At 73.3% G+C, this 50,030-nt stretch carries 41 protein-coding genes and 2 pseudogenes; 29 read left to right on the top strand and 14 right to left on the bottom strand.

Annotation, left to right across the window (positions count from 1 at the left end; translation table 11 throughout):
* Positions 1-77: 77 nt before the first annotated feature.
* A complete protein-coding gene (locus ACFUK0_RS21810; protein ID WP_380252646.1) occupies positions 78-1,433 on the bottom strand; it encodes an LLM class flavin-dependent oxidoreductase in 1,356 nt (451 codons plus the stop codon).
* A gap of 123 nt (positions 1,434-1,556) precedes the next feature.
* The gene (locus ACFUK0_RS21805; RefSeq protein ID WP_380252644.1) at positions 1,557-2,765 is read right to left on the bottom strand and encodes an ROK family protein; all 1,209 of its coding nucleotides are present in this window, start codon (positions 2,763-2,765) and stop codon (positions 1,557-1,559) included.
* A gap of 232 nt (positions 2,766-2,997) precedes the next feature.
* Here ACFUK0_RS21805 and ACFUK0_RS21800 point away from each other — a divergent pair, with 232 nt between their 5' ends.
* From ACFUK0_RS21800 to ACFUK0_RS21785, 4 genes are all read left to right on the top strand, one after another.
* Positions 2,998-5,583 (top strand): ATP-binding protein, encoded by a 2,586-nt coding sequence (locus tag ACFUK0_RS21800; protein WP_380252642.1) that lies wholly within the window; start codon positions 2,998-3,000, stop codon positions 5,581-5,583.
* An 88-nt stretch (positions 5,584-5,671) separates the two neighbouring features.
* Positions 5,672-6,352 (top strand): response regulator, encoded by a 681-nt coding sequence (locus ACFUK0_RS21795; protein WP_380252640.1) that lies wholly within the window; start codon positions 5,672-5,674, stop codon positions 6,350-6,352.
* Positions 6,353-6,428: 76 nt separating this feature from the next.
* On the top strand, positions 6,429-6,836 hold the full coding sequence (locus ACFUK0_RS21790) for an OB-fold nucleic acid binding domain-containing protein (protein ID WP_380252638.1): 408 nt from the start codon (positions 6,429-6,431) through the stop codon (positions 6,834-6,836).
* On the top strand, positions 6,833-7,597 hold the full coding sequence (locus ACFUK0_RS21785; protein WP_380252636.1) for a DUF3159 domain-containing protein: 765 nt from the start codon (positions 6,833-6,835) through the stop codon (positions 7,595-7,597). Before ACFUK0_RS21790 ends, ACFUK0_RS21785 begins: the two co-directional genes overlap by 4 nt.
* A gap of 74 nt (positions 7,598-7,671) precedes the next feature.
* Here ACFUK0_RS21785 and ACFUK0_RS21780 read toward each other — a convergent pair whose 3' ends face one another.
* Positions 7,672-8,346 carry a potassium channel family protein gene (locus ACFUK0_RS21780; protein ID WP_380252634.1) on the bottom strand — a complete coding sequence of 225 codons (675 nt, stop codon included), beginning with the start codon at positions 8,344-8,346 and terminating at the stop codon, positions 7,672-7,674.
* On the bottom strand, positions 8,346-9,014 hold the full coding sequence (locus tag ACFUK0_RS21775; protein WP_380252632.1) for a potassium channel family protein: 669 nt from the start codon (positions 9,012-9,014) through the stop codon (positions 8,346-8,348). The genes ACFUK0_RS21780 and ACFUK0_RS21775 overlap by 1 nt, the downstream gene beginning before the upstream one ends.
* A 229-nt stretch (positions 9,015-9,243) precedes the next feature.
* On the opposite strand from ACFUK0_RS21775, the gene ACFUK0_RS21770 reads away from it, so the two are divergent.
* The 4 genes from ACFUK0_RS21770 to ACFUK0_RS21755 all read left to right on the top strand — a co-directional run bounded on the left by ACFUK0_RS21770 (position 9,244) and on the right by ACFUK0_RS21755 (position 16,805).
* Positions 9,244-11,349 carry an APC family permease gene (locus ACFUK0_RS21770; RefSeq protein WP_380252630.1) on the top strand — a complete coding sequence of 702 codons (2,106 nt, stop codon included), beginning with the start codon at positions 9,244-9,246 and terminating at the stop codon, positions 11,347-11,349.
* A gap of 344 nt (positions 11,350-11,693) precedes the next feature.
* On the top strand, positions 11,694-13,049 hold the full coding sequence (locus tag ACFUK0_RS21765) for a class I SAM-dependent RNA methyltransferase (RefSeq protein WP_380252650.1): 1,356 nt from the start codon (positions 11,694-11,696) through the stop codon (positions 13,047-13,049).
* Positions 13,050-13,287: 238 nt separating this feature from the next.
* Positions 13,288-14,067: an ABC transporter ATP-binding protein gene (locus ACFUK0_RS21760; RefSeq protein WP_380252628.1), complete on the top strand. Its 780-nt coding sequence runs from the start codon at positions 13,288-13,290 to the stop codon at positions 14,065-14,067.
* Positions 14,064-16,805 (top strand): FtsX-like permease family protein, encoded by a 2,742-nt coding sequence (locus ACFUK0_RS21755; protein WP_380252626.1) that lies wholly within the window; start codon positions 14,064-14,066, stop codon positions 16,803-16,805. The genes ACFUK0_RS21760 and ACFUK0_RS21755 overlap by 4 nt, the downstream gene beginning before the upstream one ends.
* Positions 16,806-16,911: 106 nt before the next feature.
* On the opposite strand, the gene ACFUK0_RS21750 is transcribed toward ACFUK0_RS21755, so the two are convergent.
* Positions 16,912-17,760: a hypothetical protein gene (locus ACFUK0_RS21750; protein WP_380252624.1), complete on the bottom strand. Its 849-nt coding sequence runs from the start codon at positions 17,758-17,760 to the stop codon at positions 16,912-16,914.
* A 293-nt stretch (positions 17,761-18,053) separates the two neighbouring features.
* On the opposite strand from ACFUK0_RS21750, the gene ACFUK0_RS21745 reads away from it, so the two are divergent.
* On the top strand, positions 18,054-18,407 hold the full coding sequence (locus tag ACFUK0_RS21745; protein ID WP_380252622.1) for a VOC family protein: 354 nt from the start codon (positions 18,054-18,056) through the stop codon (positions 18,405-18,407).
* A gap of 5 nt (positions 18,408-18,412) precedes the next feature.
* Here the strand turns inward: ACFUK0_RS21745 and ACFUK0_RS21740 are convergent, their stop codons facing one another.
* From ACFUK0_RS21740 to ACFUK0_RS21725, 4 genes are all read right to left on the bottom strand, one after another.
* Positions 18,413-18,544, bottom strand: a complete 132-nt coding sequence (locus tag ACFUK0_RS21740; RefSeq protein WP_380252620.1) for a DUF6126 family protein — start codon at positions 18,542-18,544, stop codon at positions 18,413-18,415.
* Positions 18,541-18,996 (bottom strand): ArsR/SmtB family transcription factor, encoded by a 456-nt coding sequence (locus ACFUK0_RS21735; RefSeq protein ID WP_380252618.1) that lies wholly within the window; start codon positions 18,994-18,996, stop codon positions 18,541-18,543. Before ACFUK0_RS21735 ends, ACFUK0_RS21740 begins: the two co-directional genes overlap by 4 nt.
* 2 nt (positions 18,997-18,998) lie before the next feature.
* Positions 18,999-19,193, bottom strand: a complete 195-nt coding sequence (locus tag ACFUK0_RS21730) for a hypothetical protein (protein WP_380252616.1) — start codon at positions 19,191-19,193, stop codon at positions 18,999-19,001.
* 200 nt (positions 19,194-19,393) lie between these two features.
* The gene (locus tag ACFUK0_RS21725) at positions 19,394-21,481 is read right to left on the bottom strand and encodes a transglycosylase domain-containing protein (protein ID WP_380252614.1); all 2,088 of its coding nucleotides are present in this window, start codon (positions 21,479-21,481) and stop codon (positions 19,394-19,396) included.
* A gap of 425 nt (positions 21,482-21,906) precedes the next feature.
* On the opposite strand from ACFUK0_RS21725, the gene ACFUK0_RS21720 reads away from it, so the two are divergent.
* Both ACFUK0_RS21720 and ACFUK0_RS21715 read left to right on the top strand, forming a co-directional pair.
* Entirely contained in the window at positions 21,907-22,149 is a 243-nt protein-coding gene (locus ACFUK0_RS21720) for a toxin-antitoxin system HicB family antitoxin (RefSeq protein ID WP_380252612.1), read from the top strand.
* On the top strand, positions 22,146-22,568 hold the full coding sequence (locus tag ACFUK0_RS21715; protein WP_380252610.1) for a fic family toxin-antitoxin system, toxin component: 423 nt from the start codon (positions 22,146-22,148) through the stop codon (positions 22,566-22,568). Before ACFUK0_RS21720 ends, ACFUK0_RS21715 begins: the two co-directional genes overlap by 4 nt.
* Before the next feature lie 53 nt (positions 22,569-22,621).
* Here the strand turns inward: ACFUK0_RS21715 and ACFUK0_RS21710 are convergent, their stop codons facing one another.
* The gene (locus ACFUK0_RS21710; protein WP_380252648.1) at positions 22,622-23,440 is read right to left on the bottom strand and encodes a GNAT family N-acetyltransferase; all 819 of its coding nucleotides are present in this window, start codon (positions 23,438-23,440) and stop codon (positions 22,622-22,624) included.
* A 291-nt stretch (positions 23,441-23,731) separates the two neighbouring features.
* Here ACFUK0_RS21710 and ACFUK0_RS21705 point away from each other — a divergent pair, with 291 nt between their 5' ends.
* The 6 genes from ACFUK0_RS21705 to ACFUK0_RS21680 all read left to right on the top strand — a co-directional run bounded on the left by ACFUK0_RS21705 (position 23,732) and on the right by ACFUK0_RS21680 (position 29,471).
* The gene (locus ACFUK0_RS21705) at positions 23,732-24,634 is read left to right on the top strand and encodes a RimK family alpha-L-glutamate ligase (protein WP_380252608.1); all 903 of its coding nucleotides are present in this window, start codon (positions 23,732-23,734) and stop codon (positions 24,632-24,634) included.
* Positions 24,631-25,479 (top strand): RimK family alpha-L-glutamate ligase, encoded by an 849-nt coding sequence (locus tag ACFUK0_RS21700; protein ID WP_380252606.1) that lies wholly within the window; start codon positions 24,631-24,633, stop codon positions 25,477-25,479. Before ACFUK0_RS21705 ends, ACFUK0_RS21700 begins: the two co-directional genes overlap by 4 nt.
* 151 nt (positions 25,480-25,630) lie before the next feature.
* On the top strand, positions 25,631-26,458 hold the full coding sequence (locus ACFUK0_RS21695) for a putative RNA methyltransferase (protein WP_380252604.1): 828 nt from the start codon (positions 25,631-25,633) through the stop codon (positions 26,456-26,458).
* A gap of 97 nt (positions 26,459-26,555) precedes the next feature.
* Positions 26,556-28,004 carry an AAA family ATPase gene (locus ACFUK0_RS21690; RefSeq protein WP_380252602.1) on the top strand — a complete coding sequence of 483 codons (1,449 nt, stop codon included), beginning with the start codon at positions 26,556-26,558 and terminating at the stop codon, positions 28,002-28,004.
* Between the two features lie 8 nt (positions 28,005-28,012).
* Positions 28,013-28,426, top strand: coding sequence for a nucleotide pyrophosphohydrolase (locus ACFUK0_RS21685; RefSeq protein ID WP_380252600.1), 414 nt, complete (start codon positions 28,013-28,015; stop codon positions 28,424-28,426).
* A gap of 178 nt (positions 28,427-28,604) precedes the next feature.
* Positions 28,605-29,471 (top strand): DUF6099 family protein, encoded by an 867-nt coding sequence (locus ACFUK0_RS21680; protein WP_380252598.1) that lies wholly within the window; start codon positions 28,605-28,607, stop codon positions 29,469-29,471.
* 360 nt (positions 29,472-29,831) lie between these two features.
* Here ACFUK0_RS21680 and dapD read toward each other — a convergent pair whose 3' ends face one another.
* The gene (gene dapD / locus ACFUK0_RS21675; protein ID WP_380252596.1) at positions 29,832-30,821 is read right to left on the bottom strand and encodes a 2,3,4,5-tetrahydropyridine-2,6-dicarboxylate N-succinyltransferase; all 990 of its coding nucleotides are present in this window, start codon (positions 30,819-30,821) and stop codon (positions 29,832-29,834) included.
* 163 nt (positions 30,822-30,984) lie between these two features.
* Here dapD and ACFUK0_RS21670 point away from each other — a divergent pair, with 163 nt between their 5' ends.
* The 3 genes from ACFUK0_RS21670 (at position 30,985) to argF (ending at position 36,354) form a co-directional block, all read left to right on the top strand.
* Complete coding sequence (locus ACFUK0_RS21670) at positions 30,985-32,580, top strand: 3' terminal RNA ribose 2'-O-methyltransferase Hen1 (RefSeq protein WP_380252594.1); 1,596 nt, start codon at positions 30,985-30,987, stop codon at positions 32,578-32,580.
* Positions 32,577-35,192 (top strand): polynucleotide kinase-phosphatase, encoded by a 2,616-nt coding sequence (locus ACFUK0_RS21665; protein ID WP_380252592.1) that lies wholly within the window; start codon positions 32,577-32,579, stop codon positions 35,190-35,192. The genes ACFUK0_RS21670 and ACFUK0_RS21665 overlap by 4 nt, the downstream gene beginning before the upstream one ends.
* Before the next feature lie 160 nt (positions 35,193-35,352).
* Positions 35,353-36,354 carry an ornithine carbamoyltransferase gene (gene argF / locus ACFUK0_RS21660; RefSeq protein WP_380252590.1) on the top strand — a complete coding sequence of 334 codons (1,002 nt, stop codon included), beginning with the start codon at positions 35,353-35,355 and terminating at the stop codon, positions 36,352-36,354.
* 69 nt (positions 36,355-36,423) lie between these two features.
* On the opposite strand, the gene ACFUK0_RS21655 is transcribed toward argF, so the two are convergent.
* On the bottom strand, positions 36,424-36,771 hold the full coding sequence (locus ACFUK0_RS21655; protein ID WP_380252588.1) for a hypothetical protein: 348 nt from the start codon (positions 36,769-36,771) through the stop codon (positions 36,424-36,426).
* A gap of 53 nt (positions 36,772-36,824) precedes the next feature.
* On the opposite strand from ACFUK0_RS21655, the gene ACFUK0_RS21650 reads away from it, so the two are divergent.
* The 4 genes from ACFUK0_RS21650 to ACFUK0_RS21635 all read left to right on the top strand — a co-directional run bounded on the left by ACFUK0_RS21650 (position 36,825) and on the right by ACFUK0_RS21635 (position 42,371).
* Complete coding sequence (locus tag ACFUK0_RS21650; RefSeq protein WP_380252586.1) at positions 36,825-37,799, top strand: hypothetical protein; 975 nt, start codon at positions 36,825-36,827, stop codon at positions 37,797-37,799.
* Positions 37,786-37,920 (top strand): hypothetical protein, encoded by a 135-nt coding sequence (locus ACFUK0_RS21645; protein WP_380252584.1) that lies wholly within the window; start codon positions 37,786-37,788, stop codon positions 37,918-37,920. Before ACFUK0_RS21650 ends, ACFUK0_RS21645 begins: the two co-directional genes overlap by 14 nt.
* 259 nt (positions 37,921-38,179) lie before the next feature.
* On the top strand, positions 38,180-40,825 hold the full coding sequence (acnA, locus tag ACFUK0_RS21640) for an aconitate hydratase AcnA (RefSeq protein WP_380252582.1): 2,646 nt from the start codon (positions 38,180-38,182) through the stop codon (positions 40,823-40,825).
* Positions 40,826-41,051: 226 nt separating this feature from the next.
* Positions 41,052-42,371 (top strand): glycoside hydrolase family 18 protein, encoded by a 1,320-nt coding sequence (locus ACFUK0_RS21635; protein ID WP_380252580.1) that lies wholly within the window; start codon positions 41,052-41,054, stop codon positions 42,369-42,371.
* Between the two features lie 76 nt (positions 42,372-42,447).
* Here the strand turns inward: ACFUK0_RS21635 and ACFUK0_RS21630 are convergent, their stop codons facing one another.
* The gene (locus tag ACFUK0_RS21630) at positions 42,448-43,107 is read right to left on the bottom strand and encodes a hypothetical protein (protein ID WP_380252578.1); all 660 of its coding nucleotides are present in this window, start codon (positions 43,105-43,107) and stop codon (positions 42,448-42,450) included.
* A gap of 261 nt (positions 43,108-43,368) precedes the next feature.
* On the opposite strand from ACFUK0_RS21630, the gene ACFUK0_RS21625 reads away from it, so the two are divergent.
* The gene (locus ACFUK0_RS21625; protein ID WP_380252576.1) at positions 43,369-44,895 is read left to right on the top strand and encodes a DUF4331 domain-containing protein; all 1,527 of its coding nucleotides are present in this window, start codon (positions 43,369-43,371) and stop codon (positions 44,893-44,895) included.
* A gap of 89 nt (positions 44,896-44,984) precedes the next feature.
* Entirely contained in the window at positions 44,985-46,259 is a 1,275-nt protein-coding gene (locus ACFUK0_RS21620; protein ID WP_380252574.1) for a hypothetical protein, read from the top strand.
* 67 nt (positions 46,260-46,326) lie between these two features.
* On the opposite strand, the gene pepN is transcribed toward ACFUK0_RS21620, so the two are convergent.
* Entirely contained in the window at positions 46,327-48,891 is a 2,565-nt protein-coding gene (gene pepN / locus ACFUK0_RS21615) for an aminopeptidase N (RefSeq protein WP_380252572.1), read from the bottom strand.
* 236 nt (positions 48,892-49,127) lie between these two features.
* On the opposite strand from pepN, the gene ACFUK0_RS21610 reads away from it, so the two are divergent.
* From ACFUK0_RS21610 to ACFUK0_RS21600, 3 genes and pseudogenes are all read left to right on the top strand, one after another.
* On the top strand, positions 49,128-49,775 hold the full coding sequence (locus tag ACFUK0_RS21610; RefSeq protein ID WP_380252570.1) for a disulfide bond formation protein DsbA: 648 nt from the start codon (positions 49,128-49,130) through the stop codon (positions 49,773-49,775).
* A 61-nt stretch (positions 49,776-49,836) separates the two neighbouring features.
* A pseudogene (locus ACFUK0_RS21605) lies at positions 49,837-49,947 on the top strand (dihydroneopterin aldolase); the annotation flags it as partial.
* A gap of 8 nt (positions 49,948-49,955) precedes the next feature.
* A pseudogene (locus tag ACFUK0_RS21600) lies at positions 49,956-50,030 on the top strand (2-amino-4-hydroxy-6-hydroxymethyldihydropteridine diphosphokinase); the annotation flags it as partial.

Genomic DNA, 50,030 nt, shown 5'->3' with positions numbered 1-50,030 from the left:
GGGGGGTGCGAGCCGGCCGCCGGCGCGGGCGGTGCGGTAGCCGGCGGACTCGGTGCGCAGTTGCGCGTGCCCGCCGGTCAGGCGGCGGCGTACCGGCCCGCCGGGCGGGGCAGGCCGTAGTGCTCGCGCAGGGTCCGGCCGCCGTAGCCCTCGCGGAACAGGCCGCGCTTGCGCAGGATCGGGACGACCTGCTCGACGAAGTCGTCCAGCCCGGACGGCAGGACGGGCGGCATGATGTTGAAGCCGTCGGCCGCGCCCTGGCTGAACCAGGTCTCGATATGGTCGGCGACCTGCTCCGGGGTGCCGACGACGACCTGGTGCCCGCGCCCGCCGCCGAGCCGGCCGACGAGCTGGCGCAGGGTGAGCCGGTCGCGTTCGGCGAGGTCGCGGACCAGCTCGAAGCGGCTTTTCGCGCCGTTGATCTCGGTGACCGGCGGCAGCGGCGGCAGGGGCTCGTCCAGCGGGTGGTCGGTGAGGTCGACGCCGAGCACGCCGGAGAGCATGCTGACGGCCCGGGCCGGGTTGATCAGGGCGTCCAGTTCCTCGTCCAGCGCCCGTGCCTCGGCCTCGGTGGAGCCGAGGACGGGGACGACGCCGGGCAGGACCTTCACCAGCTCCGGATCGCGGCCGAGCGCGGCGGCCTGCCGCTTGAGGTCGCCGTAGAACGCCTGGCCCTCGGCCAGGGTCTGCTGCGCGGTGAACACCGCCTCCGCCCAGCGTGCGGCGAACGCCCGGCCGCTGTCGGAGGAGCCGGCCTGGACGAGCAGCGGGTGGCCCTGCGGGCTGCGCGGGATGTTCAGCGGCCCGCGGACCTGGAAGTGCTTGCCGACGTGGTCGATGTCGTGCACCCGCCCCACCTCGGCGAAGGTGCCCCGGGTGCGGTCGAGGAGCAGCGCGCCGTCCTCCCAGCTGTCCCACAGTGCGGTGACCACGTCGAGGAACTCGGCGGCCCGCTCGTAGCGGACGGCGTGCTCCTGGTTGGCGTCCCGGCTGAAGTTCTGCGCGGCGCGGTCGCCGGCCGAGGTGACGATGTTCCAGCCGGCCCGGCCGTGGCTGATGTGGTCGAGCGAGGCGAACTGGCGGGCCAGGTTGTACGGCTCGGAGAAGCCGGTCGAGACGGTGCCGATCAGGCCGATCCGGCTGGTCACCGTGGCGAGCGCGGTGAGCAGGGTGAACGGCTCGAACTGGCTGATCAGGCCCCAGCCGCCGTCCGGGCGGGCCTCGACGCCGTCGGCGAGGAAGACCGAGTCGAAGGAGGCGGCCTCGGCGGTCTGCGCGAGCCGCTGGAAGTGCGCGATGTCCCCGGCGGCGGTGGGGTCGGTGCGCGGGTGGCGCCAGGCGGCCTCGTGGTGGCCGACGCCCATCAGGAAGAGGTTGAAGTGCAGCTGCCGCTGGCCCGGCTCCCGGCCGGACGCGGTGGACGAACTGGGCATGGCGAAACGCTCCGGGGCTCGGATGAAGTGGGCGGAACGGGGGATTACCCCGATTCTGCGGCCCGCTCCCCGGCCGGACAACGATTCACCGGGCGGTGGAATTAATGCTGCGTTGACGAGGTGTCAACGCTGGGCCCGCGCGGCCGTCCGCAGCTCCATCGGCCGCTGGAAGACGCTGTCGAGCACGCCGGCGCAGGCGGCCACGGCGAGGGTCTCCCGGCCGAACTCCGTCGCGGTGACGAGTTGTTCGGGCGCGGCGTTGGAGTGCCGGCGGATCTGCTCCGCCAGGTACGGGCGCAGCGACGGGGCCACCGTCAGCCCGCCCTCGCTGATCACCAGGACCTCGGGGTTCAGGACGTCCAGCAGCAGCCCGGCGGCGGGTGCGATCAGGCGCAGCCGTTCCTCGAACAGCCGCAGGACGGCGGTGTCCCCGGCGCCGGCCAGCGCGAGCAGCCGGTCGAAGTCGACGGCCGGGGTGAGGCCGAGGGCGTGGGCGCGGCGGGCGATCGTCCAGTCGGAGACGGTGGCCTGGAGGCAGCCGGTGCGCCCGCAGGGGCAGGCCTCGGTGGAGCCGGGGACGGCGACGTGGCCGATGTCGCCGGCCCGGGAGCGGCGGCCCCGCAGGACGGTGCCGCCGGTGGCGATGGCGGCGTCCACGACGTTGCCGACGAACAGCTGGACGAGTTCGGTGGCCCTGCTGCCCGCGCCGAACAGCAGCTCGGCCTGGGCGAGTGCGCGGGCGTGGCTGTCGACGTGCACGGGCAGCCGGGTGGTGCGGGCGAGGACGTCGCGGACGGGGACGTCGCGCCAGCCCAGCGGGCCGTGCTCGATGACGCTGCCGCTCTCCGGGTCCACCCAGCCGCCGGTGACGACGCCGAGGCCGAGCAGGGAGTGGCCGGCGGCGCGACGGGCGAGGAAGCCGGGCAGGTACGCCTGGAGGGCGGTGAGGACGGCGGCGGCGTCGCCGCGCCGGGGGACGCGTTCCTGGGCGACGACCCGCCCGCGCAGGTCGAGCAGGGCGAAGGTGAGCCAGGGCACGCCGATGTGCACGCCGCAGGCGAGGTGGTGGCGGGTGTCGATGTCGAGCGGCAGCTGCGGCCGGCCGGCCCGGGGCGGGCCGTCGGCCGCCGGGAGTTCGCGGACCAGGCCGAGGGCGTTGAGGTCGGCGGTGTGCCGGGAGACGGCGGCGGGGCTGAGGGCGGTGGCCCGGCCGACGTCGCTGCGGGTGAGCGGACCGTCGGCCAGCACGGCGCGCAGGACGGCGCCGGCCCCGCCGCCCTCCGCGGGCAGCGGACTCCTGCCGAGTGCGGGCGGTGCGACCAGGGAGAGCATGCGGTCGATGCTCGCAGCGGCGTGTTGCACGGGCGTGGCGAGGGCATGAAAGGGCCCCGGTGCGGCTGCCGCCCGCCGGTCGCCGGGGGGCCGTCAATATCGCGCTAAGACTGGCCGCGGACCGCCCCGGTCAGCGGATTCCGTGCCGCCACGCCGTAGTCTCGGAGACCGGAGGGGGCGACGGAGTGTCCGGGGCTGGCTGCCCGCCGGGGCCGGAACAAGAATGGTGCACATGGGACGCGGCAGGCTGCGCATCTACCTGGGGGCGGCTCCCGGGGTCGGCAAGACCTACGCGATGCTCGCGGAGGCGCACCGCCGGGCCGAACGCGGCACGGACGTGGTGGCCGGGTTCGTCGAGCACCACGGCCGGGAGCGGACGCTGGAGCTGGTCGACGGCCTGGAGGTCGTCCCGCGCCGTGAGCTGGAGCACCGGGACGCGGTGTTCACCGAGATGGACCTGGACGCGGTGCTGGCCCGGCGCCCGCAGGTCGCGCTGGTCGACGAGCTCGCCCACAGCAACGTGCCGGGCAGCCGCAACGAGAAGCGCTGGCAGGACATCGAGGAGCTGCTGGCGGCCGGTGTCGACGTCATCTCGACCGTCAACATCCAGCACCTGGAGTCGCTCGGCGACGTGGTGGAGGGCATCACCGGGGTCCGCCAGCGGGAGACCGTGCCGGACGAGGTCGTCCGCCGGGCGGACCAGATCGAGCTGGTCGACATGTCGCCGCAGGCGCTGCGCCGGCGCCTCGCGCACGGCAACGTGTACACACCCGAGAAGATCGACGCGGCGCTCTCCAACTACTTCCGTCCGGGCAACCTCACGGCGCTGCGCGAACTGGCCCTGCTGTGGACGGCCGACCGGGTCGACGAGTACCTGCTGAGCTACCGGGCCGAGCAGGGGATAGAGGGCACCTGGCAGGCCCGTGAGCGGATCGTGGTCGGCCTGACCGGCGGGCCGGAGGGCGCCACGCTGATCCGGCGGGCCGCCCGGATCGCCGCGCGGGGCTCCGGCGGGGAGCTGCTCGCCGTCCACATCACCAGGTCGGACGGGCTGGCCGGCGCGGGCTCCCCGCAGGCCCTGATCGAGCAGCGGGCGCTGGTGGAGAGCCTCGGCGGCAGCTTCCACACCGTCCTCGGCGACGACCCGGCGGCCGGGCTGCTGGACTTCGCGCGGGGCGTCAACGCGACCCAGGTGGTGCTGGGCACCAGCCGCCGCCGGGCCTGGCAGTACATCTACGGTCCGGGGGTGGGCGCCACGGTGACCCGTGACTGCGGTGACATCGACGTGCACACCGTCACCCACGAGCACGCCGCGAAGGGCCGCGGGCGCGTTCCCGTCCGCCGGATCACCGACCTGGGGCGCACCCGCAGGGTGGCGGGCTGGCTGATCGGCGTGGCCGGGCAGCTGCTGCTCGCGCTGGTCCTCACCCATGTGCACGGGTTCGGCGCGTCCACCGACATGCTGCTCTTCCTGACCGTGACGGTGTGCGCCGCGCTGGTCGGCGGGCTGCTGCCGGCCATCGCCTCCGCGCTGGTCGGCTCCTCGGCGTTGAACTACTACTTCACGCCGCCGCTGCACACCTTCACCATCTCCGAGCCGCAGAACGTGCTGGCGGTCGGCATCTTCACGGCCGTCGGCATCGCCGTCGCCTCGGTGGTGGACCTCGCCGCCCGCCGCACCCACCAGGCGGCCCGCAGCCAGGCAGAGGCGCAGACCCTGAGCGCGCTGGCCGGCACCGTGCTGCGCGGCGCCCCCACCGGGGAGGGCGTGCTGACCGCGCTGCTGGACCAGGTCCGGGAGACCTTCCAGCAGGACTCCGCCGCTCTGCTGGAGCGCGCCGACGAGCGCTCCCCGTGGCGCTGCGCCGCCGGCAGCGGCCCCCGTCCGCCCGCCCGCCCCGAGCAGGCGGACGTGGACGTGCCGGTCGGTGACAACCTGGCGCTCGTCCTCGCCGGGCGGGTGCTGCCGGCCGAGGACCGCCGCCTGCTCGGCGCGTTCGCGGCGCAGGCCGCCGTCCTGCTGGAGCGCCGCCGGCTCGCCGGGGAGGCCGCCGCGGCCCGCCGCGAGGCCGAGGGCAACCGGATCCGCACCGCGCTGCTGGCCGCCGTCTCGCACGACCTGCGGACGCCGCTGGCCGGGATCAAGGCGGCCGTCAGCTCGCTGCGCTCCGACGACGTCGAGTGGGACGAGGCGGACGAGGCCGAGCTGCTGGCGGGCATCGAGAGCGGCGCCGACCGGCTGGACCACCTGATCAACAACCTGCTCGACATGAGCCGGCTGCAGACCGGCACCGTCACCCCGCTGATCCGGGAGACCGATCTGGACGAGGTGGTGCCGTTCGCGCTCGGCGGGGTGCCCTCGGCCGCCGTCCGGCTGGACGTCCCCGAGTCCCTGCCGATGATCCACGCGGACCCGGGCCTGCTGGAACGGGCGCTCGCCAACCTGGTCGAGAACGCCGTCAAGTACAGCCCGGAGGGTGTGAAGGTCCTGGTCAAGGCGGACGCCCTGGATCCGGCCGGGGGCCGGGGGAGTGTGGAGCTGCGGATCGTCGACCGGGGCCCCGGCGTCCCCGAGGAGGCCAAGGAACGGATCTTCGCGCCGTTCCAGCGCTACGGCGACGCCCCGCGCGGCGCCGGGGTCGGCCTGGGGCTGGCCGTCGCCCGCGGCTTCGTCGAGGCGATGGCCGGCACCGTCACCGCGGAGGACACCCCCGGCGGTGGGATGACCATGGTCGTCTCGCTGCCCGCCGTCAGCCGCGGGCCCGATCCCGCCGGCGGCCCGGCTCCCGGCGCCGCCGTCCGGGCCGCCCGTCCGTGACGTCCGCCGTACCTCCCCCGACCACCGCACCCGCCCCGACCACCGCACCCGCCCCGACACCGCAACCTCTCCGAAAGGCGGAGCCCGTATGACCCGGGTCCTCGTCGTGGACGACGAACCGCAGATCGTCCGCGCGCTGGTGATCAACCTCAAGGCCCGCAAGTACGAGGTCGACGCCGCCCACGACGGGGCGAGCGCCCTGGAGCTGGCCGCCGCCCGGCACCCGGACGTCGTGGTGCTCGACCTCGGCCTGCCCGACATGGACGGCGTCGAGGTGATCCGGGGCCTGCGCGGCTGGACCAGGGTGCCGATCATCGTGCTCTCCGCCCGGCACGCCTCCGACGAGAAGGTCGAGGCGCTGGACGCCGGCGCCGACGACTACGTCACCAAGCCGTTCGGCATGGACGAGCTGCTCGCCCGGATGCGCGCGGCCGTCCGCCGGGCCGAGCCGGTCAGCGGCGAGGACGACCCGATGGTCGTCACGGACTCCTTCACCGTCGACCTCGCCGCCAAGAAGGTCAACCGGGACGGCACCGACGTCCGCCTGACCCCGACCGAGTGGCACCTGCTGGAGGTGCTGGTCCGCAACGCCGGGCGCCTGGTCAGCCAGACCCAGCTGCTCCAGGAGGTCTGGGGTCCGGCCTACCGCACCGAGACCAACTACCTGCGGGTCTACCTGGCCCAGCTGCGCCGCAAGCTGGAGGCCGACCCCTCGCACCCGCGGCACTTCATCACCGAAGCCGGGATGGGCTACCGCTTCGAGGCGTGAGCGTGGGGGGCGCCGGGGCGAGGACGGTGACCTGCGACCCTGCCGTCGGGGGGCTCCCAACCGGTACCCTTCGGGCATGAGTGGTGATATCAGCAGCGACCAGCCGCAGGGCCGCTTCCGCCGGATGCTCAGCCGTCTGACCTCCTCCACGGAGGAGCTGGAGGCCGAGGAACTGCGGCAGGAGAGCGCGGCGGAGTCGGGCTGCACTCCGATAGCCAGCTGCGGCGACCGGCAACTGGTCACCGTCGCGGGCACCCTGCGCACCGTGACACTCCGCCCCCGGGCAGGCGTGCCCGCGCTGGAGGCGGAACTCTTCGACGGCACCGAGGCGCTGGACGTGGTCTGGCTCGGCCGCCGGTCGATCACCGGGATAGAACCCGGCCGCCGGCTCGTCGCCAGCGGCCGGCTCAGCCACGCACGCGGGCGCCGCGTGCTGTTCAACCCCCGCTACGAGCTGCGTCCGGTAGGACACGGGAGCGAATGAGCGTGAGCAACCTGCCCGGCGGCGACCCCGCCGCCCAGCTCGACCTGGCCGAACCCGCTGCGCAGTTCGGGCAGCCGGGCGGCCAGCCGGTGGCGCCGGAGACCGCCGAGGAGTCCGCCGCCCGCGAGGCGGCGGCCTCCCGCGAGGCCGCCGACACCGTGATGCAGGCCTTCGGCGGCGTCCGCGGCATGATCGACATGACGCTGCCCGGCCTGGTCTTCATCATCACGTACAACATCACCCACCAGGTCTCCACCGCGGCCTGGGCGGCACTGGGCCTGAGCGCCCTGTTCGTCGTCGTCCGGCTGTTCAAGCGCGAGACCATCCAGCACGCCTTCAGCGGTGTGTTCGGTGTCGCGATCGGCGCCTGGATCTCGATGAAGACCGGCAAGGCCGAGAACTTCTACCTCCCGGGCCTGCTCTGGAGCGTCGGCTACTGCGTGGCGCTGGCGGTCTCGGCCGTCGTCCGCTGGCCGCTGATCGGTGTGATGCTCGGCCCGGTCACCGGCGAGATGTTCACCTGGCGCAAGCAGAACCCCGGCCGGCTGGCCGCGTACACGAAGGCCACCTGGGCCTGGGTGCTGATCATGGGCGTCAAGCCGGTGATCCTCTTCCCGCTGTACTTCACCGGCAACGTGAACCTGCTGGGCTGGCTCAAGGTGGCGCTCGGCATCCCGCCGATGCTGCTCGCCATGTACGTCACCTGGCAGATCCTGCTGAAGGCCCCGCCGCCCATCAAGGCCGAGGTCGCGGACGAGTAGCCCACCGGGCAGAGGACGCACGAGGAGGGGCCGTACCCGACCGGGTACGGCCCCTCCTCGCATGCGCCTCGGGGCTACTTGGTGCCGGTGCCGCCTGCCAGCAGCAGGCTCTCCAGCTCCTCCTCGCGCTCCTGGGCCGCCACGAAGAGCAGCTCGTCGCCGCCCTCCAGGGTGTCGTCCCCGCCGGGGACCAGCACGCGGCCCTCCCGGATGATCGTCACCAGGGCGGTGTCGGCCGGCCAGTCGACGTCGCCGACCCGGGTGCCGACCAGTTCGGTGTCGGCGGCCAGGGTCAGTTCGACCAGGTTGGCGTTGCCCTGGCTGAAGCGCATCAGCCGCACCAGGTCGCCGACGCTGACGGCCTCCTCGACCAGGGCCGACATCAGGCGCGGCGTCGACACCGCGACGTCCACGCCCCAGGACTCGTTGAAGAGCCACTCGTTCTTCGGGTTGTTCACCCGGGCGACCACCCGGGGAACGCCGTACTCGGTCTTCGCGAGCAGCGAGACGACCAGGTTGACCTTGTCGTCGCCGGTCGCGGCGATCACCACGTGGCAGCGCTGGAGCGCGGCCTCGTCGAGCGAGGTGATCTCGCAGGCGTCCGCCAGCAGCCATTCGGCCATCGGCACCCGCTCCACCGAGATGGAGTTCGGGTTCTTGTCGATCAGCAGGACTTCGTGGCCGTTCTCCAGCAGCTCGCCCGCGATCGAGCGGCCGACCGCGCCGGCTCCGGCAATTGCGACCCGCATCAGTGACCCTCCTCCTTCGGCCCCTGCGCGAACGCGGCCTCGACCGAGGTCAGGTCGGCCCGGCGCAGCGCCACGTGAATCAGGTCACCCTCCTGCACCACCGTCTGCGCGGTGGGCAGCATGCCCTCGCCGAGCCGTGTGATGAATGCGACACGGGCTCCGGAGGCCTCCTCCAGGGCGCTGATCCGGTGGCCGATCCAGGTCGGCGCGTACGCCACCTCGGCCATCTGCACGGTGCCGCTCGGGTCCTGCCAGAGGGGCTCGGCGCCGCTCGGCAGCAGCCGGCGCAGCATCTGGTCGGCCGTCCAGCGGACGGTGGCGACGGTGGGGATGCCCAGGCGCTGGTAGACCTCGGCCCGCCGGGGGTCGTAGATCCTGGCGGCGACGTTCTCCACACCGAAGTTCTCGCGGGCCACCCGGGCCGCGATGATGTTGGAGTTGTCACCGCTGCTGACCGCCGCGAACGCGCCGGCCTCCTCGATGCCCGCTTCCCGCAGGGTGTCCTGGTCGAAACCGACCCCGGTGACCCGTCGGCCGTTGAATCCGGCACCCAGGCGGCGGAACGCCGTCGGGTCCTGATCGACGACGGCCACCGAGTGGCCCTGTTTCTCCAGGGCTCTGGCGAGGGCGGAGCCCACGCGGCCGCAGCCCATGATGACGATGTGCACTGAGCGCTACCTCACCCGGTCCGTTGGGGTCTTGACCTGCGCAAACACCGTTCATCGTCCTTCCGCACCCCCCTGCGGGGGTGACCCTTGTCGGCGGCCTTCGCAGGTCAACTGGAGTGCTGCCCGCCAGCCCATCATGCGACACGCTAGCCGGTCTCCCGAACACAGTCCCGACGAAGGGGGGACATAAGTCGGACCGGAGCACGGCGACCCCCTACGATTCCTTACCGTGCCTATGCCGACTGACCTTCCGAAACGCATCCTGATCGGGCGTGCCCTGCGGAGCGACAAGCTCGGGGAGACTCTGCTCCCCAAGCGCATCGCCCTGCCCGTGTTCGCCTCGGACGCGCTCTCCTCGGTGGCGTACGCGCCCGAGGAAATCCTGCTGACCCTGTCCCTGGCGGGCGCCTCGGCGATCCACTTCTCCTGGCAGATCGGTGTGGTCGTCGCCGTCGTGATGCTCGCGGTGGTCGCCTCCTACCGGCAGAACGTCCACGCCTATCCGAGCGGCGGCGGCGACTACGAGGTCGCCACCGTGAACCACGGCCCCAAGTCGGGGCTGGTGGTCGCGAGCGCGCTGCTCGTCGACTACATCCTCACGGTGGCCGTCTCCACCACCTCGGGCGTGGCGAACGTGGTCTCCGCGGTGCCCGCCCTGCGCGGGCACGAGCTGGGCCTGTCGGTCACCCTGGTGATCGTCCTGATGGGCATGAACCTGCGCGGTGTACGGGAGTCGGGCAGCGCCTTCGCCGTCCCGACGTACGCGTTCATGGTCGGCGTGATGGGCATGGTGCTCTACGGTCTCGTCCGGCACTTCGTCTTCGGCTCGGACATGCCGGCCGAGAGCGCGGGCTTCCACCTGGAGGCCACCCCCGGCAACGAGTCGCTGGCCGGCTTCGCCATGGTGTTCCTGCTGCTCAAGGCGTTCTCCTCGGGCTGTGCGGCACTCACCGGCGTCGAGGCGATCAGCAACGGCGTGCCGGCCTTCCGCAAGCCGAAGAGCAAGAACGCCGCGACCACGCTGCTGATGATGGCGGGCTTCGCGGTCGTGATGTTCATGGGCATCATCTACCTCGCCCACCTGACCGGCGCGCAGATGGCGGAGAACCCCGCCGAGCAGCTGGTCGGCGCCCCGGCGGACTACCACCAGAAGACCGCGCTGGCGCAGATCAGCGAGGCCGTCTTCTCGAACTTCACGCCGGGCTTCTACTTCATCGCCGCCGTCACCGGCCTGATCCTGGTGCTGGCCGCGAACACCGCCTTCAACGGCTTCCCGGTGCTCGGCTCGATCCTCGCCCAGGACCGCTACCTGCCGCGCCAGCTGCACACCCGCGGTGACCGCCTCGCGTTCTCCAACGGCATCATCCTGCTGGCGCTGGCCGCGATCCTGTTCATCGTCGCGTTCGACGCCGACCCGACCCGGCTGATCCAGCTGTACATCGTCGGCGTCTTCGTCTCCTTCAACATGAGCCAGTCCGGCATGATCCGGCACTGGACGCGGCTGCTGCGCACCGAGACGGACTCCGCCAAGCGTGCCCACATGCAGCGCAGCCGGGCGATCAACGCCTTCGGCCTGGTGATGACCTCGGCCGTGCTGATCGTGGTGCTGGCCACCAAGATCAGCCACGCCTGGATCGCGATCGCCACGATGGTCGCGCTGTTCGTCCTGATGAAGGCCATCCGCCGGCACTACGACCGGGTCTCGCGCGAGCTGGTCGCCGCCGAGGAGCCCGACGACGTCGTGCTGCCCACCCGGGTGCACGCCATCGTCCTGGTCTCCAAGCTGCACAAGCCGGCGCTGCGCGCCCTCGCGTACGCCAGGCTGGCCCGCGCCCACACGCTGGAGGCCGTCTCCGTCAACGTCGACCCGGCGGACACCGAGGCGCTGCGCCGCGAGTGGGACGAGCGCGGCATCGAGGTGCCGCTCAAGGTGCTGGACTCGCCGTTCCGCGAGATCACCGGCCCCGTCCTGGACTACGTCAAGAACCTGCGCCGCAGCAGCCCGCGCGACGTCGTCTCGGTCTACATCCCCGAGTACGTCGTCGGCCACTGGTACGAGCACCTGCTGCACAACCAGAGCGCGCTGCGCCTCAAGGGCCGCCTGCTCTTCAAGCCCGGTGTGATGGTGACGTCGGTGCCGTGGCAGCTGGAATCCTCCGAGCGCCGCAAGCCGCAGAAGGCCTGGCAGGCGCCCGGTGCGGTGCGACGGGGTGAGCCGCGTCGGCCGAAGGCCGTAAAGTCGAATGTCTCCGGCACCTCGGCCGGCACCTCCGGAACCTCCGACCAGGGCAGCTCCGACGGCCCCGCTGACGCCAGCAAGGACACCACCAAGTGACCCGCAACACCCCGCCCCGCTCCAACGGCAAGTCGGGCCAGGCCCGCAAGGGCGCCAAGCCCGGCCAGGTCGCCCGGCCGCGCTGGTCCGCCAGGATCGAGCGCCCCGCCGCCACCGACCGCGAAGGCTTCACCGCGCAGACCGCGCCGCTGGCGCCGGGCGAGGCGCCGCAGGCCGACGAGGCCCGCCCGGCCGCCCGCTCCGGCGGTGCGCAGAAGGCGAAGACCGGCGCCGGTGCCAAGTCCGGTGCCGCGAAGACCGGTGCCGCCAGGTCGGGTGCCGCGAAGGCCCCCGGCGCCAAGGCGTCCGGCCCGCGCAAGCAGACGGTGAAGGCGCCGAAGCTGCTGCGCACCCCCAAGGCGCCCAAGGCCGAGCCGGCCCCGCGCGGCCCCGGCGGCGACCCGCTGGTCGGCGAGCGGTACGAGGTCGAGGTCGGCGCGGTCGCGCACGGCGGCGGCCACTGCGTGGCCCGTCACGAGGGCCGGGTGCTGTTCGTCCGGCACGCGCTGCCCGGCGAGAAGGTGATCGCCCAGGTCACCGAGGGCACCACGAAGTCGCGCTTCCTGCGGGCCGACGCGGTGGAGATCCTGGAGCCCGCCAAGGACCGGATCACCCCGCCCTGCCCGTTCTCCGGCCCCGGCAAGTGCGGCGGCTGCGACTGGCAGCACGTCACCCCGGGCGGCCAGCGCAAGCTGAAGGTGGCGGTGCTCACCGAGCAGCTCGCCAAGCTGGCCGGGCTGACCCCGGCCGAGGCCGGCTGGGACGGCAGTGTCGAGCCCGTCGGCGGCAAGCTGCCGGCCGGCGAGGTGCCCGCCTGGCGCAGCCGCGTCCAGTACACGGTCGACCCGGCCACCGGCAAGGTCGGTCTGCGCAAGCACCGCTCGCACGACATCCAGCCGATCGACCGCTGCCTGATCGCGGCGACCGGTGTCACCGAGCTGGGCATCGAGTCGCGGGAGTGGCCGGGTGTCGCCTCGGTCGACGCGATCGCGGCGACCGGCTCCTCGGACCGCCAGGTGATCCTGGTGCCGACGGCCGGCTCGCAGCTGCCGATCGTGGAGCTGGACAAGCCGGTCTCGATCTCCCGGATCGACGAGCACGAGGGCTTCCACCGCGTGCACGGCCGCACGTTCGTCCGCGAGGTCGCGGCCGGCCGCACCTGGCGGGTCAGCAACGGCGGTTTCTGGCAGATCCACCCGGAGGCCCCGGACACCCTGGTCGGCGCCGTGCTGGACGGCCTGGACCCGCAGTACGGCGAGAACGCGCTGGACCTGTACTGCGGTGTCGGCCTGTTCGCGGGCGCGCTGGCGGACCGGGTCGGCGAGGAGGGCGCGGTGCTCGGCATCGAGTCCTCGAAGCAAGCCGTGGTCGACGCCCGGCACAACCTGGCCGCGCTGGAGAACGTCCGGATCGAGTGCGACAAGGTCGAGAGCCTGCTCCCGCGCACCGGGATCACCTCGACCGACCTGGTCGTCCTCGACCCGCCGCGGGCCGGTGCCGGCCGCGACACCGTCGCCCACCTGGTGGCCCTGGAGGCCCGCCGGATCGCGTACGTGGCCTGTGACCCGGCCGCGCTCGCCCGCGACCTGGCCTTCTTCCGCGAGGGCGGCTACCGGCCGGTCTCGCTGCGGGCCTTCGACCTGTTCCCGATGACCCACCACTTCGAGTGCGTGGCGATCCTGGAGCCGATCGCGCAGTAGGCGTTTTCGGGCACGGACGGGCGGTGGGCGGATTTTTCGCCCACCGCCCGTCGGCGTGTGCGGGGGCACCGACCGGGGGCCGGGGCGGGGCCGTCGATCGGCGGGCGGCGCTTGAGAACCACCTGCATACCGGGTATACATACTCGGTATGCAGGCGCTCTGACGTGGGGAAGCGCAGGCGCGGGGCGGGACCACGCCCACCGCATACCGGGATCGAGAACGAGAACGAGGGGGAAGAATGCCGTACACCGATCCGTCCGGAGCCGGCCCGGGTCAGCCCGTGCTGCACCTGGAGGCCGTGACCCGGGTGCACGGGCAGGGGGCTTCCGAGGTGCATGCCCTGCGTGGGGTGGACCTGGTGGTGCATCCGGGGGAGTTCGTCGCGGTGATGGGGCCGTCGGGCTCGGGCAAGTCGACTCTGCTGACGCTGGCGGGCGGTCTGGACAGTCCGAGTGGGGGGCGGGTGCTGGTGGAGGGGGTCGCGCTCGGTGGCCTCGGCCGCAAGCGGCTGGCCGAGGTGCGGCGTCGTTCGATCGGGTACGTCTTCCAGGACTACAACCTGATTCCGGCGTTGACGGCTGCGGAGAACATCTCGTTGCCGCGGGAGCTGGACGGTGTGTCGGGGCGGGCGGCTCGTCGTGAGGCGCTGGCGGCGCTCGCGGAGCTGGGGATCGAGGAGTTGGCGGACCGGTTCCCGGACGACATGTCGGGTGGGCAGCAGCAGCGGGTGGCGATCGCCCGGGCGTTGATCGGTGACCGGCGTCTGGTGCTGGCGGACGAGCCGACGGGGGCGTTGGACTCGACGACCGGTGAGTCGGTGCTGGCGGTGCTGCGGGCCCGTTGCGATGCCGGGGCTGCCGCCATGATGGTCACCCACGAGGCCCGGCACGCGGCCTGGGCCGACCGCGTGGTCTTCCTGCGCGACGGCCTGATCGTCGACGAGGCCGAGCGGCTGGACGCCGACAGCCTGTCGGCCGTCGCCGCCCGCACGGCCACCCGGCCGGAGGTGACCCGGTGAAGCCCGCCTCCTGGCTCGCCGCCCTGCGGATCGCCCGCCGCGACGCCCTGCGCGCCAAGGGCCGCAGCGCCCTCGTCGTCGCGATGATCGCGCTGCCCGTCCTCGGCGTCACCGGCGCCGACGTCGTCTACCGCAGCGCCCAGCTCGAACCGCGCGAACGCGTCGAACGCGTGATGGGCTCCTCGGACGCCCTGGTCACCGCCTTCTCACCGGGCAGCACCGTCCAGCAGGCCCCGATCGCCGAGGACGGGACGAGCATCCTCGCCGCCGACCCCGACCGGCCGGCCACGCCCGAGCAGACCACGAGCGCGGGCGCCGACCCGGCCGCCCTGGCCGCCCGCCTGCTGCCGGCCGGCAGCGTCCTGACCCCGACCCGGTCGGGCCCCGAGGCGAGCGCCCGCTCCCGGGACGGCCTGCTGCTCACCGCCACCGCCGAGGCCGACCTCAGCGCGCCGGTGTGGTCCGGGAAGACCGACCTGATCGAGGGCCGCGCGCCCAGTGCCCCCGGGGAGCTGGCCGTCACCCGGGCCTTCCTCGACGAATCCGGGCTGGCCCTGGGCGGCACCACCGCGCTCAAGGGGCTGGAGGGCCGCTCCTACACCCTGGTCGCCGTCGTCGAGTACCCGGGCGACCTGGGGAGGGTCGAGCTGATCGCCCGCCCCGGCGAGGTGATCGCCCCGCTGGCGGCGCTGCCGGAGCCCGGGCCCGCCACCGCTGCCGACACCGACGCCGAGGCCGACGCGCCGAGCTGGCTGGTGCGGCTGCCCGCCGGGGCGCGGCTCGACTGGGCGAAGGTCCAGGAGTTCAACCGCCACGGCTTCACCGTCACCTCGCGCAGCGTGGCACTCGACCCGCCGGACCGCTCGGCCGTCCCGTACTACCGCGGCGAGATCGTCCGCTTCGACGTCACCGCCGCCGGCTCCCGCACCGTCGTCGTGGCGACCGTCGCCGGGATGGCGCTGCTGGAGACCGCCCTGCTGGCCGGGCCGGCCTTCGCCGTCGGTGCCCGCCGCTCACGCCGTCAGCTCGCCCTGCTGGCCGCCGGCGGCGGCGACCGCAGCCACGTACGGGCCGTGGTCCTCGGCGGGGGCGTCGTCCTCGGCCTGACCGGCGCCGTCGGCGGGGTGGCCGTCGGGACGGGGCTGGTGGCGCTGCTCCGCCCGTGGATCGAGGAGGCGGCGGGCAGCCGGTTCGCGCACTTCGGGCTACGACCGGTGGACCTGCTCGGCGTGGCCGCGGTCGGACTCGTCACCGCGCTGCTCGCCGCCGTGCTGCCCGCCGTCCAGGCCGGCCGCCAGGACGTCGTCGCCGCGCTGCACGGCCGCGTCACCGCGAAGCCGCCGAGCGGGCGGATGGCGGCCATGGGCGTGGTGCTGCTGATCACCGGCGCCGCCACGGCGCTGCTGGGAGCCGGCAGCCGCCCCGGGATGCCGGTCGTCAGCACCTTCGACGCACGGACCCTCGCCGTGCTCGGCGGCTCGGTCACCGCCGAACTGGGCATGCTCGCCTGCACCCCGGTCGTGGTCGGCCTGCTGGGCCGCCTCGCCCGCCGCCTCCCGCTCGGCCCCCGGCTCGCGCTGCGCGACTCGGCCCGCAACCGCAGCCGTACCGCGCCCGCTGTCGCGGCCGTCATGGCGGCGGTGGCGGGAGCCGTGGCCGTCAGCGTCTTCACGACCACCGGAGACGCCCGGGCCAGGAGCGAGTACCGGGCCGAGGCGCCCGACGGCGCGGTCACGCTCACCCTCTCGGGCCGCGCCCCGGCCGAGAAGCTGCGCGGCGCGGTCGGCCGGGAGCTGTCCGGCCTGGGCGAACGCGCCGACCTGTTCCAGGTCCGGTACACCTTCTGCCCGGGCTGCTCCAGCCTGGTCGACTTCCGGCCCGCCGCGTCGCCGCCGCACGGTGGCAACCCGCGGGCGCTGGCCGGTGACGCGACCGTCCTGCACAACTACTTCGGAGTGCGGGACGCCGGCGCCGAGGCCGCGCTCGCCGCGGGCAAGGCCGTCGTCTTCGACCCCGGGTACGTGAAGGACGGGAAGGCCACCTTCCGCCTGACCGGTGCCAACGGCGGCGGCGCGGCGCTGCAGCCCGGGCAGACGCCCCAGCTCGACGAGAAGTCGGTCAGCCTGGACGCCGTCCTCGTCGACGACCCCGCCGCCGCCCGCTACGGGACGGGGCTGGTGAGCGCCGACGCCGTCCGGCAGTTGGGCCTCACCACGACCCCCACGGCCTCGGTCTGGCTGCCCGGGGCGCTGCCCACGGCCAAGGCCCAGCAGCGGGCCGCGGGTGCGGTCAGCCACATCGACACCTTCGCGTCCCTCGGTGTCGAGCGCGGCTATCAGCCCAAGGGCGACCTGACCACCCTCGCCCTCAGCGGCTTCGCCGCCCTGGTGGTGCTCGGCGCCGCCGGGATCGCCACCGGCCTGGCCGCCGCCGACTCCCGGCAGGACCAGGCCACCCTGGCCGCCGTCGGGGCCCCGCCCCGGATCCGCCGCGTCCTGTCCGGCCTCCAGTGCGGCCTGATCGCCGCCGTCGGAGCCGTCCTGGGCACGGTCACGGGGTTCGTCCCGGCGGTCGCGCTGCGCAAGGCCCGCGACTTCGGCTCGATCGGCGTGCAGACACCGGTCACCGTCCCGTGGGCACTGCTGCTGCTGACCCTGCTGGTCCTCCCGCTGCTCGCGGGCCTGCTGGCCGCCGTCACCACGCGCTCCCGCGTCCCGCTGGCCCGCCGGGCCACCTGACGCACCGGCACGTCCCCGGCCCGGGCCGCCCGCCTTCTCGGTGGGCGGCCCGGCGGCGTGCCCGGCCACCGAGAAGGCGGGCCCGCCGGGGTCGGGCACGCCGGGGTCAGGCCGCCCGGGCGTCCGGGGCGCAGTCGCGGCAGCGGCCCGGCTCGGTGGAGCGGAAGGCGCGTTCGCAGCCGCCGTCGCAGGTCTGCCAGGGCACGGCGGCGGCCCGGCCGGGGAGCGCGGCGGGGGCGGCGACCGGAGGGTCGAGCAGCCGGAAGGCCAGGAGCCGGGCCGGGCGGCTGCGGAAGCGTTCGGGCAGGTCGGCGGTGAGGTGCTCGGTGATCTGCGCCGGGCCGACGCCCCGGGCGAGCCATGCGGCCACGGCCGGGGCGAGCCCGGCGATGTCCGGTTCGGAGAGCAGCAGCCGACGGTCGAGGATGCGCAGCGAGGCGAGGATGACCACGGCCTGCGGGTCGGCGTCGGCGATCGACTGCGACGGCGGCGGGGTGGGCCTGGGTGCTGCCGGTGCTGCCGGTGGCGCCTGTTGCGCCTGTTGCGCCGGGGGAGTCGGCGGAGTCGGCGGCATCGGTGCGGACGGTGCGGGGGCGGGTACGGCCGTGCCGGGGAGGTCGTAGGCGTACGTCCGGGTGCGGATCCGCCCGCAGGCGGTGCGTTCGCGGCGGCGCTGCAGGAAGCCGTCCTGCTCAAGCTCCCTGAGGGCGCGTGAGATGAGGATCTCGCCCTCGGTGAAGTGGGCGCACAGCGCGGCGATGCTCACGATCGCGCCGTCCGGCAGGGACAGGACGTACGCGGCCACACCGACCGTGACGGCGCTGCCCGGTCGCTGCAGGAGCTTGTTGCTGAGGACGGTGAAGTTCGCGGTGAGGCGGGTCCGGATGTGGATCACGCCGGAGGTCGGCGCGCCCCTTTGGGCGCGCGAACGCGCGTTAGAATGCGGCTCAGCCATGAGGGAAGGGTCTACTTCCTGAAGTGGTCAGGCCCTCGTCCGGGATTGCCGTCCCGGCGGGGGCCGTCTCTGTTCGGTCCGGGTTTGTCGGGGCGAACCTAGCCCCCCGCACCTCGCGCCCGCAACCAAGTCACCCGTGTGGGTGACGGGTTGGGGTAGGTGGGGAGGGTTGGTCTTTCAGTCCTTGAAAAACAACGTCCTTGGGGTGGGGCCGTGTCGCACCGGCGCCCGGCCGGCCGGGGCCCGGTGGCGGCCTCCCCGGTGGACGACCGCCGCCCTGGCAGGATGGCGGCATGGAACGTGTGTTGGGAATCGGTGGGTACTTCATGCGGGCCGCTGACCCGGTCGCCCTGGGCGCCTGGTACCGCGACTGCCTGGGCCTGGACGCCGACGAGAACGGCCTGTGGCTCCCGGAGGCCGGGCCGACGGTGTTCGCGACCTTCGAGCCCGACACCGGGTACTTCGGCTCCCGCGCGCAGCAGAGCATGCTCAACTTCCGGGTCCGCGACCTGGACGCGATGCTCGCGCAGCTGCGCGCCAAGGGAGCGGTCGTGGCCGAGGAGACGCAGGACATGGAGGGCGTCGGCCGGTTCGGCTGGGTCACCGATCCCGAGGGCAACCGGGTCGAGCTGTGGCAGCCCGTCTGACGTCGTCAGTGCTTCTTGCCGAGCGTGAAGAGCAGGATCATGAAGCCCGCCCAGACGTGGGTGGCCGCGATGTAGATGACCGCGCGGATCGTCATCGCCCTGCGCCGGCTCCTCTCGTCGGCCCTGGCGTCGGTCATGCGAACCGCGTCCCGTCCGGGGCGGGCCGGGCGGTGGCGGGCCGGGCGTCGGACGGCCGGGTCGTGGCGGGCCGGGTGGCGGTGGACCGGCCGGTGGCGGCGGTGCCGTCCGCGTCGGGGCTGTCCGCGTCGGCGCGCAGTTGGTCGAGCAGCTGGCCCTGGTCGGTGATCATGTCGGTGAGGATGCTGCGGGCCGCCCGCAACAGCTCCGACACGTCCGGGGTGCTCAGCGCGTAGACGACGGTGTTGCCCTCGCGGGTGGCCGTGACCAGCTGCGTACGGCGCAGTACGGCGAGCTGCTGGGAGAGGCTGGACGCCTCGATGTCGATCTCGGCGAGCAGCTCGCGGACGGGGCGGGGGCCGTCCTGGAGGAGTTCGAGCACCCGTATTCGGGCCGGGTGGCCCAGGGTGCGGAAGAACTCCGCCTTGGCCTGGTGGAGCGGGACGGGCATCGTCAGCTCTCCCCCTGTTCCTCTTCGGGCGTGTGCGGCAGCTCGATGCCGTGGTGGGCCGCGAGTCGCAGCAGCGAGGCCACCCGGCCCAGGTAGGCCTGGACCCCGTCCGCGTCACCCGCCTCCCGGGCGGCGGCAAGCTCCGCGCGGGCGAGGGCGAGCTGCTCGCGCAGTTCCTGGTCGAACATCGCCGTCATCGCCGACCTCCACACCGTTCGGTGCGGTCCAGTGACCGTGGAGAACAGCGTCTATTAATATGAAGAATTCTTCAAGTCGTGACGCACGGAACGGATCCCGCAGGTCATATCCGGGCCCATTTCCTGCGTCGAACGAGATACCGATCCGCAGATCGGTACCCGAACAGACAGGCACTGCCCCGGATATGCACAGGTGGACGTCAGGGCTGCGGGTCGGGCGCGGTGGTGGCCGGCGAGCCGGTGGCCGTCCCGGTGGCGCTCGGGTCGGGCTTGGGCGCCGGGTCGGGGATGTCGGCCATCGGCAGGGTCTGCACGGGTGTGCCGCGCAGGGCCTGGTTCATGGCGTCCTGCCAGATCGGGCCGGGGCCGGTGGCGCCGAACACCTCGTCGACGTGCTTCCCGTTGATGGTGATGTTGCGCATCTCGACGCCGCCGTCGGGGCCGCCGAGCCAGACCGCGGTGGCGAGCTGCGGGGTGTAGCCGCTGAACCAGGCGGCCTTCTTCTTGTCCGAGGTGCCGGTCTTGCCGGCGATCTGCCGGTCGCCCTCCAGGCTGAGCGCCGCGCCGGTGCCCCGGTTCTCGGTCACGCCGTTCAGGACGGTGTTCAGGGCCTGGGCCGTCGTGTCGGAGAGCACCTTCTCGCACGTGGCGGCGGGGGTGGGGACGTCCTTGCCGTCGACCGTGGTGATCCTGTTGATGGCGACCGGGGTGCAGTGCGTGCCCCCGGCGGCGAAGGTCGCGTAGACGTTCGCCATCGTCAGCGGGCTCATCTCCTCGACGCCCAGCGCCATCGCGGGCACCTCCTCCAGCGGCTTGCCGCTGGCCTTGGTGGTGATGCCGAGCTTGTTGGCCATCTGCTTGACCGCGCAGAGGCCGATCTGCTGCTCCATCTGCACGAAGTAGGTGTTGACCGAGAGGGCCATCGCCATCTTCAGCTGGTACGGGCCCTTCTCGGACGCGGATTCGTTGGGCACCACCGTCTTGGGCCGGGCGTCGTTCTTCCAGGTGCCCTCGCAGGTCGTCATCGTCGGGTACTCCAGCTTGTTGGGAGCGGAGTACTCCTGCGTCGGCGACAGGCCCGCCTCCAGTGCCGCGGCCGCGACGACCGGCTTGAAGGTGGAGCCGGGCTGGAAGCCGTTGCCGCCGCCCATCGCCGCGTCGACGTTGAGGTTGACCATGGTCTGGTTCTTGCCCTTGTCCAGGCCGTACGGGCGGGTCTGGGCCATGGCGAGGATCTTGCCGGTGCCCGGCTCGATCATCGTGGCGGCGGCCGAGACGCTGTCGGTGACCCGCACGTTGGTGCTCACCGCGGTCTGGGCGGCGAGCTGCTTCGCCGGGTCGAGGGTGGTGTAGATGTTCAGGCCGCCCTGGTCCCAGAACTTCTTGCGCTCGGCCTCCGTCTTGCCGAAGGCCGGGTCCTGCTTGACGACCTGGCGGACGTAGTCGCAGAAGAAGCCCATGCCCGCGTTGGCGGTGATGCAGCCGTTCTGCGGGTCCTTGTAGTTCAGGCCCAGGGGAGCGGCCTTGGCCTCCCTGGCCTGGTCCGCGGTGATGTGCTTGTTCTCCAGCAGCTTGTCGATCACCACGTCGCGGCGGTTCTGCGCGGCCTGCGGGTGCAGCTTCGGGTCGTACTGCGACGGGTTCTGCACCAGGCCGGCCAGGGTGGCGGCCTCGGCGATCGTCAGGTCCTTGTTGCTCTTGCTGAAGTACCGCTGCGAGGCGGCCTCCACGCCGTAGGCGCCGTTGCCGTAGAAGGTGATGTTGAGGTAGTTGGTGAGGATCTGGTCCTTGGTCAGCTCCTCCTCCAGCTTGATCGCGACCTTCAGCTCCTGGATCTTGCGGCCCAGGGTCTTGCGCTGCGCCTCCTGGACGGCTGCCACGTCGTCGCCGGCCTTCTCGACGTTGACGTTCTTCACGTACTGCTGGGTGAGGGTGGAGGCACCTTGGGAGGCGGTGCCGCTCTCCGCGTTCTTGCTGATGGCCCGCAGCACGCCCTTGAGGTCGACGGCGCCGTGCTCGTAGAAGCGCGCGTCCTCGATGTCCACCTGGGCCTGGCGCATGACCGGCGCCATCTGCTCGGCGGTCAGCACCGTCCGGTCGCGCTCGTAGACCTTGGCTATCAGGCCGCCCTTGGCGTCGTAGATCTGCGTCGCCTGGGACAGCGGCGGCGTCTTGAAGTCGTCCGGGATGTCGTCGAAGCCCTCCGCCGTGCCCTTCGCGGTCAGTCCGAGCGCCCCGGCGGCCGGCAGGGCCATGCCGGCCAGCAGCACGCCGGACACCACGCTCACGCCCAGGAAGGTCGCACCGTAGCGGGCCAGCCGAAGCGGCGAATTGCGGGCCGGGCGAATGGCCGCGCTATCGGATGAATTCCATATCGGGGGGAGCTTCGAGTCCATCCTGGCATGCTAACCACCGCGTCTGAGGGATCGGACGATTCGTCATACCGGGCTGTCACAGCTGTGCAACAGATGCGGGGGGCTGCCCGTGCAGGCCAATTCGTATGCGGATTGAATAGGAATGCTCACGGCCTGCCCCGCTCGCGGGCCTCATCACTTAGATGCTGTGAGTGGGGCGAAAGGTTGCATGCGCCCGGCCCGCCCGGCCCGCCCGGCCCGCCCGGCTCGCCGTGCCGCCCGGGTGTCGGCGCGGCCGGGGGCGCGGGGTGCCGAACGTGCGCCCTTGTTGTGCTAGCAGTTCGGCGCTAGCTTGAAGTATGGGTAAGAAGCAGCTGAACGTCCGGGTGGACGCGACCACCGCGGAGATGGCCCGCGAGCGGGCGGAACAACAGGGGATCAGCATGAACCAGTACATCGAGAGGCTCGTCCAGCAGGACATAGGAGAGGCCGGGCGGCTGTTCGTCGACTCGGCGGCGCAGTTCATGAAGGAGTACGAGACGGCGTTCCTGGCCGAGTTCGGCGAGCGGGCCCCGGGCGACCTCCAGGACGTGCGCCGTTGAACCTGGAGATCGACCTCTCGTGGCTGCTCATGACCGCCGAGCAGTACACCCCCGGCGATCCGCAGGTCACCGACTACGGATCGCTGTTGGCCGCGGTCGCCCGACACCAGGCCGAGATCTTCGACATCGCCGTCTACCCGGAGCCGCAGGACCGTGCCGCGGCCCTGATGCACCAGCTCATCCGGGTACCGGCCCTGGAGCGTACGAACGAGCTGTTCGCCACCGCCGCCGCCTACGCGTACCTGGTGGCCAGCGGCTGCACGGTCGCCACCACCGCCCGTGAGGTGCGCAGCCTCGCGCGGGCCATCCGGGAGGGCAAGCTCGGCGTCGCCGGGGTCTCGGAGCGACTGGGCGCCTGGGTGGTGGACGAGGCCGAGGAGGAGGAGGTCAGCGGGGAGGACGACGAGGACTCGGAGTGACGTCGCCGCCCCGAGTCCCCGCTGTCAGGGGTCAGGGGTCAGAGGTCCGGGGCTCAGCCGGCCGCCGGCTCCGCGATCAGGGCCGTCGCCGTGTTGCGGAAGCCGGCCCGGCGGTAGATCCGGGCGACGTCCTCGTCGGCCGCCGAGAGGAACACCGTGCGTACGCCGCGGGCCCGCGCGTCCTCGACCAGGGCCGCCGTGACGGCGAGGCCGAGGCCGCGCCGGCGCGCGGTCGGGAGCGTGCCCACGCCGACGATCTCGCACACGGCGCCGGCCCGCTGGTACTGGCCGGCGCACAGTGCCAGGCCGTCCTCCACGGCCGCCGCCACGGCGGCCACCCCGGCCTCGATCCGCAAGGCGGCGCGGGCGACCGTACCGTCGGCGACGCAGACGCGGACGGCCTGCTCCAGTTCGGCGCGGCCCGCCGTACCGACACCCGTGCCGGGCTCGCCGAAGGCCAGATGCGGGACGGCGACGGCGCTCGGCAGGGCCGGGTCGTCGACGCCGAGCACGCGGACGGGCGCGTCGGCGGCTCCGGCGCCCGCCTCGGGTTCGTCCGCTTCGGGTTCGTCCGCCAGCACGAGCAGCGGGTGCTCGTGCACCGCCAGTCCGGCGGCCTCGACCGCGGCGCGCAGGCCGGGCGTGGTCTCGGCGACCCATTCGAAGCACTGCGGGATCCCGAGTTCGCGCTGCCGCTCCAGCACCCGCAGGACGTCCCCGGCCGTGACGGGCGCTCCCGTCCAGCCTCTGGTCGGGCGGGCGTAAAAGGGCCAGCCCTGCCCTTCGCGGACGAACAGGGTGAGCGGGCCGAAGTCCTCGGCGCGGGCGCCGGCGCGCGGCACGGCGTCGTAGAACTCCTCCAGTTCGTCCAGCCGGGAGGCCGGGCGGTGGTCGGGGCGGGTGTCGGCGGCAGATGCGGGATCAAGTGAGGTCACGGCCAGCATCCAAGCAGCGTTTGACCGGGTCCTGCCACCGGTTTGCGGCGGGGTGCGCCGGGCAGATCGGGTGCCAACTACCCGTTGTTTCGGGCATTTCGGGCGCACCGTTGCCAAATGCTTACAGTCCGGGCGATCTTGTGTGGACGGCGCGTGGCATCCTGGGGCGTCAACAGCGCCGCCGCAGTGGATCGGCGGGCGCCCGGTGGGGAAGACGGGGATACACGGATGAGACTCTGCTTCCTGGTCGAGGAGCACTACCGCCACGACGGCATGCCGCTGGACGTCGTCCGCCAACTCACCGCCTGGGGTCACCGGGTGGACGTCCTGCGCCCCGGGAACTCGCTGCTCGCGGTCTCCGAGGCCGTCCGGGCGGGCAGCCACGACGCCTGGGTGCTGAAGACGGTCTCCGGCGGACCGGGCCTCACCCTGCTGGAGGCGGCCGCGGCGGTCGGCCTCACCACGGTGAACGACGCCCGCTCGATCCGGGGCGTCCGCGACAAGGCGCTCGCCTCGGTCATCGCGCGCCACAGCGGCCTGCCCGTCCCCGTGACGTACGCGGCCGCCCGCTGGGAGCGGCTGGCCGAGATACCCGAGTCCGAGTTCCCGCTGGTCGTGAAGCCCGCGGACGGCAGCTCGGGGCGGGCGGTGCGGCTCGTCCCCACCCCCGGCCACCTGGCCGAACTCGGACCGGACCTGGCTGGCGAGGGGCTGCTCATCGCGCAGCCGTACGTCCCCAACTCCGGTACCGACCTGAAGGTCTACTGCGTCGGCGGCGAACTGTACGCGACCGAGCGGTGCTCGCCGCTGCACCCGGGGCGGCCGGTCCGCGAACGGCAGGTCGCGCTCAGCTCCGAGGTCGCGGGGATCGTCGCCGAGGTCGGGGCCGTCTTCAACCTCGACCTGTACGGGGTGGACGTCCTGCTCGGGCCGGACGGGCCGATGGTCGTCGACATCAACGACTTCCCGAGCTTCCGTCAGGTGCCGGACGCGGTCGCCCGGGTCGCGCGCGCCGTCCTCCACCTGGCCCGGGGCAACGGCAACGGGAGCACCGGTGGGGTGGTCTCGCTGCCCGCGCAGACCCACTCCGACGCCATGGCACAGACCCCGGCACCGGTCGGCGGAGCATGAGGATCTGCCTGCTGACCCCCGAGCCGGACCACCCGCTGCTGGCCGCCGCCCGCGCCCTGCTGACGCCCCGGCACCGGGTCGAGTCCCTCGACCCGGCCGTGGCCGACCCGGCCGCGCTCACCCCCGGCACGGCCGCCGACGTCTACCTGCTGAAATCCCGCACCCCGCGCGCGCTGGCACTGGCCCGGCACCTGGAGGCCCTGGGCGCACCGGTGATCAACTCCGCCGCCGCCACCGAACTGTGCCAGGACCGGACCCGGATGGCCGCGGTGGCCGTCGCCGCCGGGCTGCCCTTCGCCCCCACCGGCACCCACGGGTCGATCGGCGAACTCACCGGTGCACTCGCCGACGCCGACTTCCCCCTGGTGGTCAAGAGCCGGCACAGCCGCCGCCACGACCTGGTCGCCAAGGCCGAGGACCGGGCCGGGCTGCTGCGCCTCGCCGACCGGTGGCCGGACGAACCGGTGGTGGTGCAGCCGTTCGCCGCCAACAGCGGCTGGGACCAGAAGCTCTGGGTGATCGCCGGACAGGTCTTCGCCGCCCGCCGCCGCTCCGAACTGGCCGTCGCCGACCGGGGCCCCGCCGAACCGCTCGCCCCCGGCGACCTGCCCGCCGAGCGGATCGACGTGGTGCTCCGGGCCGGCGAGGCCTTCGGCCTGGACGTGTACGGCGTCGACCTGCTGGACGGGCCGGGGGAGCCGCTGATCGTCGACATCAACGCCTTCCCCGGCATCCGCGGCCAGGAGGGCGCCCCGCAGGCCCTGGCGGCACTCGCCCTGCGGGCGGCCACCGCCGGCCGGCTCCCCGCCCAGCGGGCCCCGCTCCCCGACTTCCGGCCGGTCTGAGACCGACCGGCAGATGGGGAGCGGCGCTCCCGGTGCCCCTGTCCTCGGCGCCGCCGAGCCGTGCACCCCCGTTCGCCGGTCGATCTAAGCTGGTCCCCTCGGCCGGCCGGCCATCCCGGCCGGCCGCCGCACGGGCGAGAGAAGACGGACGTTGCTGCAGGACATCGAGAGCTACCTGGCCTGCCCGCACTGCGGCCAGGACCTCGCCCTCGGCGGGCGCACCCTGCACTGCCCCTCCGGGCACAGCTTCGACCTCGCCAAGCAGGGCTACGTCAGCCTGCTCGCCGGCGACGCCCACACCGGCACCGGTGACACCGCCGACATGGTGGCCGCCCGCACCGCCTTCCTGGCCGCCGGCCACTACCGGCCGATCGCCGACGCACTCGCCGAGGCCGCCGCCGAAGCCGCCCCCGAAGGGCTGGTCGCCGACCTCGGCGCGGGCACCGGCTACTACCTCGCGCACGTCCTGGACGCGCTGCCCGCGAGCCCCGGCGCCGCCCTGGACATCTCCAAGTTCGCGCTGCGCCGCGCGGCCCGGGCCCACCCCCGGATCGGCGCCGTGGTGTGCGACGCCTGGCGTCCGCTCCCGCTCCGGGACGCCTCCGCCGCGCTGATGCTCAACGTCTTCGCGCCGCGCAACGGCCCCGAGATCCGCCGCACCCTGCGCCCCGGCGGCACCCTGCTGCTGGTCTCGCCGACCCCGCGCCACCTGCGCGAGCTCGTCCGCACGCTCGGCCTGCTCTCCGTCGACGAGGACAAGCAGCGCCGGATCGAGGAGAAGCTCGGCCCGTACCTCACCCCGGGCGCGCGCCGCGAGGTCGAGTTCCCGATGCGGCTGTCCGCCGCCGACGTCCGCACGGTGGTCGCGATGGGGCCGAGCGCCTGGCACACCGACCGGGCGGAGCTCGACGCCCGGCTCGCCGCACTGCCCGATCCGGTCGAGGTGACGGCCTCGGTGACGGTCGCCGCGTACAGCTGAGCCCGCCCGGCACGGGCGGCAGCGGGCGAGACCCTTTGGGATGAATCTCCTGAGCAGGCACGTTTCTGCCGCAGGGCCGGAGGCTAGGGTCCCCCGGGTGAACCGCGAAGCCGTCCAGCCGGTCCAGCCCGCTGCCTTCCCGTCAGCCCAGCCCCTCACCGCGCGGGCCTTCGCGGGTGCGCCCACGATCGTCATGGGCCCCGGCGCGGCCGGCTGCGCGGAGGTCGCGGGGGCCGGCCAGGAGACCGCGAAACGCCCGACCGTCGAGGAACTGCGGCTCACCTCCTTCAAGTCGTACCGGCGCGCCACCCTCGCCCTGTCGCCGCTCACCGTCCTGCACGGCCCGTCCGGCGTCGGCAAGTCGAACGCCCTGGACGCCCTCGCCGTCCTCTCCCGGCTGGCCCTCGGCGAGGAGATCACCGACTCGCTGGACGGCATCCCCGGGGCGTGCGGCCCCCTGGCCGTCCCCGTCCGCGGCGGGCTGCTCGGCTGCGTGCCGCACGGACGCAACGCCGTCATCCTGGGCTGCACCGTCCGCTCCGCCGCCGGGACGGTCCGGCTCGAACTCGTCGTCCGCACCGACGGGCCGGTCCGGGTCGCCAGGGAACGGCTCACCCTCGACGGCCGCACGCTGGTCGAGACCGGCGAACAGGACGTCCCCAACCGCAAGGTCAACGTCACCTGGCACAACGACAGCCGGCAGGGCGACATCCGCGCCCCCTTCCCCAGCAGCAGCCTGATCACCGCCCAGATCCCGCTGCGGGTGGCCGGCTCCTCGGCCGGCGAGCGCAAGGTCCTGGCCGCCGCCGAACACCTGCTCACCGCCCTGCGCGAGATCTTCCCGCTCCACCCCGTACCCGCCCTCATGCGCGACTGGACCAGGGCCGACCCCCAGGCCCGGCTGGTCGGCACCGCCGCCAACATCTCCGCCGTGCTCGCCCGGCTCAAGGGCGAGTGCAGCCGCCGCTACGGCCACCTGCTCAAGGTCGTGCAGTCCGCCGCCCCGCACCCGCTGCTCGGCCTCGACGTCGCCCGGCGCGGCCCCGAGACCGACGAACGGCTGCTCGCCGTCTTCGACGAGGGCGTGCTCGGCCGCACCGGCGCGGACCAGGCCTCGGACGGCATGCTGCGCCACCTCGCCTTCTCCGCCGTCCTGCTGACCGGCGCCGGCGTGCTGGACGTCGACCCGGCCGCCGAGGTGCCCTGGGCCCACCGGCAGCTGACCGTGCTCGCGGAGGACATCGGCGCGGGCCTCTCCACCGAGCAGACCGCGTCACTGCTCCGGCTCGCCCGGGACATGTGCGGCCGCAGGCACCTGCGGCTGCTGGCCTCGCTCCAGGAACCGGCGGCGGCCAGGCCGCTGCCGGGCGAGGAGCCGGGCGGCGCGGGGGAGCAGCCCGCCGGCCTCGAACTGGTCGAGTGCCGGCGGGACCCGGCGTCCGGGCACAGCGTGCTGCGGCCCGAACCACCCCGGGTACCGGCCCAGTACGCCCGTGCGGGTGCGGTTTCCGCCGGGGGCGCGGGTGCGGTAGACCTGGCGGGGTGACCGATCCGATGACAGGGCCCGACGTCCCCTCGCCCGTGGCCTCGCCGGGGCCCTCGCCCGCCCCCTCGCTCTCGCCTTCGCTGGAGAATCTGCAGGAGCGGCTGACGCGGTTCGCGGCGGCGCGGGAGTGGCAGCCGTTCCACACGCCGAAGAACCTGGCCGCGGCGCTGAGCGTGGAGGCCGGCGAACTGCTGGAGATCTTCCAGTGGCTGACACCGGAGCAGGCCGCCGACATCATGTCCGACCCCGGCAGTGCCCACCGGGTGCGGGACGAGGTGGCGGACGTGCTCGCGTACCTGCTGCAGTTCTGCGCGGCGACCGGGGTGGACCCGCTGACGGCGCTGGCGGCCAAGATCGAGCGCAACGAGCTGCGGTTTCCGGCGCCGGGAGCCCCGGCCGAGGGCGGGCATTCGTCCGACTGACGGATCAGCGGATGGGCGGACCAGTGGATTGTCGCCCGTGGGGTTGTCCACAACCACCGGGTTGTCCACAGGACCCGAGGGGCCGGCTGCGCGGATTCCGCCGCCGTCGCAAGCTTTCGCCGTCACCATCGTCCGGACGTTCCGGGCGGTACCGCACGAGCGAGGGGAGCGGCCACCCATGGACGCGCTGCGACTGATCAAGACGGCCCGGCACGCCCTGGCCGAGGCCAGGGACGTGCCCGACGTCCTGCTGGAGGCCTGGCAGGCCGGGCTGCTCACGGAGGCGGTCGGCGGCAGGATCGCGGAGCAGGACGAGGGCGAGCTCGCCGCGCTGGGCCAGTTGCTCAGCGAGGCCGGGGCGCAGGTGGCGAGCTGCCTGGAGCCCTCCCCGGAGAGTTCCGTCGCGGTGGACTGGGGCGGCTGCGGGCGGGCGTCCCGGCTCACCGGCCTCGGGGATCTCGACCCCCTGCTCACCGAACTCGGCAGGCTGCTGCACGAGGCGACGGAGACCCTGGTGGTCCTGGCCTGCGGCGCGGACGCCGAAAGCCTGTACTGGACGTGCATCGACGGCGTGGACGCCGGCGCCGACTGCAAGGACCTGGTCGCCGAACTGCACCGGGCCGTCCGCAAGGCGGAGGCCGCTCAGCAGCCGGACGGGCCGAGCGCCCCCGCGCAGGGGCCCGCCGGCGCCTGCCCCGCCCCGGGCGGCCCGGCGCCCGCGACGCCCGGACCCGTCCTCGTCGTGCCGCTCGAACCGCCCGCGGCGTCCGACCGCTACCGGCCCCCGGGGCCGGTGCTGCCGGGCCCGGCGGAGGACCGGGAGCCGGAGGACTGCAGGTCGGCGTCCAGGCCGGCCAGGTCGGCGCTCACCGAGGCGAGCAGCTCCTGCATCTGCTCCAGCAGGCTCTTCGGGGAGGCGGACGCCTGCGGGGCCGCCGGGCCCGTGCGGCTGGGATCGTGCGGTGTGACGGGTACCTCGGACCACGGAGCGGACATGAGGGGACCCCTTCGGCTCGGAAGTGCGGTGTTCGGAAGTGCGGTGTGATGCGGCGGACGTCGGGGCCGCCGTCGAGCGCCGCGCCGTCCCGGGCAGGGCCCGGCCGGCGCGGTGCCGGGAGCGGCGCCGCCGGGGCCGGCAGCCCCGACGTCCCCAACGACCGGTGGCGACGGCCGGTCACCGCGGACCACCCGATGAGGTCCAACAGCCGGCCCGGGTACGTCCCACGGGTGAGCCCGGCTTGCGGCCCGCCGCCCGCCTCGGGTACGGCCCGCCGCGCGGAGGGGGCGCGGCGGGAACGCCGACGGGCCCCCGGCGTCCGTCCGTCAGGACGGCGCCGAGGGCCCGGTACGACCGGCTACCAGAGCCTGCGGAGGCCGTGGAAGGCCCCGGAGACCGTGCAGGAGGTCAGTTGTGTGCGTGCAGCTCCGCGTTCAGACCGCCCCAGGACCCGGACCGGGCGATCACCTCGACCGCACCTGTCAGCGAGTTGCGGCGGAACAGCAGGTTGTCCTGGCCGGACAGCTCCACCGCCTTCGCCACCTTGCCGTCGGGCAGGTTCACCCGGGTGCCGGCGGTGACGTACAGGCCGGCCTCCACCACGCAGTCGCTGCCGAGCGAGATGCCGATGCCCGCGTTGGCGCCGAGCAGGCAGCGCTCGCCGACCGAGACGACCTGCTTGCCGCCGCCCGACAGCGTGCCCATGATCGAGGCGCCGCCGCCGATGTCGCTGTGGTCGCCGACCACGACGCCCGCGCTGATCCGGCCCTCGACCATGGAGGTGCCCAGGGTGCCGGCGTTGAAGTTGACGAAGCCCTCGTGCATCACCGTGGTGCCGACGGCCAGGTGGGCACCCAGGCGGACGCGGTCCGCGTGCGCGATCCGGACACCCGACGGGGCGACGTAGTCGGTCATCCGGGGGAACTTGTCGATCCCGTACACGGCCAGCTGGCCGCCCTGCGCGCGGACGGCGAGGCGGGCCTGCTCGACACCGTCCACCGGGACGGGGCCGATGCTGGTCCACGCCACGTTGGCCAGCAGCCCGAAGACGCCGTCCAGGTTCTGGCCGTGCGGCCTGACCAGTCGGTGGCTCAGCAGGTGCAGCCGGAGGTAGGCGTCGTGCGCGTCGAGCGGCTTCTCGTCGAGCGAGGAGATCGTGGTGCGCACCGCGACCACCTCGACGCCGCGCCGCGCGTCGCTGCGCAGCGCGTCGGCGGCGCCGGGGCCGATCTCGGCCTCGGCCTGGTCGGCCGTCAGGCGGACGGTGCCGGCGGGGCCGGGCTCCGAGGAGAGCTCCGGGGCGGGGAACCAGGTGTCGAGGATGGTGCCGTCGGCGGCGATGGTCGCCAGGCCGGCGGCCACGGCGCCGTTTGCGAGGGAGGTGGATTCAGCAGTCACACCGTGCACGTTAACGAACTCCGGCCCGGGACGCCGAACACGCTCACCGTGCGGACATCGGCGTCGTCGCAGCTCCGGCCCGTCCGGCCGACCGCTCACCGGGCCCCGCCACGGGTGCAAAACCCAGTGCTCCGGCCGGTGCCACTGGGTAATACTCGGACGGGTGTTCATCTCGATCTCCACCACAGGTACCGCCGAGCACTCCGCCACCGACCTGGGCTTTCTGCTGCACAAGCACCCCGGGAAGGCCCAACGGTTCGACACCTCGCACGGCGAGGCCCACGTCTTCTACCCGGAGGCCACCGACCGGGTCTGCACGGCAGCGCTGCTGCTGGAGATCGACCCCGTCGCGCTGGTCCGCCGGGGCCGTGGCAAGGGCCGCGGCGGCTCGCCGGACTTCGCGCTCGCCCAGTACGTGAACGACCGGCCGTACGCCGCGTCCTCACTGCTCGCGGTCGCCCTGCGCACCGTGTTCCGCACCGCCATGAAGGGCGTCTGCGAGAGCCGGCCCGGGCTCGCCGCCGAGGCCCGGCCGCTGCGGATCGCGCTGCCGGCCGTGCCCGCGAACGGCGCGGGCGACGGCGGCGGGCCCGAGATGGTCCGCCGGCTCTTCGAGCCGCTCGGCTGGCAGGTCGGCGCGACGCCGATCCCGCTCGACGAGACGTTCCCCGAGTGGGGCGAGTCGCGCTACGTCCGGGTCGAGCTGACCGGGACGCTGCGGCTGGCCGACGCGCTCCAGCAGCTGTACGTCCTGCTGCCGGTACTCGACGGCGCCAAGCACTACTGGGTGGCGCCCGACGAGGTCGACAAGCTCCTCGCCGCGGGCGAGGGCTGGCTCGCCGGCCACCCCGAGCGGGCGCTGATCGCCCGCCGCTACCTGGCCCGGCGCTGGTCGCTGACCCGCACGGCCGTCCAGCGGCTGGAGCTGGCCCGGCTGGCGGAGGCCGACGACCGCGAGGCCGAGGAGATCGACAACGCGGTCGATGACGCCGATGACGGGGTCGACGACGCCGTCGGCGACACGGACGGGCCGCCCGGCCCGGACGAGCGGGAGCGGCGCGCCCAGGCCAAGGCGCCGACCCTGGCCGAGCAGCGCCGCGAGGCGATCCTGGCCGCCCTGCGGGAGGTGGGCGCGGCCCGGGTGGCCGACCTCGGCTGCGGCCAGGGGGAACTGGTCGGTGCGCTGCTGAAGGACGCCCGGATCACCGAGGTGCTCGGGGTGGACGTCTCCTCGCGGGCCCTGTCGGCGGCGGCCCGCACGCTGCGCCTCGACCGGATGCCGGAGCGTCAGGCCGCCCGTGTCCGGCTCGTCCAGGGGGCGCTCACCTACACCGACGCCCGCCTCAAGGGGTACGACGCCGCCGTGCTCTCGGAGGTGATCGAGCACCTCGACCTGCCCCGGCTGCCCGCCCTGGAGCACGCCGTACTCGGCGCCGCCCGGCCGTCCGCCGTCGTCGTGACGACCCCCAACGCGGAGTACAACGTCCGCTGGGAGAGCCTCCCGGCCGGGCACGTCCGGCACGCCGACCACCGCTTCGAGTGGGACCGCGCGCAGTTCCGTGCCTGGGCCGGACGGGCCGCCGCCGCGTACGGGTACACCGTCTCGTTCCGCTCCGTCGGGCCGGAGGATCCCGAGGTCGGCCCGCCCACCCAGCTCGCCCTCTTCCGCCTGGGCACCACCGAAGCCACCCGAGCCGCCGAAGCCGCCGAAGCGACCGAAGCGACCGCCACCACCCCTGAAGGGGGCGACACCCGATGACCGACGACGCACTGCCCACCGGGGCGACCGCCTCGGAGCCCGCCGCCGCGCGCCGCGAGCTCCCCGTCACCGACCTCTCCCTCGTCGTCCTCGTCGGCACCAGCGGTGCGGGCAAGTCCACCTTCGCCCGCAAGCACTTCCTGCCCACCCAGGTGGTCTCCTCGGACTTCTGCCGGGGCCTGGTCGCCGACGACGAGAACGACCAGTCGGCGTCCGCCGAGGCCTTCGAGCTGCTCCACCACATCGTCGGCAAGCGCCTCGCGGCCGGCCGGCTGACCGTCGTCGACGCGACCAACGTGCAGCCCGAGGCCCGCAAGCAGCTGGTCAGGCTGGCCAGGGACCACGACGTCCTGCCGATCGCGATCGTCCTGGACGTGCCGCCGGGCGTCTGCGCGGAGCGGAACCGGTCGCGCCCCGACCGTCAGCTGCCCGCGCACGTGGTCCCGCGGCAGAACCGCGAGCTGCGCCGCTCGCTGCGCGGCCTGGAGCGCGAGGGCTTCCGCAAGGTGCACGTCCTGCGGGGCGAGGCCGAGGTGGCGGCCGCCGAGATCGTCATCGAGAAGCGGTACAACGACCTGCGCCACCTCACCGGCCCGTTCGACATCGTCGGCGACATCCACGGCTGCCGCTCCGAGCTGGAGACCCTGCTCGGCCGGCTCGGCTACGCCGTCACCCGGGACGCCGAAGCCCGCGCCGTCGACGCGTCCCACCCCGAGGGCCGCACCGCCGTCTTTGTCGGCGACCTGGTCGACCGCGGCCCGGACACGCCCGGGGTGCTGCGCCTGGTGATGGGCATGGTCGCGGCCGGCCACGCCGTCTGCGTGCCCGGAAACCACGAGAACAAGCTCGGCCGGGCGATGAGCGGCCGCGACGTCACCGTCTCGCACGGCCTCCAGGAGTCGCTGGACCAGCTGGCCGGGGAGACGGAGGAGTTCCGCGCGGAGGTCCGCGCGTTCATGCGCGACCTGGTCAGCCACTACCTGCTGGACGGCGGGAAGCTGGTGGTCTGCCACGCCGGCCTGCCGGAGAAGTACCACGGCCGCACCTCCGGCCGGGTCCGCTCGCACGCCCTCTACGGCGACACGACCGGGGAGACCGACGAGTACGGGCTGCCGGTGCGCTACCCGTGGGCCGAGGAGTACCGGGGCAAGGCGCTGGTGGTGCACGGTCACACGCCGGTGCCGGTGCCGGGCTTCCTCAACAACACCATCTGCGTGGACACCGGCTGCGTCTTCGGCGGCAGCCTCACCGCCCTGCGCTACCCCGAGCGCGAACTCGTGAGCGTCGAGGCCGAGCAGGAGTGGTACGCGCCCGTCCGTCCGGTGGCCGCGGACGCGCCCGTCGCCCCCGAGGGCCGGCCGCTGGACCTCGCGGACGTGGCGGGCCGCCGCGTGGTCGAGACGGCGCTGCACGGCCGGGTCGCCGTCCGGGAGGAGAACGCGGCCGCCGCGCTGGAGGTGATGAGCCGCTTCGCGCTCGACCCGCGACTGCTCGTGTACCTGCCGCCGACGATGGCCCCGAGCGCGACCTCGGGGCGCCCCGGCTACCTCGAACACCCCGAGGAGGCCTTCGCCGGCTACCGCGCCGACGGCGTCCAGCACGTCATCTGCGAGGAGAAGCACATGGGCTCCCGCGCGGTCGTCCTGCTCGCCCGGGACGACGCGGCGCTGGAGAAGCGCTTCGGCATCGCCGGCCCGGGCGCGATCTGGACGCGCACCGGCCGCTCCTTCCTCAGCGACGACGCGCTCACCGGGGCCGTCCTGGAGCGGCTGCGGGCGGCCGCCGAGAAGGCCGGGCTCTTCGAGGAGCTGGGCACGGGCTGGCTGCTGCTCGACGCCGAGCTGATGCCGTGGTCCCTGAAGGCCGTCGAACTGCTGCGCCGGCAGTACGCCGCCGTCGGCGCGGCGGCCGGTGCGGCCCTGCCCGCAGTGCTGGCCGCGCTGGGGCAGGCGGCCGCCCGGGGCCTGGACCTCGGCGAGCTGACCGCCCGCCAGCGCCGGCGCGCCTCGGACGCCGAGGCCTTCATCACGGCGTACCGGCAGTACTGCTGGCCGACCGAGGGCCTCGCGGGCATCCGGCTGGCGCCTTTCCAGGTGCTGGCCGCCGAGGGGGTCAACCTCGCCGTCCGCCCGCACGACCAGCACCTGGAGTGGATCGACCGGCTGGTGGCGGCGGACGACGCGCAGGCCCCGATCCTGCGGGGCACCGGCCGGCTGCTCGTCGACACCTCCGACGAGGCCTCGGTGGCGGCGGGCGTCGCCTGGTGGGAGGAGCTGACCGGTGCGGGCGGCGAGGGCATGGTGGTCAAACCGCTCGCCTCGCCGGCCCGCGGCAGGGCGGGACAGGGGCGCCCCGGCGGCCTGGTCCAGCCGGGCGTCAAGGTGCGCGGCCGGGAGTACCTGCGGATCATCTACGGCCCCGACTACACCGAGTACCTGGACCAGCTGCGGCAGCGGTTCCTGGGGCACAAGCGGTCGCTGGCCCTGCGCGAGTACGCGCTCGGGCTGGAGGCGCTGGACCGCCTGGCGGCCGGCGAGCCGCTCTGGCGGGTGCACGAGCCGGTCTTCGCCGTCCTGGCCCTGGAGTCGGAGCCGGTGGACCCGCGGCTCTGACGCCCGGGGTGGTGGGGCGAGCGGGGCAGGCCCGGCCGGTGCGGTGGGCCCGCCCCCAGGGCCGGACGGGCTCGTCGGTACACTCGGTACTGCATATAAATTCCATATGGCGTATACAATTGCCGCTTCACGGTCCGCGTCACCCACTCAGGAGCCCGGCATGGCGTTCAACCTCCGGAACAGGCACTTCCTCAAGGAGCTCGACTTCACTCCCCAGGAGTTCCGCTTCCTGGTGGACCTCGCGGCCCAGCTCAAGGCATCGAAGTACGCCGGCACCGAGCAGCCCCGGCTGCGCGGCAAGAACATCGCGCTGATCTTCGAGAAGACCTCCACCCGGACGCGCTGCGCCTTCGAGGTCGCCGCCCACGACCAGGGTGCCTCGACCACGTACCTCGACCCGGCAGGCTCGCAGATCGGCCACAAGGAGTCGATCAAGGACACCGCACGGGTCCTCGGCCGGATGTTCGACGGCATCGAGTACCGGGGCCACGGCCAGGAGATCGTCGAGGAGCTCGCCGCCCACGCCGGCGTGCCCGTCTGGAACGGTCTCACCGACGAGTGGCACCCGACCCAGATGCTCGCCGACATCCTGACGGTCCAGGAGCACTCCACCAAGCCGCTCGCCGCGACGGCGCTCGCCTACCTCGGCGACGCCCGGTCCAACATGGGCAACTCGATCCTGGTCACCGGCGCCCTGCTCGGGATGGACATCCGGATCGTCGCGCCCCGGCAGCTCTGGCCCGCCGAGGACGTCCAGAAGTCCGCGTACGAGCTCGCCGCGACCACCGGCGCCCGGATCACCCTCACCGAGGACGTCGCCGAGGGCGTGGCCGGCGCCGACTTCCTCTACACCGACGTGTGGGTCTCGATGGGCGAGCCGAAGGAGGTCTGGGCGGAGCGGATCGAGCTGCTGAAGCCGTACCAGGTCTCGATGGACACCGTCCGCGCCACCGGCAACCCGGCCGTCAAGTTCCTGCACTGCCTGCCGGCCTTCCACGATCTCGGCACGGTGCTCGGCCGGCAGCTGTTCGAGACCACCGGCATGGCCGAGCTGGAGTGCACCGACGAGCTGTTCGAGTCCCCGCACTCGGTGGTCTTCGACCAGGCCGAGAACCGGCTGCACACCATCAAGGCCGTGCTGGTCGCCACCCTCGGACTCTGACCACCGGCACCGCCGCACGGCTCCGCGTTCCTCCGGCGCCGCGCGGCGGGGCCGCCCCCGTCCGTACGGTCAGCCCGTCGCCCGTGCCACCAGCAGCCCGGCCAGTACGGAGGCCGCGTTGGCGGTGAACGAGGCCGCGTACGGCAGCGCGCCGCGGCGGGCCGTCAGCACCGCGAGCAGGGCGGCCTCCAGCAGGACGACGGCCGCCTCGGCGAGGGCGAGCGCCGTCCAGTAGGCTGCGGCGGCCTCGCCGGTGAACCGGCCGAGGAACCACCAGAGCAGCGGATGCGTCGCACAGTTCACCGCCACGGCGGCAGCGGCGGCCCGCACCGGGCGGACCTGGTCCAGCGAGAGCGCCGCGACGTACAGCGGCACCTCGACGAGCAGGGTGAGGCCGAGGGCCAGGAGATACGGCACGGCGCGATGGTGCCACGGGCCCGGACGGGTGCCGGAACGGGGGAGGGGGCACGGTGGCCACAGCGGTACTCCCCGCTGCCCGGAGCATCGGCGCGGCGCCGCTGGCGGGTTTCGTCGCCGCGACGGGCTTCGCCCTGGCCGCAGCGCTGCGGGAGCCGGCCGGGACGGCCCTGCTCGGCCTCGCCGTGTTCGGCATCCTGCACAACGTCCTCGAACTGCGGTACGTGGCGGGCCGGTTCGACACCGTACTGGCCGGCCCGTTCCTGAAGCTGCTGCTCGCACTCATCACCGGCATCGTGACCTGCCGGCTGCTGCCGGTCTCCCCGGCCACCCGCAGTGCCGAGATCCTGCTGGTCTACGCCCTGCTGGCGGCGGCCTGCGGGCACTCGCTGCGCCGCCGTCCGCTGCTCCTGGCGGCGGCCGCCGGCGTCCTCCTGTGCGCGGCGGCGGCCTCGCTCGGCTTTCCCGGCTACCACTTCGTGGTGCTGGCGCACCTGCACAACCTGGTGCCGCTGCTGTTCCTCCGGGAGTGGTCACGCGGGCTGCCGCGCGGGCGGGCGGCGTTCATGGCGGTGCAGTGCGGCTGGGTGCTGGCCGTCCCGGCCCTGCTGCTCGGCGGAGCCCTGGACGGGCTCCTCGCCCCGGGAGACGCCACGACCGCGCGGCTGGCCGCCTCGTACACCCCGCCCGGGTGGCTGGACTCCACGGCCGGGCTGCGCTTCGTGGCGGTCTTCGCCTTCCTCCAGACCATGCACTACGTGGTCTGGGTCTGGTTCCTGCCGCGCTACGCCCCCGACGCGAGCGCCGCCTTCGACCGTCGCGTACCGGCCCTGCGGGGCCGCCGTGCCTGGCTGCTCGGTCTGGCGGCGGGCGCCGCGCTGGCCACCCTGTTCGTCAGTGACTACGCGCAGGGCAAGGTGCTCTACGCCGCGCTGGCGAGCTACCACGCCTACCTGGAGTTCCCTGTCCTGCTGGTGCTCGTCCTGGGCATCGACCCCACCCGGAGGAAGCCCCGTGCCGTTCGCTGACATCGCCCCCGAACCGTCCGAGACGGCCGGCCCGGTCGTGGCCGTCGTGGTGGTGGCGATCGCGCTGGTGGTGGGTGTGTTGTTCCTGGTCAGGTACGCCCGCGGCCGCCGGAGGGACTGAGCGCCCGGCTGTCCGCGCGCGTGCCCGCACGCGGAAGGGGCCGAGGGCGGCGCGACGGGCATGCCGGTCGCGTGCTTGCGCCGGACATGCACTATGGTTTATCTCGACATCGAGATAACTGCCCACTACTATTTATCTCGACATCAAGATACTTGCCGAGAGGCGCTCACCGGCGATCCGAGTTAGGTAGACCTAAGTTAGGTTGACCTTAGCATCGAGACGGCCGGGCACCGCACGAAGCACCTAAAAGGAGTCAGTCGTGTCCGCGAACAGCTTCGACGCCCGCAGCTCGCTGCCGGTGGGCGACGAGTCGTACGAGATCTTCAAGCTCTCCGCCGTCGAGGGCTCCGAGCGGCTGCCCTACAGCCTCAAGGTGCTGCTGGAGAACCTGCTCCGCACCGAGGACGGCGCGAACATCACCGCCGACCACATCCGGGCCCTGGGCAACTGGGACGCCACGGCGGAGCCGAGCGAGGAGATCCAGTTCACGCCGGCGCGCGTGATCATGCAGGACTTCACCGGCGTGCCGTGTGTCGTCGACCTCGCCACCATGCGTGAGGCCGTCAAGGAGCTGGGCGGCGACCCGGCGAAGATCAACCCGCTGGCCCCGGCCGAGCTGGTCATCGATCACTCCGTCATCGCCGACAAGTTCGGTACCAAGGACGCCTTCACCCAGAACGTCGAGATCGAGTACGGCCGCAACAAGGAGCGCTACCAGTTCCTGCGCTGGGGCCAGACCGCGTTCGACGAGTTCAAGGTCGTCCCGCCGGGCACCGGCATCGTCCACCAGGTGAACATCGAGCACCTGGCCCGCACGATCATGGTCCGCAACGGCCAGGCGTACCCCGACACCTGCGTCGGCACCGACTCGCACACCACCATGGTCAACGGCCTGGGCGTGCTGGGCTGGGGCGTCGGCGGCATCGAGGCCGAGGCCGCGATGCTCGGCCAGCCGGTTTCCATGCTGATCCCGCGCGTGGTCGGCTTCAAGCTCAACGGCCAGCTGCCGGCCGGTGCGACCGCCACCGACCTGGTGCTCACCATCACCGAGATGCTGCGCAAGCACGGTGTGGTCGGCAAGTTCGTCGAGTTCTACGGCGAGGGCGTCGGCGCCATCCCGCTGGCGAACCGCGCCACCATCGGCAACATGTCGCCGGAGTTCGGCTCGACCTGTGCGATCTTCCCGATCGACGCCGAGACCATCGCGTACCTCAAGCTGACCGGCCGCAGCGAGCAGCAGCTCGCCCTGGTCGAGGCGTACGCCAAGGAGCAGGGCCTCTGGCACGACCCGTCGGTCGAGCCGGTCTACTCCGAGTACCTGGAGCTGGACGTCTCCACCGTCGTCCCGTCGATCGCCGGCCCGAAGCGCCCGCAGGACCGCGTGATCCTGGCCGAGGCAGCGGACCGCTTCGCCGAGGCCCTGCCGACGTACTCCGCCGAGGCCTCGAAGCCGACCGCGGTGCACGCCCCCGACGGTGCCTCGTACGAGATCGACAACGGCGCGGTCGTGATCGCCTCGATCACCTCCTGCACCAACACCTCCAACCCCTCCGTCATGCTGGGCGCGGCCCTGCTGGCGAAGAAGGCCGTGGAGAAGGGCCTGACCGTCAAGCCGTGGGTCAAGACCACCCTGGCCCCCGGGTCCAAGGTCGTCATGGACTACTACGAGAAGGCCGGCCTGCTCCCGTACATGGAGAAGCTGGGCTTCAACCTGGTCGGCTACGGCTGCGTCACCTGCATCGGCAACTCGGGCCCGCTGCCCGAGGAGGTCTCGGCCGCCGTCAACGAGGCCGACCTCGCGGTCGTCTCGGTGCTCTCCGGCAACCGCAACTTCGAGGGCCGGATCAACCCGGACGTCAAGATGAACTACCTGGCGTCGCCGCCGCTGGTGGTCGCCTACGCCCTGGCCGGCAACATGAACGTCGACATCACCCGGGACGCCCTGGGCCAGGACGCCGACGGCAACGACGTCTTCCTCGCCGACATCTGGCCGACCGAGAAGGAGGTCGCCGACACCGTCGCCGCCTCCATCGACGAGGGCATGTTCGACAAGGGCTACGCGGACGTCTTCGCGGGTGACCACCGCTGGCAGTCGCTGCCCATCCCGACCGGCAACACCTTCGAGTGGGACCCGCAGTCGACCTACGTCCGCAAGCCCCCGTACTTCGAGGGCATGGCGAAGACCCCGAGCCCGGTCAGCGACATCGCCGGCGCCCGCGTCCTCGCCAAGCTGGGCGACTCGGTCACCACCGACCACATCTCCCCGGCCGGCAACATCAAGCCGGGCACCCCGGCCGCGCAGTACCTCACCGAGAACGGCGTGGAGAAGCGCGACTTCAACTCGTACGGCTCGCGCCGTGGCAACCACGAGGTGATGATCCGCGGCACCTTCGCCAACATCCGCCTGCGCAACGAGATCGCGGCGGGCACCGAGGGCGGCTACACCCGCGACTTCACCCAGGCCGACGCGCCGGTGTCGTTCATCTACGACGCCTCGCAGAACTACCAGGCAGCCGGCATCCCGCTGGTCGTCCTGGCCGGCAAGGAGTACGGCTCGGGCTCGTCCCGCGACTGGGCCGCCAAGGGCACCGCGCTGCTGGGCGTCAAGGCCGTCATCGCCGAGTCGTACGAGCGCATCCACCGCTCGAACCTGATCGGCATGGGCGTCCTGCCGCTGCAGTTCCCGGCCGGCGAGACCGCCGCGTCCCTCGGCCTGACCGGCGAGGAGACCTTCTCCTTCACCGGCGTGACCGAGCTGAACGAGGGCCGCACCCCGAAGACCGTCAAGGTCACCGCGGGCGACGTCACCTTCGACGCGGTCGTGCGCATCGACACCCCCGGCGAGGCGGACTACTACCGCAACGGCGGCATCCTGCAGTACGTGCTGCGCAGCCTGATCGGCTGATCGGGCCCACCGGGCACAGGCCGGCCCGCACCCCTTCCGGGGGTGCGGGCCGGCCTTCGTCGTGCCACGGGGAGGTCCGAAACAGCGGCCGGGGGAGGGGCGTTGCCATTCCGTGAGGCGCCGCCCCCTTGTGCGGAGGCGCCCAAGTGGACTAAACCTCTGTTTCAGCTTGGTCCAGACCATTAAGTGCTGACTCAGAGAAAGCCACGGGTCTTCTCGTATGCGCATGCCCAGCCGCACGGCCGCCGTACTCGCCGCCCTCACGGTGGCCACCCTGACCGCGGCCCCCGCCGCCCAGGCCCATGACGACCACCACACCCCCCGGCTGAAGGGCCAGCGGGTCGGCTACTTCACCCAGTGGGGCATCTACAGCGGATTCTCCGCGAAGAAGGTGCAGGACTCCGGCCAGGCCGGGAAGCTCACCGTCATCAACTACGCCTTCGGCAACGTCTCTTCGGACGGAACCTGCTTCGAGGCCAACGCCGCCGGGGTCGGCGACGCCTGGGCCGACTACCAGCGCCCGGTCGGCGCCGAGGAGTCGGTGGACGGCGTCGCCGACACCGCCGAGCAGCCGCTCAAGGGCAACTTCAACCAGCTGCGCAAGCTCAAGGCCAAGAACCCGCAGCTCAAGTCCGTCATCTCGCTGGGCGGTTGGAGCTGGTCGAAGTACTTCTCGGACGCCGCGGCCACCGACGCCTCGCGCAAGAAGTTCGTCGCCTCCTGCATCGACCTGTACATCAAGGGCAACCTCCCCCAGCTCGGCTCCGTCGAGGGCGGCACCGGCGCGGCGGCGGGCACCTTCGACGGCATCGACATCGACTGGGAGTACCCGGGCGGCGGCGGTGACCCCGGCAACATCGTCCGCCCCGAGGACGGCCGTAACTACACCCTGCTGATGAAGGAGTTCCGCCGCCAGCTGGACGCGGCCGGCGCCAAGAGCCGGACGCACTACCTGCTCACCGCCGCGGTCGCCTCCAACGAGGGCCGGGCCGACCAGCTGGAGATCCCCAAGGTCGCCAAGTCGGTCGACTGGCTCAACCTCATGACCTACGACCTGCACGGCAGTTGGGACACCCTCGGGCCGACCAACCACATCGCCAACCTGTACGCCGACAAGGCCGACCCGGCCCCCGACAACAAGTTCTACAGCGCCGACCGGGTCGTCCAGCACTACCTGGACGCCGGACTGCCGCCGCAGAAGGCCGTGCTCGGCGTGCCGTTCTACGGCTACGGCTGGACGGGCGTGCCCGCCGGCACCAGGAACGGCCTCTTCCAGCCGGCCACCGGCCTGGCCCGGGGCGGCAACCTGCCGTACAACCAGATCAAGGACCTGCCCGGCAAGGTCAGTTACGACCGCCAGCACGGCGCGACCTGGAAGTACGACGGCAACGAGTTCTGGTCGTACGACACCCCCGAACTGCTCACCCGCAAGGCCGAGTACAGCCGTTGGAACGACCTCGGCGGCGTGATGGCCTGGTCGTTGGACAACGACGACGCCCAGGGTTCGCTGGTGAAGGCGCTCGACAAGGGCCTGCAGGGCCGCTGAGCGGCCGACGTGGCCGCCCGCCCCTCGGGGGGAGGGCGGCCACGTCGTCGTTGCGTCCGGCATTCGCCGGAGAAGATCAGAACAGCGGCGGGACGTAGTCGAACCGCGGGGTCAGCGTGCCGAACATCGAGTCGGCCCGCAGGGCGCTCCCGAAGTACTGCCCGGTGAGCGCGGCGGCGTCGGCGCTCACATGGAAGGGCACCCGGTCGAGGACGAAGCCCTTCGGCGTCGGCCGGCCGCTCACCGCCACCTCCGCCGCGGTGGTGTAGGCGATCAGCGTCTCCTGGCTGATGTCCTGCCCGTTCAGCCGGATGCCCGCGGAGTAGCCCGGGGTCGGCGCGAGCCGGATCCAGGTGGGCCGCAGCTCGACGACGGTGCCGCTGCCGTCCTGGGTGAGCGTCATACCGCCGGGGTAGAAGATCCGCCCCTGGGCGTCCAGGTGGTCGCCGGCCGAGGAGCCGATCGGCATCTCGAAGCCGAGCCCGTCCGGGTCCAGGACGAACGGCGCGATCGCGCCGAGCCGGACGTCGTTCGCCCGGAGCCAGGCCGCCGTCTCGTCGCTGACCCGGACATGGGCGCTCCCCCAGGGGGAGATGTACAGGCCCGGCACCGACGGTCCGGCGGCGGCAGCGGGGTCGGCGGCCGCGGTGGGAGCGGCGCCGGCGCCGGTGAGCGCGCCCGGGAGGCTGAGGCCGGTGGCCAGCGCCAGAACGGCGAGGGAGCGGAGGATGCGCAAGGTGGACTCTCCTGCTGAAGGGGATGCGTGATTGACGATTCGTCAACGAAGCAAGCCCATCTCTACGGCATCCGGCTGCGCGATTTCCAGCCCGTTGCGCCGGTCGGGGGAAACCCGGACCCTTCCGGGTGCCGTCCGGGCTTCCGGGCCCGGTCATGATCCAGTTCGGCCCTAGGGTGAGCCCGCGGCGGTCCCCGCGGACCTCTTTCGACCGCCCGTCGGCGTCGCCTCACGCCCCCTGCCGCTGCCCTGGAGAAGCCGATGCCCCCTGCCCTGCCCCACCCTGCCCTGCCTCACACTGCCCTGTCCCGTCCCCTGCCCCGCGCTCCCCGGCGGATCGCCCTCGCTGCGGCCACCGCGCTGCTCACCGGCGCCTCGCTGGCCGGTCCCCTCCTCGGCAGCGGCCGGGCCGGCGGTCACTTCGACGCGCCCGCCGTGCTGGCCGACCCGCAGGCCAACTTCACCGACATCTACGCCTTCACCAGCCCGGACAGTCCGGACACGGTCACGGTGATCGCCGACGTCCAGCCCGTCCAACTGCCCGGCAGTACGGCGGGCAGCACGGTGGGGGCCGGGGCCGTCAACTACCCGTTCGCCACCAACGCCCGCTACGAGATCCACGTCGACGGCCGCGGCACCGGCGGCTCCGACACGGTCTACCGCTGGACGTTCCGCACCGAGGACCGCCGCCTCTTCGGCGCCGGGCCGATCGCGGTCGGCCCGGTCCGCTCGCTGCGCGACAACAACCTCCTGTACCGCCAGTACTACACGCTGGAGCGGATCAGGGACGGCGGGCAGCCGGAGGTCCTGGTCAAGGACGCACCGGCCGCGCCCACCCACAACGGCACCACGTTGATGCCCGACTACGGCGCGCTGCGCAAGGAGGCCACCCGCGACCTGCCCGGCGGCGGCCGGACGGTGGTGACCCAGACCGCGGAGTCGTTCCAGGCGGACGCCCGGGTCTTCGGCTACTTCGCCCTGGGCAGCGTCGGTCCGATCCCCGGCTACCTGCCGGCCGACAACCCGCTCTCGACGGTCAACGTCAGCAGCCTGATCCTCCAGGTGCCGAAGAAGGAACTGGCGCTGGCCGGTGACCCGGAACGCAACCCGGTGGTCGGGGTGTGGGCCACGATGTCCCGGCAGAGCGCCGATCTCGGCCGCGACCTGCGCACTCAGCGGGCCACCGGCTTCCGCCAGGTCGGCCGGCTGGGCAACCCGCACATCTGCTTCGCGCTCTGGGGCAGTTCGGCCGCCAATGGCGCCCTCCCGGGCGGCCCCGAGGACCGGTTCAACGCCCGCCCGGCCGACCAGGACCAGAACGACGAGGCCTTCCTCGGCTCGGCGCTCGACCCCGTGCCGCCGCACCGGATCGAGGCCGCCGGCAACTTCCCGGCGCCGCCCGTCCCGCGCACCGACATCCGCGCGCTCTTCCTGCGCGGGATCGGCAGGGACAACGGCTCCAGGTTCGGCTTCGACCTCAACACCCAGGCCATGAACGCCGACGCCGATCCGAACCGGCTCGCCTGGGCCGACGAACTGCGCCTCAACCTCACCACGCCACTGACCGCCCGGCCCGACCCCGGCGGCGTGCTCGACGGCGACCGGCAGGGCTACCCGAACGGCCGGCGCCCCAACGACGTGATCGACAACTCGCTGCTGCGCATGCTGGAGGGCGAGCCCGGCGGTCCTTCCGCCGCCGGCCTGCTGCCGCCGCCCCTCTCCGACGGCCAGCCCGCGCCGGCCTCCTCGGTCTTCCCGTACCTCAACCTGCCGCACGCGTTCCCGTGACGCAGCAGCCCCCGTCACTCCCTCGCCCGTCAGGCCTCAGCCCGTCACGTCTTCGCCCGTCAGGCCTTCGCCCGGCCCGGCGGCGCCCGGTGCGGGCGGCCCTGGCCGTGGGCGCGGCCGCCGTGGTCCTCGGTTGCGCGGCGGGGCTGCTCGCCCTGGGCCCGGCAGCGCCGGTCCAGGGCGGGCGCCCGCTCGCCGTGCCGGGCCGGGCCGACCCGCTGGCGGCCGCCCGGGCCGTCGTGCGGGACCGGCCCCAGGACGCCGCCGCCTGGGAGCAACTGGGCCTGGCGGACCTCGACCGGGCCCGGCTGACCCTGGACCCGGCCGGGCTGGCCGATGCCGAGCAGTCCTTCCGGCGCTCGCTCGCCCTGAAGCCGGAGGCCAACCACGGCGCCCTGGCCGGCTCCGGCATGCTCGCCAACGCCCGCCACGAGTTCGCCGAGGCACGGAAGTTGGGCGAACAGGCGGTGGCGATGGCACCGGAGCGCGCGGCCGGCTTCCTCGTCCTCGCCGACGCGGCGATCCAGCTCGGTGACTACCCGGCCGCCACCGCCGCCGCCCAGCGCCTGCTCGACCTGGCACCGACCGTGCCCGGCTACACCCGCGCCGCCTACGACCTGGAGACGCACGGCAGGGCCGAGGAGGCGAAGATCGCCCTTCAGCGCGCCCTGGAGAGCGCCACCACGCCGGGTGACACGGCGTTCTGCGAGCATCGGCTCGGTGACCTGGCCTGGGAGGCAGGTGCGGTGGCGGAGGCCGACGAGCACTACCGCAGGGCGCTCGCGGTGGCCGCCGACGACTACTACGCCCAGGCCGGCCGGGCCCGGGTGGCGGCGGCCACCGGGCACCCGGAGGCGGCGCTGCGTGGCTACCGCGAGCTGGTGGAACGCCTGCCGCTGCCCCAGTTCCTCCTGGAGCTGGCGGAGTTGGAGCTGGCGATGCACCAGGAGGAGGCGGCCCGGCGGCAACTGGACACCCTGGCGGGCGAGGTCGGGCTGCTGGAGGCCGCGGGCGGCCCCGTCGACCCGTCGTTGGCGCTCTACCAGGCCGACCACGCAGATCCGGTCGTCGCGGTGCGGCTGCTGCGGGGGGAGTGGGAGCGGCGCAGGAGCGTGCTGGTCGCCGACGCGCTCGGCTGGGCACTGCACCGCGCCGGGCAGGACGCGGAGGCGGTCGGACTGCTCCGCCAGGCTGCCGCGACCGGCTGGCACAACGCGCTCTTCGCCTACCACCGCGGTGCCGTGGAGGCCGCGCTCGGCCTGCCCGAGGCCGCCGCCGACCTGCGGGAGGCGCTGGCGCTCAACCCGCGGTTCTCGCCCTACCACGCTCCGCTGGCCGCCGGGCTGCTGGCGGGCGCCGGCTGAGGGCGGGGCCCCGCGCCGGGACGGGACCGTGCGCACCACCCGGGGTCGGGTGGTGCGCACGGTCCGGTCAGAGCCGGTCGCAGGCCTGCGCGCGCAGTGCGCGGGCGAGTTCGTCGCGGCACTCCAGGACGAGCCGGCGCAGTGCGGGAGCGGCGTCCGGGTGGCCGGTGAGCCAGGCGTCGGCGGCGGCCAGGGTCTGCGGGCCGGTCTGGAGCCGGGGGAAGAACCCGCCGACGATGCGCATCGCGATCTCGATGGTGCGCTCCGACCAGACACGCTCCAGCAGTTCGAAGTAGCGCGGGGCGTACGGGGCGGTGAGTTCGCGCTGCCCGGCCGGGGCGAAGCCCGCGATCTGGGCCTCCACCAGGGCGTTGGGCAGCTCGTCCGAGTCGATCACGGCCGACCAGGCGGCGGCCTTGGCCTCGGCGGTGGGCCGGGCGGCCAGGCACTGGGTGTACTGGCGGCGGCCGCCGGCCGTGTTGTCGGCGGTGAACTCGGCGGCGAGCTCCTGTTCGTCGGCCTCGCCGGCGGCGCTGAGCGCGAGCCAGAACGACCAGCGCAGTTCCTGGTCGATCTCCAGGCCGTCGATCCGGGCGGTGCCGGCCAGCAGCCCGCGGACCAGCCGCAGGTGCTCGGAGCCGTTCGCCGTCTGTGCCAGGTAGCGGGCCCAGGCGAGTTGGTGGTCCCCGCCGGGCTCGGCCGCGCGCAGCTCGCGCAGGGCGCCGTCGGCGAGCAGCCGGCCGCCCTCGGCGCGCCAGGCCGGGTCGGCGTACAGGTCGACGGCACCCTTGGCCTGCTGGTGCAGCGACTGCAGGACACCGATGTTGGACTCCTGCCCGGCGAAGCGCAGGACGAGCGCGACGTAGTCGCGGGCCGGCATCAGGCCGTCCCTGGTGAGGTTCCACACCGCCGACCAGGTGAGTGCGCGGGCGAGGTCGTCGGTGAGGTCGCCGAGGCCGGTGCGCAGGGTCTCCAGCGACTCGGCGTCGAAGCGGATCTTGCAGTACGTCAGGTCGTCGTCGTTCAGCAGGACGAGCGCCGGCCGGGCCCGCCCGGCGAGTTCGGCCACGACCGTGCGCGCGCCGGTGACGTCCAGTTCGATCCGGTCGGTGCGTACCAGGGCGCCGTCCGCGTCGCGGTCGTAGAGGCCGATGGCGACCCGGTGCGGGCGCAGGGTGGCCCCGTCCTGGAGCACGGCGAGTTCGGTGATCCGGCCCTCGGCGTCGACGGTGAGCTGCGGGGTCAGGGAGTTGACGCCGGCCGTCTGCAGCCAGGCGCGGGCCCAGGTCCTCAGGTCGCGTCCGCTGGTCTCCTCCAGGATGCCGAGCAGGTCGCCGAGGACGGTGTTGCCGAAGGCGTGCCGCTCGAAGTACAGGCGGGCACCCTCGAAGAAGGCGTCCCGTCCGACGTACGCCACCAGCTGCTTGAGCACCGCGGCGCCCTTGGCGTAGGTGATGCCGTCGAAGTTGAGCTTGGCGTCCTCCAGGTCCCGGATGTCGGCGGTGATCGGGTGGGTGGTGGGGAACTGGTCCTGCCGGTAGGCCCAGGCCTTGCGCTGGTTGGCGAAGGTGACCCAGCCGGAGCGGTACTGGGTGCCCGCGCCGGTCAGTGCGTACGAGCCCATGAAGTCGGCGAAGGACTCCTTCAGCCACAGGTCGTCCCACCAGCGCATGGTGACCAGGTCGCCGAACCACATGTGCGCCATCTCGTGCAGGATGACGTTGGCCCGGCCCTCGTACGCGGCCTCGGTGACCTTCGAGCGGAAGATGAACTCCTCGCGGAACGTCACGCAGCCCGGGTTCTCCATCGCGCCGATGTTGTACTCGGGGACGAACGCCTGGTCGTACTTGCCGAACGGGTACGGGTAGCCGAACTCCTCGTGGAAGAAGTCGAGGCCCTGCTTGGTGACGGTGAGGATCTCGTCCGCGTCGAAGTAGCGCGCCAGCGACCGGCGGCAGAGCGCGGAGAGCGGGATCTCCAGGGTGCTGCCGTCGGCCAGCTCACGGCTGTAGTGGTCGCGCTCCACGTGGTACGGCCCGGCCACGACGGCGGTCAGGTAGGTGGAGATCGGCCGGGTCGGCGCGAACTCCCACGTCCGGACGGCGTCCTCGTCCTTGACCTGCTCGTGGACGGCGTTCGACCAGACGTCCCAGGCGGCGGGCGCGGTCACGGTGAACGAGAACGGGGCCTTCAGGTCGGGCTGTTCGAAGTCGGCGAACACCCGGCGGGCGTCGGCCGGCTCGTAGTGGGTGTAGAGGTACGTCTCGCCGTCGGCCGGGTCGGTGAACCGGTGCAGGCCCTCGCCGGTGCGGCTGTACGCGCAGTCGGCCTCCACGACGAGGACGTTCTCGGCCGCGAGGCCGTCCAGCGCGATGCGCGAGCCGTCGAAGACCACGGCGGGGTCGAGGTCGCGGCCGTTGAGGCGGACCGAGCGCACGGCGCGGGCCAGCAGGTCGACGAAGGTCCCGGCGCCCGGCCGGGAGCAGCGGAACGTGAGGGTCGTGCTGGAGCGGAAGGTGGCGGCCGCGGGGTCGGGGGCGGAGCTCACGTCGAGATGCACCCGGTAGCTGTCCACCGCCAGGATGTCCGCCCGCTGCCGGGCCTCCTCACGGCTCAGGTTCTTGCCCGGCACGGCGGTACTCCTTTGTCCGGCCCGCACGGTGGTGCGGCTTGCGGCTGCTGTCTGCGGCTGGACGGGCCACCGGTACGCGGCCCGCGCTCGCTCCGGGCATCATTCCACGGCCGTCCCGCTCGGTACCATTGCACAAGTCCGCAGGCGGCAGGCGGAATCAGCGGCCCGGGCACGGCGTTGGCGATCCCGGGGACAGACCCCGCACCGGAGCCCGACTCTTCGAAGGATCACCCGCCGTGAGCACTGCCGCTGTGAGCGCTGCCGCCGACCGCAAGACCGCCGACTTCTGGTTCGACCCGCTGTGCCCCTGGGCCTGGATGACCTCCCGCTGGCTGATCGAGGTCCAGGACCTGCGCCCGGTGGACGTGCGCTGGCACGTGATGAGCCTGTCCGTGCTCAACGAGGACAAGGACGTCCCGCAGCAGTACCGCGAGCTGCTGGCCGAGGGCTGGGCGCCCGTCCGGATCTGCATCGCCGCCGCCGAGAAGCACGGCGAGGAGGTGCTCGGCCGGCTCTACACGGAGCTCGGCACCCGCTTCCACAACCAGGGCCTGCCGCGCAACCGCGAGACCATCGAGGCCGCCCTGGTCGCCGCCGGCCTGCCGGCCGAGCTGGCCGACGCCGGTGACACCGACCACTACGACGAGGCGCTGCGGATCTCGCACGGCGAGGGCATCGGCCTGGTCGGCGAGGAGGTCGGCACCCCGGTGATCGCGGTCGAGGGCACCGAGGGCGAGCGCGTCGCCTTCTTCGGCCCGGTCGTCACCCCGACCCCGCGCGGCGAGGCCGCCGCCCGCCTGTGGGACGGCACCCTGCTGGTCGCCTCCATCCCGGGCTTCTACGAGATCAAGCGCACCCGCGTCGTCGGCCCGTCCTTCGAGTAGGGCGCCCCGGGCAGCACCGGAACGGACGAACGGGCCGGGCCCGGGCGGATTCCTCAGGAACCTGCGCCATGCCGGGGTACAGGAGGTGGAGGTCGTCGTCCACAAGCCGGACGCGCCCATCACCGTGCCCTTCGACGACGTCACCATCACGATCACCCGGAGCCGACGATGAAAGCGACGCACAGCGACCCCACCGTCCAGCCCGTACCCGCCTCCGTCGTCGAGACCGTCGAAGCCGCCGACACCACCCTCTCC

The sequence above is a fragment of the Kitasatospora sp. NPDC057223 genome (assembly GCF_042669755.1).
Taxonomy (GTDB): Bacteria; Actinomycetota; Actinomycetes; order Streptomycetales; family Streptomycetaceae; genus Kitasatospora.
This window is presented reverse-complemented; position numbering and strand designations above follow the sequence as displayed.

Excerpts from the sequence above, each read along its gene's own strand:
- ACFUK0_RS21810 (WP_380252646.1), bottom strand. The coding sequence starts at position 1,433 with ATGCCCAGTTCGTCCACCGCGTCCGGCCGGGAGCCGGGCCAGCGGCAG.
- ACFUK0_RS21805 (WP_380252644.1), bottom strand. The coding sequence starts at position 2,765 with ATGCTCTCCCTGGTCGCACCGCCCGCACTCGGCAGGAGTCCGCTGCCC.
- ACFUK0_RS21800 (WP_380252642.1), top strand. The coding sequence starts at position 2,998 with ATGGGACGCGGCAGGCTGCGCATCTACCTGGGGGCGGCTCCCGGGGTC.
- ACFUK0_RS21795 (WP_380252640.1), top strand. The coding sequence starts at position 5,672 with ATGACCCGGGTCCTCGTCGTGGACGACGAACCGCAGATCGTCCGCGCG.
- ACFUK0_RS21790 (WP_380252638.1), top strand. The coding sequence starts at position 6,429 with ATGAGTGGTGATATCAGCAGCGACCAGCCGCAGGGCCGCTTCCGCCGG.
- ACFUK0_RS21785 (WP_380252636.1), top strand. The coding sequence starts at position 6,833 with ATGAGCGTGAGCAACCTGCCCGGCGGCGACCCCGCCGCCCAGCTCGAC.
- ACFUK0_RS21780 (WP_380252634.1), bottom strand. The coding sequence starts at position 8,346 with ATGCGGGTCGCAATTGCCGGAGCCGGCGCGGTCGGCCGCTCGATCGCG.
- ACFUK0_RS21760 (WP_380252628.1), top strand. The coding sequence starts at position 13,288 with ATGCCGTACACCGATCCGTCCGGAGCCGGCCCGGGTCAGCCCGTGCTG.
- ACFUK0_RS21750 (WP_380252624.1), bottom strand. The coding sequence starts at position 17,760 with ATGGCTGAGCCGCATTCTAACGCGCGTTCGCGCGCCCAAAGGGGCGCG.
- ACFUK0_RS21745 (WP_380252622.1), top strand. The coding sequence starts at position 18,054 with ATGGAACGTGTGTTGGGAATCGGTGGGTACTTCATGCGGGCCGCTGAC.
- ACFUK0_RS21740 (WP_380252620.1), bottom strand. The coding sequence starts at position 18,544 with ATGACCGACGCCAGGGCCGACGAGAGGAGCCGGCGCAGGGCGATGACG.
- ACFUK0_RS21735 (WP_380252618.1), bottom strand. The coding sequence starts at position 18,996 with ATGCCCGTCCCGCTCCACCAGGCCAAGGCGGAGTTCTTCCGCACCCTG.
- ACFUK0_RS21730 (WP_380252616.1), bottom strand. The coding sequence starts at position 19,193 with ATGACGGCGATGTTCGACCAGGAACTGCGCGAGCAGCTCGCCCTCGCC.
- ACFUK0_RS21720 (WP_380252612.1), top strand. The coding sequence starts at position 21,907 with ATGGGTAAGAAGCAGCTGAACGTCCGGGTGGACGCGACCACCGCGGAG.
- ACFUK0_RS21705 (WP_380252608.1), top strand. The coding sequence starts at position 23,732 with ATGAGACTCTGCTTCCTGGTCGAGGAGCACTACCGCCACGACGGCATG.
- ACFUK0_RS21700 (WP_380252606.1), top strand. The coding sequence starts at position 24,631 with ATGAGGATCTGCCTGCTGACCCCCGAGCCGGACCACCCGCTGCTGGCC.
- ACFUK0_RS21685 (WP_380252600.1), top strand. The coding sequence starts at position 28,013 with ATGACAGGGCCCGACGTCCCCTCGCCCGTGGCCTCGCCGGGGCCCTCG.
- ACFUK0_RS21680 (WP_380252598.1), top strand. The coding sequence starts at position 28,605 with ATGGACGCGCTGCGACTGATCAAGACGGCCCGGCACGCCCTGGCCGAG.
- ACFUK0_RS21665 (WP_380252592.1), top strand. The coding sequence starts at position 32,577 with ATGACCGACGACGCACTGCCCACCGGGGCGACCGCCTCGGAGCCCGCC.
- argF (WP_380252590.1), top strand. The coding sequence starts at position 35,353 with ATGGCGTTCAACCTCCGGAACAGGCACTTCCTCAAGGAGCTCGACTTC.
- ACFUK0_RS21635 (WP_380252580.1), top strand. The coding sequence starts at position 41,052 with ATGCCCAGCCGCACGGCCGCCGTACTCGCCGCCCTCACGGTGGCCACC.
- ACFUK0_RS21625 (WP_380252576.1), top strand. The coding sequence starts at position 43,369 with ATGCCCCCTGCCCTGCCCCACCCTGCCCTGCCTCACACTGCCCTGTCC.